Source organism: Arthrobacter sp. AIWTK1 (assembly GCF_056680535.1).
The window spans coordinates 3641678-3696274 of record NZ_CM155287.1; the positions used below are offsets into that span (position 1 = coordinate 3641678).

The window sequence follows — 54597 nt, forward strand, 5'->3', positions numbered from 1 at the left end:
CCCTGCACATTGGTGTACCAGCCCATGTAGGCCAACACCGCGGACAGCATCAGAACGGCCAGGCCGAGCAGGATCGCATGGTCCTTCTTGAGGAGCAGAGCCACCAGGTTGACCACCAGGACGCCTGCAACCAACAAGGCCTGGAAGACGCTGTTCGCTGCAATGGCCCGAGGCGACTCGAACATGCCGCCGGCACCGATGAGGAACGTGATGAGATACCAGGACGGCAGGACCCAGACCGGGAACGCCAGCATGGCCAGGTCCAGAATCCCCGCCGCCTTGCCGATCCTGGTGCGCGGCAGCCACCCGAACCTGCGGCGGATCCGGACCGGCGGCGCGTGCCCCGGCTGCGGGTCGGTCATGGTGTGGCTCCTCGCATCGGCTCAATCGGGGCGGCTGAAAAGCAGAGTTAACGGAGAACAGCGCCCCGACGGACCGGCGCGCTGTTCCTCAGGCAGGGTGCCAAAGGTTGCGGGTCAAAGCTGGTAATCCGCTACTGAGCCGATGTTCTCGTGCAAGCAGAGGATGTTGTGCTCGGAGTCCATGAACCAGGCGCACTTCTCGGAGTCAGTTGTACAGATGTGGTTCTCGGTCTTGATATCCGGGAGATCGTAGTCCTGGAATGCGACGCCTTTGGCTTCCATTTCCCGGACCGTGCGTTCGATCTCGCTGACTTCGAAACTCAGGGTGGTGTGCTCTGAATGCATACCGTCCTTGACCGGCATCAGCTGCAGCATGGGGCCGCCTTCTGAGCCAAACAATTCGCTTCCGTCATCTGCCACGCCCCGGTGCGGGAGCCCCAAAGTGTCCGCATAGAAATGCCGGGCACGCTCTACATCATCGACTGGCAGGACTGTTGTGGCTTTGTTGAGTACTAGGGACATTTCGCCACCTCCTACGCTGAAAATCTTACGCCGGGGCGGCCCGGAAAGATCTTACGAAACCCTCTCTCACTTCCTGCCCCCACCCTCTGCGTCAGGCTGGTTGTGAGTCAGTCAGTGATTGAAGGGAGCAGGAGCAGCTATGACTGTTAGTCCGCGAGGTATTAGCCGTGATGAGATTCGGGAATTGGTGCATGAGTATTACGTGCAGCCGTACGGGACGAGGAAGGAATGGCTTGCCTCTCAGCCAGTAACTGAGTGGACATTCCGGCGGTGGCGGAAGATGGTGCAGGAAGGTGACCTCGACCGGAATCTGATTCCACGAGAGCATGGGAATATGGCCCGCACGAATGGCGAGTGGTCCGCGTTTGAAAGAGCGCGCGCCAAGGAGATCGCTGACCACCAATCCGAAGTCGAACAGCTCAAGAGCCGGATCCTTGAACTTGAAGGCACGAATACAGCGTTGGGAAAAGCTATCGGGCTCTTGCACGAGCTGAACGTGCCAGAGCCCGATACGGCCCGGACGAAAGATCAAGAAGGTTCATCGAAGCCGAGAACCTCCTCGTCCGGGAGTTGACGAAGCTCACCGGCTCGCAGCGGCAGGCCCTCGGGTTCGCCGGCGTATCACGCTCGACGTGGCATTACCGGCAGAATCCCCGCGGACGCGTTCAGGACCCGCTCGGGCAGTCTGAGCGCGCTTACCAGTCACGTATTAGCAGCAATGACCGTGACCGGATCTGCGAATACATCATGGAAGGCTGGGCCAACCAGGTCTCCGTTGACCATTCCTACGCGGCGGCGTGGGACGAGGGGGTGATGCTCGCTTCCCGCCGCACGTGGTGGCGGGTCGCGGCCCGGATCGAGGACCAGATGCTGCGCCCCACTATCCCGACCAGGAGGGGCAACAACCGGGCCCCGCGGGAGAAACCCGTCGTGATGGCCACCGGCCCGGGCCAGGTCTGGTCCTGGGACATCACCGATCTGTATTCACCCTGGCGGGGAAAGTCGTTCAAGGCCTACTCCGTCCTTGATATCTACTCGCGCCAGATGGTTGCCTGGCGGGTCGAGGAACGGGAAGCGGACCATCTCGCCGTGGAGATGTTCGAGACCGCTATCGCCCTCCACGGCGCCCCGCGGATAGTTCACGCCGACTCGGGCCCTGCGATGCGATCGAACCTGCTCCGCGATGCTCTCACCAGCCACGGCGTGGAGCTCTCACACAACCGGCCCTACGTCTCGAACGACAACCCCTTCTCCGAGTCCGGGTTCCGGACCCTGAAATACCGGCCCGGCTACCCACGCGTCTTCAAAGAAGTCGAGACCGCCAGAGCCTACCTCGCCGACTACGTGCCCTGGTACAACACCCAACACAAACACTCAGGCATTGCACTCTTCTCGCCCGCCGAAGTCCACGACGGCTCCTGGAAAGACGTCTGGAAAACCCGCGACCACGCACTACAGCGCTACTACGACAAAAACCCCGAACGGTTCCGCTATCGCCCCACCACACCAGCACCAGCCGGCCATGCAGGAATCAACCTCCCGGCAACAAAAACAGCCAAACAGCCAACCCAATGACTCCACACAGCTTGACAACCTGCGCCAAAACGCCCAACGCTCTCTCACTTCCTGCCGTCCCGCAGAGGGTCCAAACGCCGACGCTCTCTCACTTCCTGCATCAATTTGTAAATGAGAATGATTCTCATATAGCCTCATCGCATGAATGTGACAGTCGTAAGTTCCCTGGACGCTTTCTGCCGGCAGCAGGCGTGCGCCGCGCTGGCCGCGGATTCGCCCGGCGCCTTGGTCGTCTTCCATGACCTGCTCGAAGACGGACTCGTGATCCGGCGTGTCTTCCAGGAGGGCCGGCGTCTCGAGCGTGAAGAGTCGCTGCTGGAGCACGGCTGCCTCAGCTGTACCGTGCGTTTGGATGTGGTGCTCACCGTGGGCAGGCTGCTGGAGCAGGCCTCGCACATCATTCTGGGCCTGCCGCCCGCTGTGGCCTCAGTGACGGCCGTGCGCGCATTATTGAAGGGTCTTGGGGCTTCAGTCACGATTGATTCGGCAGTGCTTGCCTGCGCTCCCGGAGCGGTGGAGGACCAGATCTGGGACCACCACACCCTGTTCGAATCCGGGTACACTCCCGTTCCGGACGATGACCGGACACCGGGAGAATTCCTCATCGGGGAACTCGCGTTCAGCGACACAGTCCTGCTGGCCGATCCCGCCCTGATGCCTGTCGATCCAGCGATCCGGGAACGTGGGGTCCAGCTCCTTAAAGAGCTGGCCCCGCATGCGGAGGTCACCGCTGACGACGGCGACATCCGGCAGGGACGTCACAACCTGGCGGAGGCAACGGCCCGGACCGTCCCCGGCTCGGTTCGGATCCCGGCAGAGTCCTGCTCACCTTTCACTACCGTGGTGCAGCGGATACAGCGGCCTCTTCATCCGGAGCGCTTCCGGCAAGCCCTGGCGGCCCTGGCGGAAGGGTGCTGCTGGCTGCGCGGCCGGCTCTGGGTAGCGTCTGCCCCTGGGTGCAGGATCGCCATCCAGGGCATCGGGCCGCGTGTTTGGCTGGAAAACACCGGACCATGGCAGGCCGATGGCGCATCCCGCCCGTTGATGTCAGCCGTGGCTGGCCCTGATGCCGTGCTGGACTGGCATCCCGAATTCGGTGATCGCGGGACCGTCCTGGCCGTCACGGGCGATGACGTCGACCCAGTCGAAATCGCTGCGCTGCTTACAGCCTGCGAGCTGTCCGAGGTGGAAATGGCCTCGGACACAGCCTCATTTCCTGATCCATTTTCCTTGAACCAACCATCCGAAACACCACAAAGGAGCACATCATGAAAGTACGGAACTCATTGCGCGCGCTGAAGAAGGTTCCAGGCGCCCAGATTGTCCGCCGTCGGGGCCGCACCTTCGTCATCAATAAGAAGAACCCCCGGATGAAGGCCCGCCAGGGCTGACCACGGACGGCCGCAGTGGCGCCGGAACTATCCGCACCAGCTGGGGAGGAACCCCGGGAGGCTGCGGGTGTGCCTGCCGGTGTCCAGCTCGAGGATCTCGGTCCGCATGGGTGAATGGGCAGGCAGGGCCGGGTAGTGGTCGGGGGCCCCTTCGGGCGCTGTTGCTTCGACTGCTATGAACTTTCCGTCCGGGGAGAGGCAGTAGCCATCGATACGTGCCCAGGCAGGGTCCGGCTGGAAGAGCGTTTCCGAGCCGGTCACGTCGGTCACCGCGAGGAAGGACGTTACCTTGCCTGCGGTGTTTTCGCTGATGCTCTGGGCGTACCGACCGCTTCCATTGAGGAGAACCGTGTCACCTGGCCATGACCTTTCGTTTCGGATGACTGCGTTGAGGTCGAGCGGGCGCGTTGCCCCGTTAGTGAGATCGATGATCACGTTCTTCGCGAGCTTGTTCTTGGGGTCGGACGATGCGTCGACAACGTGGATTTCCTTGGTTCCGGGAATGAAGCCGTTGAACTCGGCGTGCAGGCCCAGCGGCGCGGGTCTTGCGGCTGCGAAGGCATCGGCGAGGAACATTGTTCCGGATTCGTTCTGCACTACGAGTGAGGAGGTGTTCGGGACGAAGGCCCAGTTGAGGACGGACACGGGCTTTCCATCTAGTCCGCGGATTTCCCGTGGGGGCGTCGAGGGGTCCTCGGTATCGTAGACGAACAGGGTCTTCCAGTGCTGCCGTGACGGCGGTGCGCTGGAGAAGGCGAACCCGATAAGGTTCTTGGAAGCCGCGTGCAGGAGCTCCACCGTTCCGGGTTCCGGAAGGGGCACCAAGCCTTCCGAACCGCCGGAGAGAGGGACGATTTCCAGGGAGCTGGTGTTGTTCTCATTGATCGTGACGGCGGCGAGAGCGGTGGGAAGAGCCGCGTATTCCTGGACCCGGGTGGCAGTGAGGATGACGGTGCCGTCGCCTGAATCGGCGATGTTGGTTCCCCGTATGGTGTCAAGCTTCTTTTTTCCGGCGTTGTCATAGCGGATGTCGCGTTCCAGCGTATAGAGCTCGAAACCGGCCGTGCCGGACGTCCCCTCCAGTGCCGACACCGCATTCGGACGGGGTTCCGAGACGAAATTCGCAGCCGTAAGGGCCACGCAGAGCGCCACCAGAAGGGCGATCGTGCCGCGGAGTCGGACGGCGAAGGAGCGCCGGCGCCGTGGGACCGGGACCGGGACGCCCTTGGCCGGACTCGGACGTCTGCGTTGGGCCGCGGAACGCTTAGTAGACATAGGGGGAATCCGGTTGCGGAACCGCGGTGATGGAGTCAGGAACCATCACCATGGCCTGGTCGCTCATCTGGCTGGGATTGGTTTTGAAGCCACCCGAGACCATTACCCAGCTGTCGGTTTCGAACCGGTCCTGCCAGCCCGGAGAGTAAACGGGCAGGCCAATCGGCTGCGCATCAACTGCGCAGCAGGTCAGCACAAAACGGGCCGCGAAGAACACGTTTTCAGGATCGCTCTTGTCCGGTGTTACGAATCCGGTGACGGTGGTCGTCTTGCCGGCCAGGAACTCCTCGCCGACCCCCTGACGCAGCAGCGAGACCCAGTCCTTCATGGTGAACATCGTGGAGTCAGCGCCCACAAGTTCGATTGCTTCGTCCCTCGAAAGCGTCGACCCAGAACTATTAAGGTCGCGCTGGTTGACCGTGGCGGTGCTGAGCGTGGCCGGCGGCAGGACCAGGAGTCCCCCGACGGCGGCAGCCACCATCAGCGTGCTTCCTGCAGCGCCCAGCCATCTCCAGCGGCGTTGGCGGGCGTGGGCGCGCCCGTCCGTGTGGTCGTGCCCGTCCGCGTGCTCGTGGCTGTGCGGGTGCGGGCCGCGCGGAACTAAGGCGAATGCGGCCAGTGCCAGTACCGCCGCGATCACCGCCATGATCATGGTGAACACGAAGTACCGCGGGTGAATGTACAGCGCGAGCTGCCCCGTGAAACCGAGCCACAGGGTGGCAACGACGCCGATGAGACTCAGCATCACGCCGAGCCAGCGGTCCAGGAGCCTCCTATAGAACATAATTGACCGCCAATCCCAGGGCGGCGGAGCACAGTGCCACCACCGTGGTGAGCTGCAGGAGGGTCCTTGCGGTGAAGGTAGTGCGAAGGAGAGCCAGCATCTTCACGTCAATCAACGGCCCGAACACCAGGAAAGCCACGATGGACCCCGGCATGAACGTTGCCCCGAAGGACAGGATGAAGAACGCGTCCACGTTGGAGCACACCGCCACGACGAATGCCAGGACCATCAGCGCCGCAACGGACCAGACCGGGTTGTTCCCCACCGAGACCAGGACGTCCCTCGGAACCCCCACCTGGATCAGCCCCGCGATACCTGCGCCGATGAACAGGGCCGGCATCATGGCGCCCGCCTCCCGGACGAACAGCTGAACGCTCCGTCCAACCTTTCCAGCGGCCTGCCCGGCATGCTCCTCCAAGGAACACTCCTCCTGAAACCGGGGCGTCAGCAGCGCCTCCGGGCGGGGATGGCGGCTGTAGATCCATCCGATCAGATTTGCGATGAGGAAACCGCCGGCGATGCGGGAAACGAGGATGCCGTTGTCCCAGCCGAATGCCTGCTGGGTGGTGATGATCGTGATCGGGTTCAGGATTGGCGCAGCAAACAGAAACGTCATGGATTCGGACACTGTCAGCCCCCGGACGATCAGCCCCCGGGCCAGCGGAACATTCCCGCATTCGCACACAGGAAGCAGCATCCCCAGCAGGGAAAGGACGGGCCGCCTGAGCGCCGGACTTCGCGGGAGCCGGCGGAGCAGGAATCCGTCAGGCAGCCAGATCTGCACTCCGATCGAGAGCACGATGCCGAGGAAAACGAACGGTAGGGATTCGATCACCACGCTGATCGACAGGGAAACAAAATCGCGGACAGTATCCGCCAGCCAGGCCGCCTCTCCTGCCGCCGGAGCCAGGATCCGGAGGGCGAGAAGTGCCCCGATCACCGCCAAGCCGACAACCAGCCCCGCGGCGGGCCGGCGCGCCCTGCCGGGTAGCGGATGGGCGTGGGCGTCGTGGGGTGCCTGGACGCGTTTTTCTGTCGCTGGCACCGGCACGTGCGCTCCCCTACTGACTCGGCATCCGCCTGACCCCGACACCGGTGCGGCTGCGAGGAAAGGCCGCCGGCCCAGTGCGATGGCCCAAGTCTATGCAGGGCACCCCCGCAGGCTCAGGAGTGGCGCCTACCCGAGTTTTCACGAGTTACCACTCGTATCAAGGGGTTCCTTACGTATCAGGAATTGCCAACGAAACGTCGACGGCGCCGCGGGGAACGGCGTCGACGTGTTCTGGACCAGTGGCTCGCCCCGGACGCAAACGCCAACGCTCGTTACCTTTTTCGTAGCCCAGTTCTGTTGCAGGATGTGGGTGTGCTTGCCTGACCGGCCCCGGCATGATTATCACGCTCTGTCGTTGGATGATCCTGAGAGTGTTGTCACCGGGGTCCGGGCGGGTGGCAGGGTGACCGCTAATAGGGGCAGGACAGTTTGGGAACGTCGTGCGTAACGTGGGTGCGGGGCTCTGACACCGAGGGTCAGGCTGGCACGAAAGTCAGTGTCCAGGACCGGGAGGTGCGCCAGGTGATCAGGAACCACGAAAACGTTGAAGTGTTCATCGGATTGGATGTCGGCAAGGGCGAGCATCATGCTGTTGCCTTGGACCGGACCGGGAAGAAGTTGCTGGACCGGGCCCTGCCCAACGACGAGACCCGGATCCGGGAGATCCTGGCCGAGCTTGAACACCACGGCCGAATCCTCGTGGTGGTCGACCAGCCCGCGACGATCGGCGCGCTCCCGGTTGCCGTGGCCCAGGCCGCAGGGACGCTGATCGGCTACCTTCCGGGTTTGGCGATGCGCCGGATCGCGGACCTGCACCCCGGGGAAGCAAAAACGGACGCGCGGGATGCGTTTATCATCGCCGACGCCGCCCGCACCATGCCCCATACTCTGCGCTCGGTCCAGCTCGCAGACGAGCAGACCGCCGAGCTGACCATGCTCTGCGGTTTCGATGATGACCTGGCCAAACAGGCCACCGCCACCTCGAACCGGATCCGTGGCCTGCTGACGCAGATCCACCCGGCACTCGAACGCGTCCTGGGACCCCGGCTGGACCACCCCGCGGTCCTGGATCTGCTACGGACCTGGCCCACACCCGAAGCGCTTCGCCACGCCGGACGGCGCCGGATCGGGAACCGGCTGACCAAGCTCGCGCCCCGGATGGGCGAACGCCTCGCCGATGACATCATCGAGGCCCTGGGCCAACAGAGCGTGACCGTTATCGGCACGAACGCCGCAACCATCGTCCTGCCTGAACTGGCCGGCATGCTCGCCAGGATCCACGAAGGCCGCGCCACCGTCTACACCCAGGTCGAAGACCTCGTGGAGGCCCACCCTCTTCACCAGGTCCTGATGTCTTTGCCGGCCGTCGGCATCAGGACCGCAGCACGGATCCTCACCGAAGTCGCCGGCAAAGACTTCCCCACCGCCGGGCACCTGGCCTCCTACGCCGGCCTGACTCCGGTGACATGGCGCTCCGGGTCCTCCATCCGAGGCGACCGCGCCTCCCGAAGAGGCAACAAAGTCCTCAAACGCACCCTCTACCTCTCCGCATTCGCAGCCCTCAAAGACCCGCTCTCCCGCGCCTACTACGACCGCAAACGAGCCGAAGGCAAACGCCACAACCAAGCCCTCATCGCCCTTGCCCGACGCCGCTGCGACACCCTCTACGCCATGCTCCGCGACGGCTCCCTCTACCAGGCAAAATCACCCGCAGCAGCTTGACAAAAAACATAGGGACACTCTCACCTGAACTGGTCCCCGGGGTGAGAGAGCGTCGGAAAAAACGGACCAAAAGTGAGAGAGCGTCGGGGGACGACGAGGCTACTTCTCCAGGGTTATTTTTCGACGAGGGTGAGGACGTCGTAGGTGGCTACGATTTCGTCGTTCTGGTTGGTCAGGACGGCGTCCCAGGCCACTTCGCCGTACTCGTCGGTTTCACGCGGGGTGATCTTCTTGGCGGTCAGCGTCACGCGGATGGAATCGCCCGCGGCCACCGGAGTGATGAAGCGCAGGCTCTCCAGGCCGTAGTTGGCAAGCACCGGGCCCGGAGCGGGCTCCACGAACAGCCCGGCGCCCCATGCAAGCAGCAGGTAGCCGTGCGCCACGATGCCCGGGAAGAACGGATTGGCCTCCGCAGCCTCCTGGTTGGTGTGGGCGTAGAACGTGTCGCCCGTGGAGTTGGCGAACTTGCTGATCTCCTCCAGGCTCACTTCACGCAGCTCGGAGCGGATGGCGTCGCCGATGTGCAGCGTGCTCAGGTGCTTCCGGAACGGGTGCTGGCCTTCGGTCTCGAGCGTGAAGTTCCGGTCGGCGCCGGTGTGCCAGATGCCCGTGACGGCGGTGAGCATGTTGGGCGAACCCTGGATGGCGGTGCGCTGCATGTGATGCATCACCGAACGGATGCCGCCCAGTTCTTCGCCGCCGCCGGCACGTCCCGGTCCGCCGTGGACCAGGTGCGGGACCGGGGAACCGTGCCCGGTGGAGCTGCGGGCGTCCTCACGGTTGAGCATCAGGACGCGGCCGTGGTGCGCGGCAATCCCGGTGACCAGTTCGCGGGCAACCTCGGGATCATTGGTGCACACCGAAGCCACCAGTGAGCCGCCACCGCGGGCGGCGAGGCGCACGGCGTCGGCCAGGTCGGTGTAGCCGATCACCGAGGACACCGGACCGAAGGCTTCCAGTGTGTGGACTTCCTCGGCTTCGGCGTCCGCCCAGCTGAGCAGCACCGGGGACATAAAGGCACCGTCTTCGACGACGGCCACTCCACCGTCAGCTTTGGTCACCTTGGGCGAATCGAGCGTGCCGTACGCAAGCTCGCCGCCGGCGTCGAGCATTGACTGGACAGCGGCGCGGACGTCGGCCAGCTGCTCAAGGGACGCGAGCGCACCCATGGTGACGCCCTCGGCACGGGGATCACCCAGCACCACGCGTTCCTCGATGCGGGCACCCACGGCGGCAACGACGTCGGACACCAGCTCCCGGGGCACGATGGTGCGCCGGATGGAGGTGCACTTCTGCCCGGCCTTGACCGTCATCTCGGTGACCACGGACTTGATGAAGGCATCGAACTCCGGCGTGCCCTTGACGGCGTCCGGGCCCAGGATGGCCGCGTTGAGCGAGTCAGTCTCCGACGTGAAGCGGACGCCGCCCTGCACCACGTTCGGGTGCGACTTCAGCGAGTTGGCCGTGGTGGCGGAGCCGGTGAAGGACACGAGGTCGCGGTAGTCGAGGTTGTCGAGGATGGTGCGGGCCGAGCCGGAGATGAGCTGCAGCGAGCCCTTGGGCAGGATGTTGGACTCCACGATTGCCTTGACCACGGCCGCCGCCACATACCCGGTGGGAGTGGCGGGCTTGACGATGGTGGGAACGCCGGCGATGAACGCGGGCGCGAACTTCTCCAGCATGCCCCACACCGGGAAGTTGAAGGCGTTGATCTGCACGGCGACGCCAGGAATGCGGGTGTAGATGTGCTCGCCGGCGAAGGAACCATCGCGGGACAGGACCTCCATGGGGCCGTCCACCACAACCTGCGAGTTGGGCAGTTCGCGGCGGCCCTTGGAGCCGAACGTGAAGAGCACGCCGATGCCGCCGTCGATGTCCACCATGGAGTCGATCTTGGTGGCGCCGGTCTGGGCGGACAGCTCATAGAAGTGATCGCGGCGGGCGTTGAGGTACTGCGCCAGCTCCTTGAGCTTCAGGGCGCGCTGGTGGAAGGTCAGCGTGCCGAGTTCCTTCTGGCCGGTGGTGCGTCCGTACTCCACGACGTCGGCAAGGTCCAGTCCCTCCGTGCTCACCTTGGCGAGGAGCTCGCCGGTGCTGGCATCCAGGACGGGGACAGCGGAAGCCGCGGCATCGGCGTCGGGCGTCCACCAGGCGTCCCGGACAAAACTGGGAACGGTCTCCACAGTGTCCAGCGAGGATTTCGGAGCGGTTGCAGTGGTGGTCATCGTTGACGGGTCCTTCCAGCGGGGGCAAGATCATCACGGCCAGTGTATTACTGACCGTCCGTTCGGTAATATGTCTACAGTACATGAATGTGCCTTGCTGCACACTAGAGGAACCCCAACGAAAGAGAAGTTGCCATGCAGCCAGAAACCGGCAGCGCCGAACTGTGGAAGATCACCCTCGGGGAACTCGACGAGAAGATGGGCGTGAAGATCGTCGAGGAATCGGTGGAACGCGTTGTTGCCACGATGCCGGTGGAGGGCAACCGGCAGTCGTTCGGGCTGCTGCACGGCGGAGCCTCGCTGGCCGTAGGCGAGGCCGTGGGTTCCTGGGCGGCGGTGATCCACGCCAGCACCATGGGCAAGACCGCCGTGGGCGTGGACGTGTCCGCCACCCACCACAAGTCGGCGCGCGAGGGCCAGATCACCATCACTGCCACCCCCATCCACCTGGGCGGAACACTGACCACCCATGAGGTCCTGCTCACCAACGAGGCGGGCCAGCGTCTCTGCACGCTCCGGATCACCAACCTCCTGATGGACCGGAAAAACTGACGCCAAAAAAAAGATCCATGACTTTGCATCCACAGAGGACGTCCCGCAGGTAGTAAGGGCGTAAGCACAAACACAGCCCGTCACCGGGCATCCCTCTGAGGAGTTTGAAAATGCGCAAAACAACGTATGCCGCCGGAGCACTGTCGCTCGCGGCCGCACTGGCCTTCGCGACCCCGGCCCAGGCCGGCGGCTGGCACCACAACGATGACCCCGCCAAGCTCTCGGTCCTGCACGGCGTGCCCGGCCTGACCGTGGACGTGTGGGTGGACGGCAAGCTCACCCTGGATGACTTCACGCCCGGGACCCTGGCCGGCCCGCTGGAGCTGGATGCCGGCGACTATGACATCGCCATCACCGCCTCGGACGCCACCAGCGCCGACAACCCGGTGATCGGGCCGGTCACTGTTGAACTCGACGAGGGCGGGGACTACACCGCCGTGGCACACCTTGACGCCGACGGCGCCCCCACGGCCACGCTCTTCACCAACAACACCAAGGCTCCGCGCAACGACAACAAGGGCAAACTGACGGTCAGGCACGTAGCCGCCGCTCCCGCCGTCGACGTCCTGGCCGGCGGATCGGCAGTGATCGAGGGACTCAGCAATCCGGACGAGGCAACCCTGAAGCTCAAGGCCGGAACCATTTCGGCGTCCGTGGCCGCGGCCGGGACCACCGATCCGGTGATCGGGCCGGCTGACATCACCGTGGAGGCCGGCAAGAACACGATTGTCTACGCCTGGGGAAGCCTGGCCGATGGCACCCTGGCCGTGGCCGTCCAGGTTGTTGACTCCGAGGACCGGTGGCACGGCCGTCACTGACGCGGCTCGCAGAGACGGGGCGCGCAGCAACGACGTGCGCCATCACTGATCGCCATTGCCGGCGGGGCCGCCTGACGGGCGGCCCCGCCGTCGTGTCCGGCGACCGTCCCCTCGTCCGCTCCGGCGACCGCTCCGGCGACCGGCCCGCCGTCGTGTCCGGCGACCATCCGCGGCTGTCCAAAGACACCGCTCTCTGGCGGTGCGCCAGCGGGCACGGCATAATGTGGTTCCACAGGTCTCACTGCCGCTCGAAGGAGCCATTGATGACGCCTCCCGGACCGCACGATTGGGACGCCGCTCTCGATCATGCGTTCGCGGCCGGCGAGGAAGCTGCGCTCGCCGAGGCCTACCGGCGGCTGAGCCCGCTCGTGTACACATTGGCGCTCAGGTCGCTCGGGGAACGGGCGGCGGCCGACGACGTCACCCAGGAAGTGTTCATCCGCGCCTGGAAGTCACGCCTCAGCTACCGGCCGGAGGCTGCCCGGCTGCCTGCATGGTTGGTGGGGATCACCCGTAACGCCGTCTCCGACGCGCTGTCCGCCCGGATGCGCCGGCAGGAGCTGGAACACGCCGCGGGGCAGTTCGTCGGCGATGAGCGCACCGCCGGACCGCTGGCCGCTGACGTGGAAGCCGTGGCGGACCGCATAACCTTGGAGGAAGAGCTGGAGCGGTTGGGCGATCCACAGAAGGCGATCATGAAGCTGGCGTTCTACGAGGACCTCACGCACGATCAGATTTCGTCGCGCCTGCAATTGCCCCTCGGCACCGTCAAGAGCCACATCCGGCGCAGCCTCACCCGGATGCGGACCCGGCTGGAGGTGGGCGGGCCATGAAGCATCTTGACGACGAACTGCTGAGCCTGATGGCCCTGGGTGAACCCGCCCTGACGCCGGCAGAAGCGGACCACCTGGCGTTCTGCCGGGAATGTTCAGGCACTCTGAAAGCCCTGGAACGCACCGTCCGCGCCGCGACAGTCGATCCTGCCGAAGTGGAGCTCGCCACGCCCGGGCCGCACAACTGGGCAGCCATCCACCAGGCGCTGGGCCTCTCCCCCGAACAGGCGCAGGACCCGTTGAGCCGGCGGGCCCCCTGGGAAGGCACCACGGCGGAAGGCACCACGGCGGAAAGCACGACGGCGGGCGCCGGCCCCGCGGCGCCTGTAACCACCGCGCCCCCCGCTACTTCGCTCGCCGCCTCGCCTCCCGCTGCTGAGGAGCCAAGCGCGCCGCTGCCGGGCGCATCTCCGGCGCGGGCCACCGCGCCGACGCCGCTGCGGCCGCGCGCCGGTGGCGTGAGGCCAGGTTCGGCACGGAGGAACGGGTCCTCCGGGACGGGTTCGGGTGCCCGGCGCTGGGTGGCCATGGCCGCAGCGGCGGGGATAATGGTGGGCGCGGCCGCAGTGTGGGCCGGCTACAACGTCCTGGGGCAGGGCCCGGAAGCGGCGCCCTCACCCACGCAGACCGCTCCCCAGGCCGTGGTGGTTGCCGAGGCTCCGCTGCAGCCCCTGGCGTCCTATACGGCCAGCGGCAAAGCCCTCGTGGAGAAGCTTCCCAACGGCACCCGCCAGCTGGTGGTGCAGCTCTCAAACGGCCCGGTCAGCGGGTTTCGGGAGGTCTGGGTGATCTCGCCCGACCTCTCCAAGCTCGTCAGCCTTGGCGTGCTGGATGGCGAACCGGGCGTCTTCGCGATCCCCGAGGGGCTCGACCTGGCCCAGTATCCCATCGTGGACGTGTCCAACGAGCCCTTTGACGGCAACCCGGCGCATTCCTCGGACAGCATCGCGCGCGGTGAGCTGGCCGCGGAAGGCTGAACCACTATCCGCCGGCCGTACACCCATTTTCCGGTCCGGTGAAGTGCCGATCGGCCCGGAAGTGGACCGGCTCCGGCTGTTAGGTTTGCTGTGCCGAGCGACGAACCACCGCCTGCACTAACCGGCAAGACCGGAAGGGATCAATCATGCTCTCAGACACCTCTTCTCCTGTCATCAAGGCAACGCTGCCTGTAGTTGGCGAACACATCGAGGAGATTGCAAAACGGTTTTACAAGCACATGTTCGAAGCGCGTCCGGACCTCCAGGACGGGCTCTTCAACCGGGGCAACCAGGCGGACGGACGCCAGCAGCAGGCGTTGGCAGGGTCCATCGCCGCGTTCGCCGGGTTCCTGGTGGACAAACCCGATCAGCTTCCGGACCATCTGCTGTCCCGGATAGCCCACAAGCACGTCTCGCTGGGCCTGGCGCCGGACCAGTATCAGGTGGTCCACGACCACCTGATGTGGTCCATCGTGGACGTGCTCGGCGATGCCGTCACCCCCGAAGTGGCCGCTGCCTGGGACGAGGTCTACTGGCTCATGGCCAACATGCTCATCAACAAGGAACGCGGGCTCTACAACGCCGTGCACCTCTCACCCGAGACGATCTGGCGGACCTGGCGTGTGGCCCGTCGCGTCCAGGAGACCGACGACGTGGTCACGTTCATCGTTGAACGCACCGACGAGCGCGACGTCAAGCCTTCCCTGCCCGGACAGTACGTCACCATCAAGATGAAGATGCACGACGGCGTGCACCAGCCCAGGCAGTACAGCCTCACCAAGGCCGACGACGGCCACCACCGGCAGTTCGCGGTGAAGCGGGTCCATGGGCTCCCGACGCCCGACGGCGAGATGTCCAACCTGCTCCACAATGAGATCCAGGAGGGCGACGAAGTGGTGCTCTCGGCACCTTTCGGTGACGTGGTCCTGGAATACACGGACAGGCCGGTGGTGCTGGCCAGTGCGGGCATCGGCATCACCCCGATGGCCGGCATGCTTTCGCACCTGGTGAAGTCCGGTTCCCAGCGCAAGGTCATGCTGCTCCACGCTGATGACGCACCTGCGTCGTTCCCGCTCCGGGCCCAGGTCACCGAGGACCTCGCGTCGCTGGCAGACGGCTCGTTGAATACGTGGTTCCTGGAGCCGAACGGCTCGGACAGTGCGTCCTCGTTCAAGGGGTTCATGGACGTCAACGCGATTGAGCTGCCGGACGACGCCGAATACTACCTCTGCGGCCCGCTGCCCTTCCTGAAGTCCGTCCGGAGCGCGCTGGTCGCACGGGGCGTGCTCGCCAGGGACATCCAGTACGAAGTGTTCGGCCCGGACCTCTGGCTGGCCGACTTCCAGTAGCTTGGAATCTTTGTCCACTTATCGCGAGCTAAGCCCCATCGGGCGCGATAAGTGGACAAAAACCCTCGTCACGGGCGGGAGCGGCGCCTGGCAATGACCAGCGCGGCACCGCCGAGCAGCAGCACACCGGTTCCGACCCCGGCCGCGGTCAGCAGGCCGTCGGCGCCGGTGGCCGGCAACTGGCCTGAGACGCCGGCCGGAGTGATCCCGGCGGGAACAATCACCGGTGCGGGGTCAACCACGAAGGTGAGGTTCACCGGCGCCGAGGCCACGCCGTCGACCGCCTGGCTGGCTGTCACCGTATGGGTTCCGGCGGCGAGCCCTGCCGGAACCGGCACGCTCCAGGTCCCGTCCGAGCCGGCCCGCACCGCGGTGCCGTCCGCCGTGACGGTCACCGCCGCGCCTTTCAGCGCTGATCCGGTGATCCGCTGCGGAACGGCGTCGTGGGCGAAATGCTGGCCGTCCTGGATGTTGGCAACAACCGGCGACGGCGGCACCACTGTGAAGGTCCGGCTCGCCGCCGGGCTGTCAGCGGCGCCCCGGGCGGTCTGCACCGCCGTGAGCGTGAAGGTTCCGAACTTCACATTGCCTGTCACCGGCACTTTCCACGTGCCGTCGAGCCCCACCACGGCCTGCCCGGTGGCGTCGCCGGAGAGTGCCACCGTGGCACCGGGTGTTCCGGTCCCCTCGATGCCCTCAAGCGTCGTGAGGGAGGCGCCATCCGCCGGGCTGCCAATGACAGGTGCCGGGAGCTCGGACGGCAGCACGGTGACGTCGAAGCTGCTGGCCCCCGAGTGGCTGAAGCCGTTGACGGTCTCGGCGGTGAACCGCAGCCGGCCGGCCGGGGACGGTGCAGTGAACTGCCATTGCCCGGCGGCATCCACGGGTACTTCCACGGGTTCCTGCCCGGTGACCGTGATGCGGACTTTCGAACCCGCGGCGACGGCGGAGGCCGGGACCGCCGGGACCTCCCCGGTGATGGTCTGGCCGAGTGCCACGCCGCCGCCGTCGGCCGGTTCCGTGAGCAGGGGTTTGTTGAGGAACAGCTGAAGCTGGACGCCGGGAAGCCGGGTCATGGCGTCCTCCAGCGTGGTGGCCACGGCGAAGTTGTTGACCGGCTGCCCGGGAACCACCTGGTCTCCCGCGGAATGGGTGCCCACGGCGAAGTTCCCGCTGATCCAGGGGCCGCCGGAGTCGCCGCCGCTGGACTGGACGGAGGTGGACAGGAAGCCGCGGAAGGCCCGGAGGTCGGCCGGGTCAGCTGTGAAGCCGCCCACGACGTAGATGCCCACCTCGTCCACCGTGCCGCAGGACCAGCCGGCGGTCCGGCCGGACCGGCAGACGGCCTGTCCAGGCGATGGCGATGCGGTTCCGATAATCTTCACTGCCGTGGATCCCGGGTCCGTGGGAGCATCCCAGCGCGTGGTTGCGGGCTGGACGTCGAGGCCCGGCCGGATATCCCCGATCACCGCGATGTCCGTGCCGACGTTTCCGGGATTGGCTTCGTCGCCGGTGATCCGGGAGTTGCCCGGGCCGCCGAACTGGCTGAAGCCCAGGGTGCCGAGCAGCCTGTTCGCGGGTGATTCGGGGCGCTCCACGTTGGCCGTTGTGGCCGTGCCGTCTTCGGTGCAGTGGCCGGCAGTGAGCACCAGCGGTTTTCCGTCGGGGCTGTACGCGCCGTAACCGGCGGAGCAGGTGATGCCGGTGTTGAAGACGTAGCCCTGCCCGCCGAAGAAGTCCTCCTCCGGCGCAATCGGGGCGCCCTCTTCCAGGCGGACGTTCGAATACCGCGCCACGAATTCGGACGGCGAGGGCGACGCCGCTGACGGTCCGGGGGGTGCAGGGGTGGCCGGGGCACCTTCGGCCTCCGCCTGGTTGGTGCCGCCGGTGCGGATCACGAAGCTGCCGTTGGCATACGCCACGGCCTGCAGGCCTTCGGCGCCCACCTCGCGGACGTAGTCCTTGAACAGCTGGTCCGTGCTGGCTGCCACCCGTTCCGGCGCGGCCGGTTCGGCCTGCGCGGATGCTGCCGGCGTCGTAGCCGGTGTGGACGCTGAAGGCGCCGGCTGTGATGGTGGCGCCGGCGTGGCACTGGAAGCTACCAGCACAAAGTCGCCGGGCCCCGCGGCGTTGAGTTCAGCTACCCGGGCTTCGAGCTCCGGTCCGCTGCCCTCCACCACAATCCGGCCGTCTTTCAAGCTGATTCCCACATAGCCGGGCAACCCGCGTAAGGAGGCAACGGCGTCGGCCGCGCGTTTGCCCTGCTCACCGGCGGCGTTGAACTGCTCCAGCGTCATTCCGAGGTCGCGGAGGACGGCCTCCGACAGGCCGGCGTCGCTGATGCCAGGTGCGGAATCGCCCGCCGGGGATGACGTCGTCGCGGGCGCCTGGGTGGATCCGGCGGGCGCCGACACGGAAGAATCGGGAACCGGCGCACCGGATTCCGCGACGGCGGGGACCGCCAGGAAGGTGCCGCCGAACGTGAGGGCGGCACAGGCGGCGAGCCCCAGGGCGCGGTGGAACGGGTTCCGGCCGGAGTGATGCGTCAAGGTGTCCCCCATAGTGTGTTTACGTCGTCACCCTGGTTGCCAGCCGGGAACGGATGGCAGCCAGTTCGGCCACGGTGACCCCGTGCCGCAAAAGGTAGTTTCGGGTATCAAGGCCGCGGACGAATTCCAAAGTTCCGCCGCCGCGTTTCTCCAGGAGGGGCACCAGCGCGCCCTCCTCCAGATAGCGCTCATGTTTATGCGGCGGCCCGACGAGCCGGTGGCGCTCATTGATGCCCCGCATGGCCGCCTGGTAACCGGAAACAATCTCATGGTCGCCGGCGCCGGAGAGGTCCTGAAGCATGGCAGCCACCATTCCGCTGCGGTCCCGGCCGGCCGAGCAATGGACCACCACACCGGCGGGTGCGGCAGCCACCGCCTTGAAGACAGCCACGAGCTTTTCCGGAAACAGCCGGGCATTGGCCGCGTAGCAGGCAGGATCGTTCAGGTACGGGGAACACAGCTCCCTGAACTCCGGGTGGTCCGGATCCTCGGTGGGGGCATGCACAATGTCGAACGCCGCCAGCACCTCCGCGTCCACGGCGGGGTCGGTGTCCCTCAGCCCGCGTTCCGAGGGGTTCCGGAGGTCGATCACGGTGCGGACGCCGTCGTCGTACGCCTGTTTCCAGCCCGTCCCGGTGACCCATTCCCGGCGTCCCATCCGGAACACGCTGCCGGAAATGCGCCACGCATTCACGGCTCCGTCCCAGTTCACGGGCTGTCCAGGCTGTTCCATCCAGACAGCTAATCACAGACCCCTGACATCCGGCACGGGTACCGGCCGATAAATAGGGTGGCGCCCGGCAAATAAACGGGTATTCCGGCCCGTGTCCGGCGGGCGGGCGGCGGCGTACCGTTGGGCGTACTTGCGGCTTGGCCGCCGGCCCGCGGCCGAACAGCCCGGTCCACAGTTCAGAACAAAGGGGAAACTGATGAGTGACCGGACATTACGACGGCGGCAGGCGGCGTTCGCTGCCGGCCTGGCAACGCTGGCCCTCGCTGTGGGAACCTCGGCCGGGCCGGCGGGAGCGGCACCTGCGGGGGAACTTGATTACGTCGCGGTGGGTGACTCCTACACCGCGGGAACCGGCGCGGGAGCAGCCGACAAGCCGGCTGAAGCGACATGCTGGCAAAGCAGCCCGGGGTATGTCGGCGACGTCGACAAAACAGGCCGGGTGTCCCTGGTGGTCAATGCCGCCTGCCATGGGGCACTCCTTTTTTCGGGCGACGACCCGCTCCAACAACAAATCAGCGTCGAAACCCAGCTCACGGGTCTCGTCGCCGCGCAGAAACTGAATCCGTCCACCGGAATCGTCACCATCACCGCCGGAGCCAACGATGCGGGAGTAAGCCAGGTGCTGGGCGCCTGCGCCGCCTACGGCGTTGAAGTGTGCGCCGGTGCCGTGGCGTCCTCCGAAGGCGGGATGAGTCAGGTGGGTGAGGCGCTCGCCTACTTCTACGGGCAGATTCACACGTACGCTCCGTCCGCGAAGATCGCTGTCCTGGGCTATCCGCGGCTGTTCGAGCCGGCGGACGGGAATCCGTACTTCTCCGTGGACGAGCAAAGGCTGATCAACCAGGCCACGGACAAACTCAATGCCGCCATCGCCACGGCAGTCTCCAGTGCCAATGCTTACGGGGCGAACGCGCAGTTTGTCGACGTCACAGCGAGGTTTGCCGGGCATGCCGTGAACTCCGCCGCTCCGTGGATCGCCTACGACGGCGGGAATCCTCTGGCGGATTCCAACTTCCACCCGACGCCCACCGGGCACCGGGCCTATGCCACGGCCGTGATGAGCGAGGTCAAGCCGGGCACGTTGGCGAGGTAGCTTAGCGCTGCTTCGCCAGCCTGAACTCCAGGCCGGCACGCACCATGGGCCACTCATGCTCAAGGATCGAGAACACCACGGTGTCCCGGAGCTGCCCGTCCGCCGTCCGGGTGTGGCTGCGCAGCACGCCGTCCTGCTTGGCGCCCAGCCGCAAAATGGCTTCCCGGGACTGGTGGTTGAGCCAGTGCGTCCGGAACTCCACGGCCGGGCAGCCCAGCGTTTCAAAGGCGTGCCGCAGCAGCAGCAGCTTCGAATCCGGGTTGGTCCCGCTGCCGTGCGAAGAAGCCGCGGTCCACGTGGAGCCGATCTCCACGCGGGGAGTGGCGGCGTCGATGTTCATGTAGGTGGTCATCCCGATCACCCGGCCGGGACCGCCGGTGGCCGGGTCAACCAGGCGCGTGGTGAACGGGAGCATGGAGCCGGCTTCCTGAAGCCGGAGCCTGCGGTCGATCTCGGCCGCCATGCCTTCTGGCGTAGGCACGCTGGTGTACCAGAGCTTCCAGAGTTCACCGTCGCGGACAGCCTCCACCAGGCCGTCGTGGTGCGCGTGGCTCAGGGGCTCCAGCACAACGTATTGACCGGTCAGCGTGATGGGTTCGATGGAAGTCACCGGACCATCCTAGGGGCAGCGGCTAGGCTGTGGGGATGATCACAGTAGCGGGAACCGTCAGCTCTCCCCTCGGGGCAGAGGAAGCCTTCACCTACCTGTCAGCCTTCGAGCACACCGCGGAATGGGACCCCGGCACCCCCGTGGTGAAGAAGCTCTCCGATGGCCCCGTTGCCGTGGGCCACCGGTACCACGCCGAAGCGGAGTTCCGGGGCAAACGGCAGACGCTCATTTACGAGGTGGTGGAGCTGACCAAGAACCACATCAAGCTCCGGGGCGAAAACAAAACCGTCATATCCGAGGACTCCATCGACGTCTCCCCGGACGGCACCGGCTGCTCAGTGAAGTACACGGCGGAGTTCCAGCTCAAGGGCGCGCTCAAACTCATTGAACCGTTTATGAAGCCGGCGTTCACGTCGCTCCGGGACCCCGCAATGAACGGACTGAAGTCCGCCCTCGACGCGCGGGCTGGGCGTTAAGCCCGGGCGCTAAGCTCTCCGGGCGCTAAGCCCGGGCGCTAAGCAGCGGGCCCTACGCCGGCCAGTCGAAGAATCCCTTGCCGGTCTTGCGCCCCAGTTCGCCGCGGGCCACCTTTTCGCGCAGGATCTGCGGCGGCGCGAAGCGCTCCCCCAGGGTCGACTGCAGGTACTCCGCGATGCCCAGACGGACGTCCAGGCCCACAATGTCAGTGGTCCGCAGCGGACCGGTGGGGTGCTTGTAGCCCAGCACCATGGCGTTGTCGATGTCCTCGGCGGACGCGACGCCTTCCTCCACCATGCGCATCGCCTCCAGGGCAATGGCCACCCCCAGGCGCGAGGAGGCAAAGCCGGGAGCGTCATTGACGACGACGGCGGTCTTGCCGAGCGCCTCCACCCACCTTTTCGCTGCGGCGGCCAGGTCCGGTGACGTCTGCTCGCCGAGCACCACTTCGATGAGCGTGGACGCGGGAACCGGGTTGAAGAAGTGCAGGCCCAGGAAGTTTCCCGGGCGCTTGAGCTCGCGGGCAAGGCCGTTGACGGACAGCGAGGACGTGTTGGAGGCAAGGTAAGCGTCGTCGGAGAGTCGCTCCTCAATTCCGCGGAGGGAGGAGACCTTCAGGTCCCAGTCCTCGGGAACGGCCTCCACCACCAGCTGGCGGTCCTTGAAGTCGTCGTAGTCCACCGTCACGGAAAGCCGGGAGACCATTTCATCCAGGTTGCCGTCCGTGGCGCCGCGTTCGATGCTCTTGGCGGCTGCGGACTCCACGCGCTCCCGGGCCGCTTCGGCCGAAGCCTCGTCCCGCTCCACCACCAGGACGTTGGCACCGTTGATCAGGAAGGCGTGGGCGATGCCCGCCCCCATCCGGCCGCCGCCGAGAACTCCCACGGAGTGGGGAAGGCCGGCGCCGGGAAGGCCCGCCGGAAGTACGGAATTGCCCATGGTTACTTCGTCCCGTCTTGCTGGTTTGAATTCTTATCTGTGGGGTTGGCCGACTTCTTGACTGCTTTTTTATCCAAAAAGGTCTGCATCCTGTCGAACTTCGCCTGGGACTCGAAAAGGATCCCCTGCGCCAACTGATCGATCAGCGGGTGCGCCTCGGCCGGGGCATGGAACACGGACTTGGTGATCCGCACGGCCAGCGGATCCTGCCGTGCGATCCGGTCCGCGAGACTGTGCGCGCCGTCCATCAACACGGGGGCCTCGTGGATTTCGGTGATGAGGTTGACGGCGAGGGCCTGCTCGGCGCGCAGCACCAGGCCGGCCAGCAGGATCTGCTTGGCAACGGGTTCGCCCACCAGCTCCTTCAGCCGCCAGCTGGCGCCGGCCGCGGCCAGGATGCCCAGGCCGGTCTCGGGGTTGCCGATGCGGACGCTGGGCGTTCCGATCCGGAAGTCAGCTGCGTACGCCAGTTCCGCGCCGCCGCCCAGGCAGTAGCCGTCCAGGGCCGCAATCACGGGCATCGGCAGCTTCGCGATCCGGACGAAGATGGTGGAGTTGATGCCCTGCAGCGCGTCGTCCCGGCGCCGTTCGCGCAGCTGGGCAATGTCCGCGCCTGAGGCGAAGACGCCGTCAACGCCCGCGATGATGAGCACCTTGGGGTTCTGTTCCAGTGCGGCGCATACGATATGGAGCTCGTCCACCATCTGCTGGTCGATGGCGTTCCGGACCTCGGGGCGGTTCAGTTGCACCACCACCCGGTCCTCACGTTCCTCGACCAGGAGGGTGCGGAAGTCCGTGTTGGTCAGGTCAGGGGTGCCCAAGTGTCCGTTCGCGCTTTCCGGGGCCGCCATTACACGCGCTCCAGCAGCATCGCGGTGCCTTGGCCGACGCCGATGCACATGGTGGCGAGGCCCATTTTGGCGTCTTCGCGTTCCATCCGGCCCAGCAGGGTGATGGCGATCCGGGAGCCGCTGGAACCGAGCGGATGCCCCAAACTGATCGCGCCGCCGTCGCGGTTCACAATCTCCGGGTCCAGCCCGAGCCGGCGCATGCTGGCCAGCGACTGCGTGGCAAAGGCTTCGTTAAGTTCGACGGAGCCAAGGTCACCCACGCTGTAGCCGCTCCGGCCCAGCACTTTCTGGGTGGCGGGGACGGGGCCAATGCCCATGATTTCGGGTTCGCAGCCGGCCGAGGCGCCGTCAACGATGCGGGCCCGCGGCGTGAGGCCCAGCTTCTGGATGGCCGCTTCGGACGCCACGATGATGGCGGAGGCGCCGTCGTTCAGGGTGGAGGAGTTGCCGGCCGTGACGATCGAGCCGCCCTTGACCACGGGGCGGAGCCCGGAGAGCACGTCCATGGTGGTTCCGGCGCGGGGGCCTTCGTCGGTGTCCACCACTGTTTCGCCCTTGCGGGTCTTCACGGTCACCGGGACGATTTCGTCCTTGAACCGGCCGGCGGCGATGGCCGCGAGTGAGCGTTCGTGCGAACGGACCGCAAAGGCGTCCGCGTCTTCTCGGGAGATGCCGTCCACTCGGCCCACTTCCTCGGCGGTTTCCGGCATGGAGTAGGTCATTTTGCCGTCCCGGGAGAGCTCGCCCTTCTGGAACAGCGGGTTGGCGAACCGCCAGCCGATGGAGGTGTCGAAGATGGCGCCGGGCTTCGCGAAGGCCGTCTGTGGCTTTTCCTGCACCCAGGGCGCCCGGCTCATGGACTCAACGCCGCCGGCAATCACGATGTCCGCGGCTCCCGACTTGATCATGTGGCTGGCCATGATGATGGCGCTCAGGCCGGAGGCGCACAGGCGGTTGACCGTGATGCCGGAAATATGGAGCGGAAGCCCGGCCAGCAGGGTGGCCATGCGGGCCACATTTCGGTTTTCCTCGCCGGCGCCGTTGGCATTGCCGAGGATCACTTCGTCGATGGAATCGGGGTCAAGGCCTGCGCGGGAGACGGCCTCGCGGACCACGAGGGCGGCAAGGTCATCGGGACGGACAGCGGAGAGCGCGCCTCCGTAGCGGCCCACCGGTGTGCGGGCACCGCCCACTAAAAATGCCTGCGGTCCTGCTACTGCTGAGGCCATGGAAACACCCTTCACGCGATTAACGGCAATGTCATCTGCGGCGGCAAAAGCCTGGCGACTAATTTACCGACCGTTCGTTCTATAAAGATTACACTGCGGCCGCAAGGGGTCAACCAAGTTCCCGGTACTTACAGAACCGTGACGCCAAGGTGGGCTGCCAGCAGCGGGGCCAGCAGGGTCAGCTGATAGTCGTCGATCACCACGCCGGACAGGCTTCCGAGTCCGCTGATGGTGCGGAAGTCCGTGCCGCGGAGGTCGAAATCCTTGAGTTTGGCGCCGGCGAGGTCGAGCGTGCCGATGGTGCAGTTCTTCAGCGCCACCCGGGTTCCCGTCACCGACCCCAGGTCCAGCTCATTGATGATGCAGTCGCTGATCTGCACATCCGTCAGCCTGGAGCCGCGCAGGTTAACATAGTCCAGCTTCCCGCCGTCAATCCGCACCGACGTCCAGCCGCTCTCGTACAGCTCCGCCGAACCCCACCGGGGATTGGCGATCTCCACATCCCGCAACGTAGCCCGCGCCGCGGTCAGCACCGGGGCGTACATTTCGGCCAGGATGCAATCCCGGAACGTCGCGCCGCGCAGCTGCGTCTCGTTGAAGGAGACCCCTTCGAAGGCACACTCGGCGAAGTCCGTGCCGCTGAGCTCGAGGCCGTCTGCATCGGCGCGGCTGAACCTGAGGCCGTCATACCGTTCGCCCCGCTGGAAATCCGGTGCGGGCTCCTCGCTTATCTCTTCCAGCCTGACCGGGGAAAGACGGGGGGCCGTCACCTTGGGCGCTTTGGGTGCCCTGCCTGCCGCGCGACCGTCCACCATCAGAGGGACCCGGCCTTCGCAGCGATGTCCGCGCCCTCGCTGAGCATTTGGACGGACTCGATTCCGGCGAGGGTGGCGGCGGAGCCCGGGATGTCCGAGATCTCGGCCCATACCTTGCCCGGACTGGCACTGGCGTGATGCGTGAGCGTTGTCTTGTGGTCCATGCCACGAGCCTATCCGCGAGCGCCGACAAGCGTCACAGGCGACGCCACACAGGGATGCCCAAAGTGGCGAAAGCGCGCCCGCATCGGCGTCCTTGATTTAGTAAGCATGCTTTGTGTTAGGGTAAAAGTGCTTAGTTTTTAACCGGCAACGAAAGGTGGAATACACCATGGGTATCGGCGACAAAATTCAGAACGAAGCAGAGCACCTTGGCGGCAAGGCCAAGGAAGCGGCCGGCAACGCCACGGACAATGACCGTCTGCGCGCAGAGGGTCAGAAGGACCAGGTTGTTGCTGACGCCAAGAAAGTTGGCGAAAACGTGAAGGACGAGTTCAAAAGAGACTAAAGCATCCCGGGCGGGGGCCACGGCCACTGCCTAGGAAAAAAACGGCGGGCATTCCTTTGGGGGATGCCCGCCGTTTTTGTGAGATTCTCGGGTGGACAGCAACCGCCAACGGAAGGTCCGCACCATGACGATCATCGACCTGGGCGGTGCCGGAAGTAACGCGGCCACGCCCGCAGACACTGCCGGAACCGGCTCCCCCAACCTGCGCGGCTACCTGGCTGAACCCGCGGGACCGGGCCCGTTCCCCGCCGTCCTGATGATCCACGAAGCGTTCGGCCTCAACGACATTTCACGCCGCTAGGCCGACCGGTTGGCAGCCGCCGGCTACCTGACCCTGGCGGTGGACCTGTTCAGCAACGGCGGCATGCGGCGCTGCATAGTCTCCACCATGCGGTCGATGGCGTCCGGTTCCGGCCAGGCTTTCACGGACCTGGCCATCGCGCAGGCCTGGCTGGAGAACTCCGGCCGGACCAACGGCAAGATCGGCGTGATCGGCTTTTGCATGGGCGGCGGCTTCGCGCTGCTGCTCGCCAACAAAGGCTTCGACGCAGCGTCGGTCAACTACGGCCGGCTGCCCAAGGACCCGGAAGGAGCGCTGCGGGGCGCGTGCCCCATCGTGGGCAACTTCGGCAAGGCGGACCGCACGCTGGCCGGCGCTGCAGCGGAACTCGAAGCTGTGCTGGACACGCTGGGCGTCGAGCACGACATCAAGGAGTTCGACGGCGCCGGCCACGCCTTCATGAATGACGCCGAAGAGGGACCGCGGATTCTGCGCCCGCTCTTCCGGGTGATGGGCGTCAAGCCGGACCCGGAGGCGGCGGCGGAAGCATGGCAGCGGATCACTTCGCCCGTCACCTGAAGGATTAGCCAAGTAGCGCGAACGGACACTTGAGGCCCCAGGCCAGGGGCCTCAAGTGTCCGTTCGCGCTCCTCCTAAGGGCCCTAAGTGTCCGTTCGCGCTCCTCCCGGGGAAATTACGACGGCGGCGGCCACCTCGTGAGGTGACCGCCGCCGTCGTCGTACTGCTTGTGCGAAAAGCGTCAGCTGAAGAGCTCGCTCTTCGGTTCGTTGTTCCTGACCTTCTTCCAGCCGAGCCACAGCACCAGGACGAAGAACGGAATGGTGGCGAGGGTCCAGAGGCCGAGGTGGAAGACCTCACCGGTCTTGCTGGTCATGGTGTCGAAGCCGATCAGCACGGTGATGACCAGCAGGGCAACCAGGCCGGCCCAACTGCTCCAGGTTCCGCCGGGCGCGGGCAGGGAGGAAACCTTGCCCTTCGTCTTGCGCAGCGCGATCTGGCTGGCGAAGATGGCGCCCCACGTGAAGATCACGCCGATAGACGCGGAGTTGAGCGCGAGGTCGAAGGCGTGCGAGCCGCCCAGCCAGATGTTCAGCAGGATGCCGACGAGGTAGACGGCGCCGATGGCCAGGATGGCCGCGTAGGGCACGTGGCTCTTGGACATCCGGGTCAGCCACTCCGGGGCGTGCCCGTTGTTGGCCATGGTGCGGAAGATCCGGCCGATCGAATACAGGCCCGAGTTGCAGGAGGACAGCGCGGCGGTGATGACGATCATGTTCATGACGTCGCCCATCCAGCCCAAGCCCATCTGGCCAAAGACGGTGACGAACGGCGAGGTGCCTGCCACGTACTGGTCCGAGGGCAGCAACATGGCCAGCAGTGTCACCGAACCGACGTAGAACACCACGATGCGGAAGACCACGGCCCGGATCGCCTTGGGTACTTCCTTGGCAGGGTCCTGCATTTCGCCGGCCGTGATGCCGACGAGCTCAATCCCGTTGTAGGCGAAGATCACGGCGTTCAGGACCAGGATCATGACCAGGGCACCCTTGGGGAACATTCCGCCTTCGGCTGCGAAGAGGTTGTTGACCGAGGCATGGCCGTCGCCCACCTGGGCGTTGGTGACCACCATGAAGGTGCCCACGGCCAGGAAGATGAGGATGGCGCCGACCTTGAGGCAGGACGCCCAGAATTCGAATTCGCCGAACGCCTTGACGCTCATGAGGTTGACGCCCACGAGCAGCAGCAGGGCAGCGATGGCGGTCAGTTCAACCGGCACGTTGGGGAAGAAGAACTGGAAGTACAGTCCGATCGCGATGAGCTCGGCGATGCCCGTCATGGCCCAGTTGATGAAGTACATCCAGCCGGACACGTACGCGCCCTTTTTGCCGAACATTTCGCCGGCGTAGCTGACGAACGAGCCGGACGTCTGGCGGTACATGATGAGCTCGCCCAAGGCGCGCATCAGCAGGTAGGCGATGACGCCGGCAAGGGCATAGGAGAAAATCAGCGCAGGGCCGGTGGAGGCCAGGCGTCCGCCGGCACCCATGAAGAGGCCGACGCCGATGGCGCCGCCCATGGCGATCATGGTGACCTGGCGGCCGCTCAGGGACTTCTTGTAGCCCTCGGCACTGAGGGTGGAGTCGACGACGGCGGATTGCACCGTCGGGCTCTTAAGTTCTGTTGGGGTACTTTGTGGCACAACTGTTCCTTGTGGGTCGGGGTATGGCCGGCTCAGGAACGCAGAGCAATTCTCCGGATAATTCGGGTTTATCCCTCGTCTGGGCAATTATCCGGAGGAAAACTCGCAAGGCGTCGAAGTTCGCGCGGCCTCCCCAGTTTACAAGGCCCGCGGAACCGTCAGTGACGCAGACAACAGCAGCAAGGAGTTATGCCGAATAAATCCAGCTACCTCGCGGAGGTTCGCAGAATAATATTCTGATGGTTGTCCATTTGGACGTCGTAGCTGGTCAAAGGTTCGGCGCCGCTGGTGGAGCATCCGGTATCCAGCCTGAAGGCGTTCTGGTGCAGCGGGCACAGGACCACGTCCTGGTCGATGGTGCCGTCCGCGATCGGACCGCCCTTGTGCGGGCAGACGGCGGACAGCGCCCGCAGGGTGCCGTCGCGGAGCCGGAACACCGCCACCTGCTCGCCGTCGACGCCGAACGCCCGCCCCTCCCCGAAGGGAATCTGGCCGACGGGCCCGAGGTTGCGGCCGGCATTCATCGGACCGGCACCTGGGGAAGCACCGTGAGCGGCAGCGAGGTGCGGAACTGCCCGGGCGTGAGCGGATCATCGCGCTCGGTCCAGGGATCCACATAGCTGTCCACGGACGCCTGCATGGCGGCGTCCAGCCCGGCCGCGAGGCCCTCCGCATCCTCCACCACCACGGCACGGATGCGGTCAATGCCCACCCGTGGCACGAAGGAGTAGGTGCGTTCCAGCCAGTTGGCGTTTTCGCGGTAGTACTGCATGAACCGGCCTGAGAGCACCTTGACCTCTTCGGGGTCCTCGACGGTGGCCAGCAGGTCACCCTTGCGGATGTGGGCGCCGGCCGCTCCCCCGACGTAGATTTCCCAGCGGCCGCCTTCCACCGCCACCACGCCCACGTCCTTGACCAGCGACTCGGCGCAGTTCCGCGGGCAGCCCGAGACCGCCAGCTTCAGCTTGGCTGGCGCCTCGATGCCCTGGAACCGGGTTTCGATCTCGATGCCCAGCTTGGTGGAGTCGCCGGTGCCGTAGCGGCAGAAGTCCTTGCCCACGCAGGTTTTGACGGTGCGGAAGCTCTTTCCGTACGCATAGCCGGAGGGCATGTCCAGGTCCGCCCAGACCTGCGGCAGGTCCTCTTTGGGCACGCCCAGCAGGTCGATGCGCTGCCCGCCGGTCAGCTTGATCAGCGGAATGTTGTGCTTCTCGGCGACGTCGGCAATCCGGCGCAGCTGCTGCACCGACGTCACGCCGCCCTTCATCTGCGGCACCACGGAGAACGTGCCGTCGCGCTGGATGTTGGCATGCACACGGTCGTTGATGAACCGGGCGTCCCGCTCGTCGATGTACTGGTCCGCGAGCATCATCTTCATCAGCGAGGCGAGGCCCATTTTGGATTTCGCGTCCTCGGCACTGCCCGGCGCCAGTGCGGCGAACACCGAAGAGACCGAGCGGAGTCCCTGTTTGCGGATGGCCGCCATCAGCGAGGCCTTGTCCAGCGGAATTCCCGGCACGTAGTAGCTGGCGGCCGGGTCCTCCGCCACGGCGCCGTCGGCCGCCCATTCCACCACCTGCTTCACCAGCAGCTTGCAGGAACCGCAGCCCTTGCCTGCCCGGGTGGCGTCCATGGCTCCGGTCAGGGTGTTGCACCCGCCCTTGACCACATCCACGAGTGACTTCTTGCTGACGCCGTTGCAGTTGCAGACCTGGGCGTCGTCGTCGAGTTCGGCCACGCCCTGTTCCTCCGCAGGGCCGCCCAGGTCGAACATCAGCGAGATCCGCTCCTCCGGCAGGGGCAGCCCCTTGTCGAAGGCCTGGGTCAGGTAGGCCACCTTGCGGCTGTCGCCGAGCAGGGTGGCGCCCACCATCTTGTTGTCCCGGATGACGATGGATTTGAACACGCCGCGGCTGGGCTCGGAGAAGACGATATGTTCGTCCGTGTCCCGTTCCGGGCCCTGCAGGCCCATGGACGCGACCTCGACGCCGGCAACCTTGAGTTTCGTGGCGATCCGGGAACCCAGGTAGGCCGAGGACGTGTCAGTGCCGGTCACGTGGTCGGCGAGCACCACGGCCTGCTCCCACAGCGGGGCCACCAGTCCGTAGACCTCCCCGCGGTGCTGGACGCATTCGCCCACCGCGTAGATGTCGTCCTCGTCCCCCACCCGCAGCTGGTCATCCACCACGATGGCGCGTTCCACGTGCAGTCCGCTGAGCACGGCGAGGTCCACGTTGGGCCGGATTCCCGCGGCCACCACCACCATGTCGCAGCCGATGTCCGGCTGGTCCCGCAGCCGGACGCCGGTGACCTTGTCCGTCCCCAGGACCGCGGTGGTGCGGCTTCCGGTGTGCACCCGGATTCCCAGCGCCTCCACGCTCCGGCGGAGGATGGCCCCGCCGTCGGGCCCCATCTGGGCGTTCATGAGGTGCCCGCCGGAGTGGACCACGTCGACGTCGATACCGTGGCTTTGGAGCCCGCGCGCCGCTTCCAGCCCCAGCAGGCCGCCGCCGATCACCACCGCCCTGCGTTGCCTGTCCGAGGGGTGATCGTCGTGCTGTGCGTGCTGGACCATGTTGCGGGTGTCGTCGATGGTGCGGAACGTGAAGACCCCGGGCTTGATCGAACCGCTGGGCGTGTACAGGCCGTCCATCGGCGGCATGAACGACTGGCTGCCGGTGGCGATGATCAGCACGTCGTACGGCACCACGTGGCCGTTGTTCGCGAAGACGTACTTGGTGAAGCGGTCGATCCGTTCCACCCGGACCCCGGCGTGCAGCGTGATGTTGTTGTCCTGGTACCAGTGCAGGGCGTTCAGGAAGATGTCCGCGTCGCTTTCCTCGCCGGAGAGGACGTGGCTGAGCATGATCCGGTTGTAGTTTCCGTACGGTTCGTCGCCGAACATGGTGATGGTGAACTGCTCGGCGCCGCCGCGGGCCAGGATCTCCTCCACTGCCCGGGCGCCGGCCATGCCGTTGCCGATCACCACCAGACGGCGGCGGGCGTCCTGCCTGCCCTGCCGCGCCTGGTGTTTGGGCTGGAGCCTGCCCTTTCCGAGGGGCCCCGGCAGGGTGGGCCGGGTCTTATCCTGGGTCTTGTGCTGGGTCTTGTCTGCGACAGTGGTCATCAGTGTTCCACCATGCCCAGGTCGACCACCAGGTAGCCTGTGACGCCGTCGGCCGCCAGGAGGAATACCTCGATCACGGAGCCGCCCTCGATGTCCTCCACCACCCGCAGCGGCACGTGGACGTCGCTCTTGGCGCCGATGGGGAAATACCGCATGGGCACGCCGTCGCGCATCAGGACGGCGGTGATCAGCTCGGAACTGGAGTTGCCGCCCCGGAAGTAGAGGGTCTGGTTGATGATTCCGTCCGGAACGAAGTGCGCGAGCTCCCGGTGGATGGGAACGGGCTTCTCAAGTCCGGCTCCCTGAAAGGGGAAGACGCCCTGCAGGAAAAGGTTTTTGGTGATCACGGGACGGATCCTTTCGGCCGGCTGGGTAGGCCCGGCGGCGGAGCGCGCGGGTGCTACTTGAGCGTGGGAATCACTGACTCCCTTCCATCCTGCTCCGCTGATGTTTCGGCCCGGCGCGCGGGGAGTAACGATCCTTTAACGCAAACCTCACCGTTTTTCCGGCCGTCCTGCGGACCCTGCAGGTGCCCCGGAGCTACACCAGCGCACCGTCCCGCATGGTGTACCGCAGCCAGTTCCCTGCCCCTGCGCCGGCACCCGATCCCGTGCCCTCACGTGCGGCGCATTTGCTGAACCACTCCCCCAGTGCGCGGTCGTGGCTCACCATGACCAGGGTTCCGCCGAAGTCCGCCAGTGCCGCCTCCAGCTGTTCCACCAGTACGGGCGCCAGGTGGTTGGTGGGTTCATCAACAAGCATCGTGCCGAAGCCGCCCAGCAGGAGCCGGGCCAGGGCAAGCCGGCGCTGTTGACCGGCGGACAGGCTGCCTACGGGCACATGGAATTCGGTGGTCCGGAAGAGGCCCAGCCGCAGCAGGGCCTCGGCATGTTCGTCGATGTTGCCGCCCAGGCCGGACACGAAGGCCGGAAGAAGCCGCTGCCCGGGGCGGAGCGGCGGCTCCAGTTCCTGTCGCAGATAACCGATCCTGCCGTGCCGCACCACCGTGCCCGCGTCCGGTTCCAGTGTCCCCGCAAGGACGGACAGCAGCGTGGATTTCCCGGCGCCGTTGGGCCCTGTGATCAGGATCTTGCGGCCGGCTTCCACCCGGAAATCCGTCCGTTCCAGGCGCCCGCGGACCACCACGCCGCAGGCTTCCAAGGCAATGCCGGTGCCGGCACCGTCGGCGCCGCCCGCACCGGGGTCAGCTCCTTCACCGATGCCGGACGCCCCGGCTGGCTGGAGGTCCGCCGCCAGTTTCAAAGGAACGGGCGGACGGTCCACCGGGTTGGCTTCGAGCCGGCGCAGCCGCTCCTGGGCGTTGCGGACCTTGCTGCTGGCCGCCTGCTGCCAGGTGCCGGCCTTGAAGTCGAAGCCCATTTTGTCGTCGTCGCGCCGGCGGGCGTAGCCCATCTTGCCGGCCACGGTGTCCGCTTGAAGGCGTTCGGCGGCCATCGCATCCAGCCAGCCGCGGTATTGCTGCACCCAGCGTTCACGCTCGGCCGCCTTCTCCCGCAGGTACCCCTCGTAGCCGTTCCCGTAGCGGTGGACGGCGCACCGTTCGGCGTCCACTTCGACGATGGAGGAGGCCACCGTTCGCAGCAGCGCCCGGTCGTGGGAAACCACGACGACGGTCCACCGGTGGGCGGCCAGCCGCGCCTCAAGCCACACCGTGCCGCTGGCGTCCAGATGGTTGGTGGGCTCGTCCAGGAGGAGGATGTCCGCAGGATCGGCCAGCACGCAGGCCAGCGCCACCCGGTGCTGCTCGCCGCCGGAGAGCGAACCCAGCGTCCGCTGCCGGTCCAGCCCGCCCAGGCCCAGGCGGTCCAGCGCCGCCTCCACCCGCGACTCCGCGGCGTAGCCTTCCCGGAGCTGGTATTCGGTCTGCAGGTTGCCGTAGCGGTCCAGCTGCTCCTCATCGGCATCCGCCAGTCCGGCTTCCAGCCGGTCCAGCTCGGCTTCGAGGGCGCGGAGTGATGCCAGTGCGTCGTCGACGGCGTTGCCTACGGTGAACGTCACCGGCAGCCCGGTGGTCTGGGCAAGGTAGCCGACGCGGCCGTGGCTGACCGCGGTGCCCTCGTCCGGCGCCTCGAGCCCGGCCAGGATCCGCAGCAGGGTTGATTTTCCGGCGCCGTTCTCGCCGACCACGGCCACGTGCTCGCCGGCGCCGATGGCGAGGTGGACGGCGTTAAAGAGTTGGCGGTCACCGTAGCCATGGGTGACGCCGGCCAGGGAAAGATGTTCAGTCAAGGGAAGTCCTCGCGGGTCCGAAGTGTGGCGCCGGAGACTCTGCCGAACGGGGGTCGGTGGTCTCTGCGGGGCCTTGGTACCGGTGCACAGCCCGGCCGTGCTGCTGCACAGCGTGCCGGCGCTGCTTCTTAGGACGTCATCCGTCCAGCCTGCCCGGCCGGGCCCCCAACGTCAAGCGCCGCCGTGGGACGGCCGGTGTCCGGCGGGAGTCCACCCCAAATGCGTGCGGAAGGTAGCAGCGCCGAAACTCTACTTTTCGGTATGCCTAAATTAAGCTATTCTCGTCCTATCAGCACCCCCGATGACGAGGAACAACGATGGCTATCTCCACCCTCCCGGTAAAACCGGCCAGCGGCAGGAAATGGTCGCGCCTACTGCTTATGGGGCCGGCGTTCGTCGCCGCCATCGCCTATGTGGATCCGGGAAATGTCGCCGCCAACCTGACCGCCGGTGCAAACTACGGATATCTGCTCGTCTGGGTCCTTGTTGCTGCGAACGCGATGGCCGTCCTGGTCCAGTACCAGTCCGCCAAGCTTGGGCTGGCGACGGGCATGAGCCTTCCGGAAATTCTGGGTAAGCGCCTGGGCACCCGGCGTCGGAGGCTGTACTGGGTTCAGGCGGAAGTCGTGGCCGGGGCCACGGACATGGCGGAAGTCATCGGCGGCGCGGTGGCGCTGAACCTGCTTTTTGGGCTTCCCCTGCTGGCCGGCGGCGTCATCATCGGCCTGGCATCCATGCTGCTGCTGGCGTTGCAGTCCTCCAAGGGCCAGAAGTCTTTCGAATACGCCATCCTGGTCCTTCTGGGGATCATCGCGGTGGGATTCGTCTCCGGGCTCTTTGTTAATCCGCCGGATGCCGGAAGCGCCATGGGCGGCCTCGTCCCGCGCTTTGAGGGAACGGACACGGTCCTGCTGGCCGCCAGCATGCTCGGGGCAACGGTCATGCCGCACGCCATCTACCTGCACTCCGCCCTCGCCCGGGACAGGCATGGCTTCTCCGAGGATCCGGCAGAGCGGACGCGGCTGATCCGGGCCACCCGGTTCGATGTTGCGTGCGCCCTGATGCTGGCCGGCGTCGTGAACATCGCCATGCTCCTGCTGGCCGCTTCCAGCCTGCGCGGCATCGAGGGAACCGACACCATCGCCGGCGCGCATGCCGCAGTCACCTCGGCGCTGGGCCCGGTCATCGGCGTTGTGTTCGCCATCGGGCTGCTCGCATCGGGCCTTGCCTCCACCTCCGTGGGCTGCTACGCCGGCGCCACCATCATGGGCGGACTGCTGAAGGTCAAGGTGCCGCTGCTCACCCGCCGCATGATCACCTTGATCCCTGCCCTGGTCATTCTGGGTGCCGGCATCGAACCGACCCTCGCCCTGGTCCTCAGCCAGGTACTCCTCAGCTTCGGCATACCGTTCGCCCTGATCCCGCTCATTCGGCTCACGGGCAAACGCGATGTCATGGGCATCCACACGGACTCGACGGCACTCAAGGTCGCCGGATGGACCAGCGCGACGCTGATCGTCGGCCTGAACTGCGTCCTCATCGCCCTGACCATCACAGGGCAGTCCTGACGTAGATCCCGTCTCACCGCCGCGTGTTTTCGGGCGGCCTCCCTGCGCCTGATGCACCGCTAGGCTGGACGCATGGGAACAGCCGTCCGCAATTCCCCGGCGCCACAGCCGGAGCTCTACCGTTTCTCCGCGCTCGACTACACCACGGTGGGGCTCTACGTGGCCGTCGCCGCGCTCTTCGCCGTTGCGGGTCCGCTGCTGCAGCCGCTGCTGCTCCAGCTGTCCCCGGACCCCACCATTGCCGTGTACTCGGTCAACCTGCTGTTCTACGGCGGCGTGGGCGTACTGGCCCTCGCCGCCGCCCGCCGGGTTGCCTCCCGCGACCTGCGAGTGCTGGCCACGAGGCCCTGGTTCACGCTGATCATGATCCCGGTGGCAGTGGTGGCCATGCTGATCCTGACAGCCATCCTGGTGGCCCTCACCGGCCCCGTGCAGGGCTCGGCCAACCAGGCCAATGTGCAGGCCCTCGTGCAACAGGTTCCGCCGTGGCTGATCGTGCCCCTGCTGGTGATCGTGGGCCCGTTCGTGGAGGAGTACATCTTCCGCCACCTGCTGATCGGCAAGCTGAGCCGGCGCGTCAACATCTGGGTGTGCTGTGTCCTGTCCACCTTCCTCTTCGCGGCACTGCACATCGTGGGCCAGGAAACACTGACCCTGCCGGTGCTGATGCCGTACCTCGCCATGGGCGCCACCCTGGTGTTTGTCTACGTGTGGACCGGGAAGAACCTGATGTTCTCCTACTTTGTCCACGCCGCCAAGAACCTGTTGGCCGTGGTGTTCATCTACGCCATCCCGCCCGAACTGATGGAACAGCTGCAGCAGGTCCAGCCCTGACCCGGGCGGCGTCCTGATGGGGCGTCGAGGTGGCAGATCACCGCAGTTCCGGGCGGAAACACTGCCGTTAAATGCCCACTCGCGCGCATGCGCAGGTCCGCGGGCCCCTTCCGGCGGGGACGCCGGCGTCGTAGTTTTGAGTAATGGGACTCAACATTCAGATAGCAATCGACTGCAGGAATCCGCATGAGCTGGCCGACTGGTGGGCCGAAACCCTGGACTGGGCGGTGGAGCCGCAGGACGAAGCGTTCATCCGGTCCATGATCGAGCAGGGGTTCGCCACCGAAGCCGAGACCACCACCCATCACGGCAAGCTGGTCTGGCAGGCCGGCGCGGCGATCCGCCCGGCGGAAGAAATCGACGCCAAGGCACCCGCGCGCCGCATGCTCTTCCAGACCGCACCGGAGGAAAAGACCGTCAAGAACCGCGTGCACTGGGACGTCCGCCTTGAGGGCAAGGACAAGGACGTGGCCCGCCAGGAGCTCGAAGCGCGGGGTGCAACGTTCCTCTGGAGCGCCAACCAGGGCCCGCACTCCTGGCACACCATGGCGGACCCGGAAGGCAACGAGTTCTGCATCAGCTGAGGCGATTACTAGACTCGGTCTGTGAGCAACGTATTCCCAGCCAAGGTATCCGACGTCTTTGACCCCTCGCGGTGGCGCACCGTGGCCGGCTTCGACGACTTCCAGGACATGACGTACCACCGGCAGGTGGAGCGGGATTCGGACGGCGCCGTGCTGCGGGACCTCCCCACCGTCCGCATTGCCTTCAACCGCCCGGAGGTCCGGAACGCCTTCCGCCCCGGCACCGTGGACGAGCTCTACCGTGCCATGGACCACGCCCGCATGACCCCCAACGTGGCCACCGTGCTCCTCACCGGAAACGGGCCCTCGGCCAAGGACGGCGGGCACTCGTTCTGCTCCGGCGGGGACCAGCGGATCCGCGGACGTGACGGCTACAGGTACGCAGAGGGTGAAACCAAGGAGACCATCGACCCCGCCCGCGCGGGCCGGCTCCACATCCTGGAAGTCCAGCGGCTGATGCGCACCATGCCCAAGGTGGTCATCGCCGTCGTGAACGGCTGGGCTGCCGGCGGCGGTCACTCGCTGCACGTGGTCTCCGACCTCACCATCGCCTCGCGCCAGCACGGCAAGTTCAAACAGACGGACGCCACGGTGGGAAGTTTCGACGCCGGCTACGGCTCCGCGCTGCTGGCCCGCCAGATCGGCCAGAAGGCCGCGCGTGAGATCTTCTTCCTGGCCCGCGAATACTCGGCCGAGGACATGGTGCGGATGGGCGCCGTGAACGAGGCCGTGGACCACGACCGGCTCGAGGACGTGGCGCTGGAGTATGCGGCGGACATCGCCCGGCAGTCGCCGCAGGCCATCCGGATGCTCAAGTTCGCCTTCAACCTGGCCGACGACGGCCTGGCCGGCCAGCAGGTGTTCGCGGGGGAAGCCACCCGGCTGGCGTACATGACGGACGAAGCCGTGGAGGGCAAGGAAGCCTTCCTGGAGAAACGCGATCCCGACTGGTCGCAGTTTCCTTACTACTTCTAAGCCCGACCTACCCCGAAGGCAGCCTGTGACTTCCCAGCCCCCGAACATCGAACCCGCGCTGAAAGCGCTGGCGGACGCCCTCCACGGTGAGGGACCCGCCGTCGAACTTTCCGCCGACGCCGACGGGAACATCGTGGTCTCCGCTGTGGAAACGCCGGGCTACGAGGATGCCGCCGTGGTGGTGCGAACCTCCGGTTCAACGGGCACGCCCAAGGCGACGGTCCTCACGGTGGAGGCCCTGGCGGCGTCCTCCGTGGCCACCGCCTTCGCGCTCAAGGGGGAGGGCCAGTGGCTGCTCGCCCTCCCCCTCCAGTACGTGGCCGGCGTCCAGGTCCTGGTGCGTTCTCTGTTCGCCGGAACCCGCCCGTGGGCCATGGACCTCTCCGACGGGTTCACTCCGGAGGCGTTCACCGCGGCAGCCCAGGAGCTCACGGACAAGATCCGCTTCACCTCACTGGTTCCCACCCAGCTGCAGCGGCTGCTGGACTCGCCCTCGGCCGAAACGCTCGCCGTTCTGCGCCGGTTCAATGGCATCCTGCTCGGCGGCGGCCCCGCGTCACCCGAATTACTTGCGGCAGCCCGCGACGCCGGCGCCCGCGTGATCACCACCTACGGCTCCGCGGAAACCTGCGGCGGCTGCGTGTACGACGGCTTCCCGCTCGGAGACGTGCTGGCCCGGGTGGACGGGGACGGCAGAATCCTGCTGGGCGGAGCAACGCTTGCCGCGGGCTACCTCGACGAACCCGCCCTCACTGCCGATGCGTTCTTCGAGGAGGACGGCGTCCGCTGGTACCGCACCAGCGACCTCGGCTCCATTGACGCCACCGGGAAGCTCACTGTGCTGGGCAGGGCCGACGACGTCATCATCACCGGAGGCGTGAAGGTTTCCGCCACGCACGTGCAGGCAGAGTTGGAAAAGCTCGACGGCGTGCGCGCGGCTTTTGTTGCCGGCGTACCGTCAGCGGAGTGGGGCCAGGCCGTGGCGGCTTACCTTGCCGTGGAGGACGACTCCCCCGCCGGCGTCGAAGACTTCACCGAAAAGCGGCACGACGCCCTGGGCGTTTTGGGTCCGCTGGCGCCGAAAACCGTCCTCGCAGCCGGCGAACTGATGAGGCTGCCCAACGGCAAACCGGACCGGCTGGGCATGACTGTTCTGCTGGACGCCCGGCATCAGGGAAAATAGAGAAGCTCTTCCCAAGCTGAACCGAACAACGAACCAATCGGAGTACTTACCGTGGCTACAGCCGCACAATGGATCCAAGGCGCCCGCCCGCGCACTCTTCCGGCTGCCATCGCGCCGGTCCTGATCGGCACCGCCGCTGCCTTCGACCTGGACGCCTTCAAGCCGCTCAACGCCGTCCTGGCCGCGCTGGTGGCGCTGCTGCTCCAGGTCGGGGTGAACTACGCGAACGACTACTCGGACGGCATCCGCGGCACCGACGAGGACCGCGTGGGCCCGCTCCGCCTGGTGGGCTCCGGCGCCGCCAAGCCGGAAATGGTGAAGCGCGCGGCGTTCACGGCATTTGGCGTGGCCATGCTGTTCGGCCTGGTCCTGGTGCTCATCACGCAGGCGTGGTGGCTGATCCTGGTGGGTCTGGGCTGCGTCCTGGCCGCCTGGGGATACACCGGCGGCAAGAACCCCTATGGCTACATGGGCCTGGGGGACGTGTTTGTGTTTGTGTTCTTCGGCTTGGTAGCCACCCTGGGCACCACCTACACGCAGGCGGGACAGATCAGCCTGCCAGCCGTCGTCGGCGCGATCGGCACCGGCTTGATTGCATGCGCACTCCTGATGGCCAACAACGTCCGGGATATCCCCACGGACATGCAGGCGGGCAAGAAGACACTGGCCGTGCGGCTGGGCGACAAGCACGCCCGCGAGAGCTACGTTTTGATGCTTGCCGTCGCCATCCTGCTGGTGATCGTCCTGGCACCGGGACGCCCGTGGATGCTCATTGTGCTGCTGCTGATCCCCGCCAGCCTGATGCCGTCATGGCTGATGATCAACGGCCGCAAGCGCAAGAGCCTGATCCCCGTCCTGAAGCAGACGGGCCTGATCAATTTGGGCTACAGCGTGCTGTTCTCCCTGGGCCTTGTGCTCAGCCACGGCCTGTAAGCGGAACGGCTCAGGCTTCCTTGCGGGGAGCTTCCGTGCGGGGAATTTCGGAGCGGACGGTGATGTCCGGGTTGGCGTCCACCAGGGTGTCCTCGGCGTCCGCGTCTTCAACCTCACCGGCGCTGCGGATGGGCTTGGCCCGGCCGGAGAACCGTTCATGCAGGGTGGCGGTAGCGGCGTCGCGCTGCTTCTGGAAGAACAGGTAGCTGATGGCGAAAGCGATCAGGCCGGCGCACACTGCGGAGAGCAGCATGCCGAGCTGGAGGAAGCTGAACAGTACGAACAGCGGCACAAAGAGTGCCAGACGGATCAGGGAGTATCTCATAAAGGCCACAGTCCAAGTTTAGCCGTCCGGCACCGGCGTACCTGACGGTAGACTGGTGGTATGCCCCGTGTACTGGTCGCCGTTGCCGTTCTTGCCATATATGTCTATGGCATCGTGGACGTGATCCGGACTGACAAGCACCTCACCAGGGGCATCTCCAAGACGGCCTGGATCGTCGTTGTGGTTGTCCTTCCCGTTGTGGGTGCGGCACTGTGGTTCATCATCGGACGGCCGCGGGGCAACCGTCCCGCCCCGCAGACCTACAGCCACACCACGGCACCGGATGATGACCCCGATTTCCTGCGCAACCTCGAACTCCGCCGGCGCAACCAGGCTGAAGCGGACCGCCTCAAGAAGCTCAAGGACGAGCTGCAGGCCAAGGAACGCAAGGTCAACGGCGGCACGTCCGGCGCGGGCGGCGCAGAGGGCAACGGTAAGCCGAACGGCGGCCGCCGTGGCGAGACCCACCCCGAGGAATCACACCACCCCGAGACCGACTCGCACGGCACGGACGAGGTCAAGTAAGGCCTGGGAGCACCCCTCCACCCGTCGGCCCGCTCTGCCATCGCCCCGGCACGCGGCACGTCACCCGTTTGCCGGTTTTGGCCGCTCTGGCCCGTACTAAGCGGCCAATTGTGGCAAGAGGCGGCGTCCGAGAGGTGCCCGTTCCCGCCCGCTCCGCCCGCATCCGGCGTGCCCCGCCCCACGCCCGTCGCCCGGCACTTCTCCTCCACATCAGCACCAGACTGTGGATAAGCCGAATGCCCTCATTCCGCCGGGACACAATGCTCCTATGCGCCCTCCACCCCAGCTCCCCGAGGCTCTCCGACACCGGCCCTTCACGCTGGAGCAGGCCCGGTCAGCGGGACTCACCAGGCGTCGTCTTCGAGCCCGCGACCTAGCGAGGCCGTGCACCGGGGCACGGATTTCAGCGCCGGCTGAGGACACACTGCTGCTCCGCGCCTCCGCCCTGGGCGCGGTCACGGGGGCCGTGGTGAGCCATCTTTCCGCGGCGGCCCTGTGGGGATTTCCGCTTCCGCTGGAGTGGCCAGGCATTGAACTCATCCATTTGACCTTTCCCCTCGGTCAGCGGGCGGTCCGGCGGAAGGGTGTGGTGGGCCACCAACTGGACCTGGCACCCGGCGAGATCACAGCCGGCCGGCACCTCCGGTGCACCTCTCCCCTGCGGACCTGGTTCGACCTTGCCGGCATTCTTAGCCCCGATGACCTGGTGAGCGCCGGAGATTTCCTCATCCGGCGGAGGGATCCGCTGTCCTCGCTTGCTGAGCTGGACATCTTCCTGGCGGGCAAGGCCGGCAGGCCAGGCTACCGCAGCGCCATGCGGGCCCGTGCCCTGTTGCGGGCCAACACAGACTCAGCCAAGGAGACGGAAGTAAGGCTGCTGCTGTGCCGCCACGGCCTTCCCGAGCCCGCCATCAACGTACCCATGTTTGATGAAATGGGCCGCTGGATCCAGGACCCGGACATGTCCTAAGAGCGCGAGAAAGTGGCCATCCAGTACGACGGCGGGCACCATGCCTCGGCAGTTCAACGGCGAAGCGACATCTTCCGCGACGAGAATGCCAGGGAAGCCGGGTGGCGGGTGGTGGTGTTGACCCAGGCGGACCTCGACGTGCTCGCGCCCGGGATGGAGCCACGGGCCGTCACCCGGGTCCGCAAAGCGCTCGTGGATCGGGGCTGGACACCGGAACCGGCCCGCCGTCGTCGTTGAACCAGTGCAGTTCACTGCCCGTTTGACGCTTAAGGCCGCTAAACCAGTGGCTTAGCGGCCAAAAGTGGCAAATGGTCCGTCAAGCAGGGCGGGCGCCCCAGCCGAGATCCCGGGCAGGATTCCCGCCGTCGTTAACCTGCAACCCGTCGTCGTTGAACCAGCGCAATACATTGCCCGTTTGACGCTTAAGGCCGCTAAACCAGTGGCTTAGCGGCCTTAATCGGCAAATCATGGAGCCCATCGCGCCGCGGGGACGCGTGTGCCGGCTACAGCCCCGAGTAGGAGTGCAGGCCGTTGAAGAACTGATTGACGATGGTGAAGTTGAAGATCACGCAGAGGTAACCCACGATCGACAGCCACGCGGCACGGGTACCGGTCCAGCCGCGGGTGGCACGGGCATGTAGGTAGCCTGCGTAGACCACCCAGATCACGAACGTCCAGACTTCCTTGGTGTCCCAGCCCCAGAAGCGGCCCCAGGCCTTCTCGGCCCAGATGGCACCGAACATCAGGGTGAAGGTCCAGCCCACAAAGGCGATCGCGTTGATGCGGTAGGACAGGTTTTCCAGGCTCAGCGCGGACGGCACCAGGCGCATGAAGCCCAGCTTGTCCTGGCCGCCGGCCGCGATCGCCTTCTGCCGGTGCGCCTGCACCAGCTGCAGGGCGGACATCGCGAAGGTCAGGGTGAACAGCGCGGAGGACATCACGGCGATGGACACGTGGATGATCAGCCAGTAGCTCTGCAGCGCCGGCACCAGGTGGCCCACGGGCGTCCAGTAGGCCACGGAGGCCGCCACGAGCATGATGATGGCCAGGCCGATCACGAACGTTCCCAGGAACCGCAGGTCGCGGCGGATCAGCACCAGGAGGAAGACAGCCACGGCCACAAAGGCGCCGGTGGTGAGGAACTCGTACATGTTGCCCCACGGCACGCGGCCTGCACCGAGGGCGCGCGTGACCACACCCGCGGCGTGGATCACGGCACCCAGCACCGTCAGGGCAACCGCAACACGGGCGGGAACGCGGCGTTCGGCGGCATAGCGCATGTCGCCGTCGGCGGTCTGCCCGGCGCCTGAACCGGCACCTTTGGACGCTCGGCCGGTAGCCGACGACGGCCGCTCGGCACGGCCGGCAGGCCCGCTGACGTCCGAAGCGGCGCGGTCAACATCAGCATCGGCATCGGCGCGCTCAACGGAGCCGCCGGCACCCACGCCGGCACCCACCGGAACCTTGGCCGTCGCGGACGCAGCGGCGGCGGCTTTAAGGTCAATCGCCCGAAGCGCTTTGCTGCTCTTCGCCAGGTCCCAGGCGAAGGCGATAAAGGCAACCGTGTACGTGCCCGCAGCCAGCAGCATAAAGAGCTCGCTGTACTGGCCCATGGTTTCGTTGATTCCAAATGGCATTACTGGTCCTTCTTCGACTCGGCTGAGCCTGCTGTTGACTGGATGAAGTCTTCTGTGCGCGATTCCGTGGAGGCTTCGCCGGGGATACCGCCTGCGGGGACGCTGCCACCGGGGACACTGTCCGCCGGGCCATTATCCACCGTCCCGCTGGGAGCTTTCTGGGAGTCCAGGCCCCATTCGTCCGTCAGCAGGCCGCGGATGGTTTCTGCTTCAGCCGCGAGGCGGTGGTCTTCGCCGCGGGCCAGGAGTCCGTATTCCACCATGGTGCGGCCGTCCGGATGCGTGCCCGTGCGGACCCACACCCTGCGTCGGTTCACATACAGGGACGTCACCAGCCCGGCCACGGCAAGCAGGGCGAAAATCAGGGCGTACAGCTGGCCCGGGTTGTGGTGGATGTCCACGCCGATGTAGCGCTTCACGCCGTCGAAGCTGATGGAGCCCTTGCCGTTCGGGAGCGTGTAGGTGCTGCCGGGAGCCAGGGTGATGCCGCCGGCGTCAAGGTTCCGGGCGTTGAGCGGCGTCAGCTTCTTAACATCGAGTTCGAAGACGTTCTGCGGGGAGCCGGCGTCCAGGCCGAGGTCACCGAAGTACGAGTTCAGCGTGAGCTGCGGGTTGATCAGCTCCGGGTCCCCGCTGAAGGAAACGCCTTCCTCGGTGACGAATGCGGTGGGCAGGAAGAAGCCGGCGAACCCGAGCTGGTCCGGCCGGGCATCGGGTACCTTGATCACCACGGAGGAGTAGTAGTTGTCCCCCTGCAGCTTGGCCACCACGGGTCCCTGCATGGCAACATTGCCGGCGCCGTCGCGGATGGTGACCACGGGGGCGTAACCGTTGCCGGTGAGGTAGATGCTGGTACCGCCCAGGCTGACGGGATCGTTGACCTTCAGCACCTGCTTCTCCGGCGCCGCGTCCGGGGTTTCCCGGGTGGTCACGTCCGCCTTGAAGTCGATGGGCTGGCCGAACTTGCCCTTCGATTCGCGGTCGAACGTGATCTGGAACTTGTCCAGCTGGATGGAGTAGGGCTGGAGCTGGCTGCTCTGGAAGTTGGTGCCCGGGGTGAACTGGTCGTAACCCACCAGGGTGTTCACGAAGGTGTCGCCCTCCACCAGGATCCGCTGCCCGCTGTAGCCGAACAGGCCGCCGGCCGCCACGGACACCAGGACGCCGATCAGCGAGGTGTGGAACACCAGGTTGCCCACTTCCTTCAGGAAGCCGCGCTCGGCCCCCAAAGAGGGCCGCGCGCCGTCGTCGTCCCTGACATCCACGCGGTAGCCGCGGTTCTTCAGCTTCGCGGCAGCGTCCGTAATAGCGCGCGACGCCGGGATCCCGGCGTCCGCGGGGATCACCAGTGTGCCGTATTCGGGCAGGCGGGAGAGCCTGGCCGGAGTCCGCGGGGGCTGGGAGCGCATTGCCTTGTAGTGGGCAATCGCGCGGGGAACCACGCAGCCGATCAGCGAGATGAACAGCAGGATGTAGATGGCGGAGAACCACGCGGAGGAGTAGACGTCGTAGAGCTGGAGGGAATCCAGGATCTTGCCGTACTCGGGGTGGTCCTTGATGTACTGCGTGACGATCGAAGGGTTCGCGGGCCGCTGCGGGAACAGGGATCCGGGCACCGCGGCAACAGCCAGCAGCAGGAGCAGGAACAACGCGGTGCGCATGCTGGTCAGCTGGGTCCAGGCCCAGCGGAGCATGCCCTTGATTCCCAGCGCCGGAAGGGCGGCTTCCGCCTTGGCGTTGGCCACCGGGGTGGCTGTAGCGTTGTCCGGTGTTTTTTGCGGTGCAGGCTTCTTCTTTTCGTTCACTCGCTCGCTCATCAGATCGGCAATTTCACATCGGTTTGGAACCAGTACTGCAACCCGGAAACCCAGGCACCCCACACGCCGCTGGCCATCAAGAGGCCGAGGACCACCAGGATTCCGCCGCCGATCCGCTGGATGGCGAGCCGGTGCTTGCGGAAGAAGGACATCACACCGACGCCCCGGCGCACGGCCAGGGCAATCAGCAGGAAGGGGATGCCCAGTCCGAGGCTGTAGACGAAGGCCAGGAACGCGCCCTTGGCGGCCGAGGACCCGCCGGACATGCTCAGCAGTTGGACGGCGGAGTACGTGGGGCCGATGCACGGCGCCCAGCCGAGGCCGAAGGTGATGCCCAGCAACGGCGCACCCCACAGTCCGGCAGGCGGCTTGGCATGGATCTTGGCGTCCCGCTGCAGCCAGCCGAAGCCACCCATGAACACCACGCCCATAATGATCACGAGGACGCCCAGCACCTGCGTGATCCAGGCGTTCTGGCCGCCGCTGATCATGGATCCCAACTGGCCGAACGCGCCGCCCAGCAGGACAAAAATCACCGAGAAGCCGAGCACGAACAGGCCGATTCCGGCCAGCATCCGGCCGCGCTTCTGCTTCTCCAGGTCCACGCCCGTCAGTCCGGTGACGTAGCCGAGGTAGCCCGGCACCAGCGGAAGGACGCACGGTGAGAGGAAGGAGACGAGTCCGGCGAGCAGTGCCACGGGAATGGCAAGCAGCAGGGAACCGTTCAGGATGGCTTCGGCGAAGGGGCTGTTCACGGTAAGGGCGCCGCCGTTACTCTGCCGCGGCGGCGGTAATGAGGGCCTTGAGTGTGCCCTTTTGGATTTCGCCCAGGACCCGGGAGGCTACCCGGCCCTGCTTGTCCAGCACCAGCGTGGTGGGCACGGCACCGGGAGGAACCAGCCCGGACACGGCCAGGAGCACGCCGCCGTCCTTGTCATTGAAGCTGGGGTAGGTCAGGTTGAAAGTCTTGTCGAACGCCTCAGCGGCGGCCTTCTCGTCCCGGAGGTTCACGCCGTAGAACTGCACGCCCTGCCCCTTGAATTCCTGGTGGAGGGCTTCAAGCGACGGCGCCTCGACGCGGCACGGCGCACAGGCAGCGAACCAGAAGTTGAGCACGGTGACCTTGCCGACGAAGTCCGCGGGCTCCACTGCGGTGCCGTCGAAGAGGGTTCCCTTGATGGTGACGGCGGACTTACGGTCGGCAGCGGCGAATTCGGTCACGGACCCGTCGCCGGCCACGTAGTTCTTGTTGTCCCCGGCCTTGGCCTGTTTGGCCAGTGCGTCCTCCTGGGCGCACGCGGAAAGCCCCAGGGTGAGGGCGGCCAGCCCCAGGCCGCCCGCGGCCAGGACACTGCGGCGGGAGGCGGAGCGCATCACTTTGCTGTCCGCGCTGCCTGAATTGTTGACGTTGGATCCGGACACGCTCAGGCCCCCGGAGTGCTCGAGGCGCCGGGCAAAAGCGCGGCAGCGGGCTCGCTGTAGTCCACGCGGAGGAGGGTGCCGTCGTCGTCGAATACCAGCGAGGTGATGGACGTGAGCGTGCATTCGCGCTTGCGCGGATCGTGCCAGAGGGGTTTACCCTCGGCGCTCAGGCGGGTGGACCAGATGGGGAGCTGGTGGCTGACCAGGATGGCTTCGGCATCCTCGCCGCCCAGCTCGATGGCGCGGCGACGGGCATCCTGGACGGCGGCAATGACGCGTGCCGCCTGGTCCTTGTAGGGCTCGCCCCATGACGGAACAAACGGATTGCGCAGGTGCAGCCAGTGCTTGGGCTTGAAGAGCTCCGCCTTGTTGACCCGGAGTCCTTCGAAGTGGTTTCCGGCTTCAATGATGCGGGCCTCGGTGTGGATTTCGAGGTTCAGCGCTTCCGAAATGGGGAGGGCGGTTTCCTGCGCGCGGGTGAGTGGCGAGGCCACCAGATGCACAATGTTCGCCCCGCCGGCAACGCGGTCGCTGAAGTGCACAGCGAGCGTCTTGGCCATCTGCTGCCCGAGTTCGGAGAGGTGGAATTCCGGCAGCCGTCCGTAGAGGACGCCGTCCGGATTATGGACCTCGCCGTGGCGGAGGAGATGAACAGTGGCTTGGGGCATGTGTACCAGTTTCTCAAAGATGTCGGGTGATCTGAAATCTTCTACAAGGAGTAGAACTGAGGAGTTTTCAAAAATGTTCCCGGGAGTTGGAATAAAAGATGCAAATGCATGTTTATACTGGGTGAAGCAGTTAGTTGAGACTTCAAGCAAGAAGGATCAGCTGGCGATCAGATGTCCTTCCGCAAGAGTCTTTCCACCACAGATCACAAGGAGCAACACCATGGCACTGCCCACCAACGTCACCACCGGCACCTGGACCCTCGACAACTCCCACAGCGAAATCGGCTTCACCGTGCGCCACGCAGGAATCAGCAAGGTCCGCGGCCAGTTCAAAGACGCCGCGGCGACCCTGGAACTTTCCGAGAACGTTGCCGAATCCAAGGTCAACGCCACCATCCAGACCGCCAGCTTTGACTCGGGCGACGTCAACCGCGACGGCCACGTCCGCGGCGAAGACTTCTTCGACGTCGAGAAGTTCCCGGAAATCTCCTTCGTTTCCAACGCCATCGTTCCCAAGGGCGACGCCTACGAGCTTCAGGGCGACCTGACCATCAAGGGCGTCACCCGCCCCGTGGCCCTCGAGACCGAGCTCCACGGTGTGGCTGTCGATCCCTTCGGCAACACCCGCGCCGGCCTGACCGCCGAAACCACCATCAGCCGCAAGGACTTCGGCCTGACCTGGAACGCCGTCCTCGAAGCCGGAGGCGTGCTTGTCAGCGACAAGGTGGGCATCAACCTCGAGCTCGCGTTCATCGCACCTGCCGCGTAATTACTTCGCATAGTCGATACACAGCACCCGCACCGTCACCGCGACGGAGCGGGTGCTGTGTTTAACGCGGTTTGCTGTGCCTCACGCGCCCGCGTGCGCCGGGGCGCCGGCCGGCCACATCATCCGGCCGGCCGGAATACCTCTCCGGAATGATCCACCGTCGAGCCGGAGCGGGGTACGGTTGAACCAAACCATGCTGGGGGCAGGGAACCGTTTCTGATCCCGGTACCCGTTTAGTCAGTTGTCGACCCGCAAAGGACCAACTATGAGCACGCCCCCAGCAAGCCCGGCCAACCCGAACGAACCGGAGAACGGCAAGCCCGGCCCCGACGCTCCGCAGCCCGGCCAGCAGCCCCCGGCAGCGCCCCAGTACGGCCAAAACGCCCCGCAGCAGTACGGCCAGAACGCTCCCCAGCCCGGCCAGCAACCCCCGGCAGCGCCCCAGTACGGCCAAAACGCTCCGCAGTACGGGCAGCAGCAGTATGGGCAGAACGCTCCCCAGTTCGGGCAGCAGCAGTACGGCCAGCAGCCCCCGGCGGCGCCCCAGTACGGCCAGAACGCTCCCCAGTACGGCCAGCAGCCCTACGGCCAGGCGCCGCAGCAGTATGGCCAGTCCCCGTACGCCCAGTACCCGTCCGAACAGCCGCAGGGTGCCGCAGCCGGCGGGGTCCCGAAAATGGTCAACAATGCGTTCTGGATGATCATTGCGGCGGGCGTCCTCTACGTCATTTCCATGCTGATAGCCATTCCCGCGCTCGATGATCCCGCAATTCGGAGCCAGTTCGAAGAGCAGATGCGGGCCAGCGGGGCCGACATCGACTTTGCGTCAATCAAGGGAGTTGTCATCGGCATGATGGTGGTCATTGGCCTCATCGGCGCCGGCCTGTACGCCCTGGTGGCGTTCAACGTGCGCAAGGGCAAGAACTGGGCACGCATCCTGGGCACCGTCCTGGCCGCCCTGTCGATTTTCAGCCTGGTTCCGTTGAGCATCGGCACCATCTCGGCACTGCTTGGCATCGCGGCCATCGTGATGCTCTACCTCCCGGCGTCGGCACCTTACTTCCAGAAGCAGCAGCCTTTCGGCGGCCCCTACTCGCAGCCGGGTAACCCGTACGGCCGCTAACCGCGTCAGCACCACCGTTCCACAGCCAGAGGGCGTGGACTTTGGACGGCCCAGGCGAGATCAATCGCCAGCCCCCGGAGTCCGCGCCCTTTGCGTTGGCCCGGATGGCCCTTGAGCCGAAATTGAGGCGGAAACTATGCACAGATAGCCCGTGCACGCGGTACCGTGTTAGCAAAATCACGCTGGGGGCAGGATGATGTGGCTGATCCCGGTGGGCCCGTTACTCAGTAACCGACTTGCAAAGGATCAACCATGAGCACTCCGCCCGTCCCGCCGTCGTACCCCGGCGATTCCGCATCCGGCGGTCAGTACGGCCAGGCGCCGCAGTACGCACAGCCCCCACACGGGCAGGGCCCGTCACAGTACTCGCAAGCGCCACACGGGCAGGGCCCGTCACAGTACGCGCAGCCCCAGTACGGGCAGCCGCAATACGGTCAGGCACCCCAGTTCGGGCAGCCGCAGCAGTTCGGGCAGCAGCAGTACATGGTCTACCCCTCGGAACTGCCACAACGGGGAAACTCGGCGGCAAGCGCCGCTCCCCCGCTGGTGAATGCCTCCTTCTGGCTGCTGGTCCTCGCCTGCCTCCTGTGGGCTGGCTCGGTGTTCCTCTCGCTGGGTTCAATCGACGACCCCGCCATGCGCCGGCAGTTCGACGCAAGGCTGGCAACCAGCGGGGCTGACATGGATTTTGAGGCCCTCAAGGGCATCATCGTGGGAATGGTGGTGCTGATGGCTGCCATCGGGGTGCTGATGTATGCGCTGGTGGCGTTCAACATCCGGAAGGGGCGGAACTGGGCCCGGGTCCTTGGCACCATCCTGGCGGCATTCTCCCTGCTGGGCGTTCTGCAAATGGGGCTGGGCACGCCGGCCATCCTGGCCGGGGCCGCTGCGATGGTGCTCCTGTACCTCCCCGCCGCGGCGCCGTATTTCAGGAGGTACCACCCGTTCGCAAGCCCTTACGGGCAGCCGGGGTACCCTTACGGCCGCTAACGCCTGAACGGAGGGTGGACCGGCCGTCAACGGCGGTGCTACTCGCCGTCGTCCGGGGACTGGATCCGCTGGGCGTGGTAGGCCAGGATCTGGAGCTCGGTGGCCATGTCAACCTTGCGCAGGTTCACGCCCGGCGGCACCTGAAGCATGACCGGCGCAAAGCTGAGGATGCTCCGCACTCCGGCGGCGATGACGCGGTCGCAGACGCCCTGCGCCACGGCGGCCGGCAGTGCCAGCACCACCATGTTGGCGCCGGTCCGATGGAGGACGGTTTCGAGGTCCGCTACGTCGCTGACCCGCAGCCAGCCCACCTCGTTGCCCACCACCATCTGGTCGGCATCGAAAATGGCCACGACGTCGAATCCCCGCGATTCGAAGCCGCCATACCGCGCCAGGGCCTTGCCGAGGTTACCGGCGCCCACGATCGCCACTTTCCAGTCGCGGGTAAGCCCGAGCGCGGCCGAAATGTTGCGGCTGAGGTACTGCACTTCGTAGCCAACGCCGCGCGTGCCGTAGGACCCCACGTGCGAGAGGTCCTTACGGAGGGTGGACGAGCTGACGCCGGAAGCTTCCGCCAGGGACTCGGAGGAGACGCGTTCCACGCCTTCGGCCAGCATGGTGGTGAGGGCGCGCAAATAGATGGTCAGCCGAGCCACGGCCGCGGGCGGAATCTGCTTGGCCGCAGTTCCACTGTCCCCGTGCACAGCCTCGGGGGATGAATCCAGCGAAGTCACTATCTGCTCCATTGCGTCGCGTTGTGAGTCCACTCTAGAGCCCCGTCCGCGCTGCCAACAAAGCAGGAGTCGCCGCGCCTACTTGGCCACGGCCTGGCGAAGGATCCGTTCCAGGCGGGTTTCATCGATCTTCCAGAAGTCACGCTGGATCCCGTCCACCAGCACCACGGGGATCTCTTCTGCGTAACGCTCGCGCAGCTCCGGCTGGTTATCCACCAGTTGTTCCGTCCACTCAAGTCCCAAAGCGGCAGTGACCCGTCCGACGGCGTCGCGCGCCGCCTCGCAGAGGTGGCAGTCAGCTTTGGTGATCAGGACGACGTCGGGTTTTGCCATGTCTTAACCGTAGCCCGGGCTGCCGCCCCGCCGCGCCGGCGGGGCCACGACAGCCGGGCCGGGCCAGCGTGGACTCGACCATTGACTAGACTCAAGTCATGCCCGAGGAGAAGTACGTCGCCGTAGTCCGGCAGCCGGCCGGTGCGTTGCAGCACGGCGAGGCCGCCTTCTTCGACGTCGACAACACCCTCATGAAGGGCGCCAGCCTCTTCCACGTGGCCCGGAAAATGCATCAGCGCGGCGCGTTCACCCTGCCGCAGGCTGCCGGGATGGCATGGAAGCAGTTCAAATTCATCCTGCGCGGCGAGAACATGGACGATGTCCATGCAGTCCGGGATTCGGCCCTGACTCTGGCCGCCGGAATTACCGTCGAGGACATCAAGGCCCTCGGCGAAGAAGTCTTCGACGAAATGATCGAGTCCAGGATCTGGCCCGGAGCCAAGGCACTGGCCCAGCAGCACCTCCGGGTGGGACGCATGGTGTGGCTGGTCACGGCGACCCCCATCGAGGTGGCCACGGTGATTTCCACCCGGCTCGGCCTGACCGGTGCGCTGGGAACCGTGGGCGAAATCGAAGACGGCGCCTACACCGGCCGGCTGGTGGGCGACATCCTGCACGGCCAGGCCAAGGCGGTGGCTGTCCAGGGCATCGCTGACGCCGAGGACCTCGACCTTAAGCGCTGCTGGGCCTACAGCGATTCCCACAACGACATTCCGCTGCTGAGCATGGTGGGCCACCCCGTGGCCATCAACCCCGATGCCCGGCTCCGCCGCCACGCCCGCGAGAACAACTGGCCTGTGTACGATTTCCGCTCGGGACGCCGCGCCGCCACGCTTGGCCTCAAGGCCGCCACGGTTGGTGGCGCCGTGTACGGCCTCTGGAGGGGCTTCACCCGCTTCCGCGGCCCTACGGTCTAACGCGGGCCGCCGCTCAACCCGGAACCGCCGCTCAGCCCGGAACCGCCGCCCGACCCGGAACCACCGCGCCAAAGAAAAATGCCCGCTGCCAAAGGCAACGGGCATCTCACGCTGTAGGAAGTATCTCTACTTCTTGTTACGGCGCTGGTGGCGGGTCTTACGAAGCAACTTGCGGTGCTTCTTCTTGGCCATACGCTTGCGACGCTTCTTAATAACTGAACCCACGAAAGTTCCTTACAAACTAGATGGACTACCTGTCTGATGGAAGAGGTCCGTGGACTAGGCAACAGACTAAACAACAAACAGATTCTTACAATAACGAAAAACGTTCCCTAACAGGGTACCGCTTATCCGGCGCACCCACTGACCGCACTCCCGAAGGGACACCTCCGCGGCGGCCGCGAGGAGCTCAGGCGGTGTCCGACTGGCCTTCCACAACAGCACCCTTGACGTACTGTTCGACGGCGGACTCCGGAACCCGGAAGGACCGGCCGAAGCGGACGGCCGGCATCTCTCCGGAATGGACAAGGCGGTACACGGTCATTTTGGAAACGCGCATGAGCTCGGCCACTTCGGCCACAGTCAAGAACTGAGCGTTCGAGAAGTTCGACTCTGCGGACATTTCCCTTATTCCTTTGTTAACAGCTGATAAAGGCAACCCCATTGAAACCCCATTGCGGTGTGCCGATGCTGAGCCATCAACCTACCCTGTGCTAGTTACTCTAGTGGCTGATGGTGCCATTGTGAAAGTCATTGGGCGGTACCAGTTTTCGGTGTATCCCCGGGAAAATTCAGGCCGCCAGGGCGTCCCGCCGCTTGCGGGCGGATGCTGCCAGCTGGCCCAGCACCGACGCCGTAACATCCCATTCCATGCAGGCGTCCGTCACGCTCTGGCCGTACACCAGCTCGTCGGTGCCGGCCGCGTGCTCGGCCACATCGAGGTTCTGCGCCCCGCCCACCAGGAAGCTCTCCAGCATGACGCCGGCAATTGCCGAGGCCGCTGCCCCGCCGTCTTCGAGCTGCGCGCCGATTTCCAGGGCCACCTCGGCCTGGCGGTGGTGGCTCTTGCCGCTGTTGGCGTGGCTGGCGTCCACAATAAGCCTGGGGTTGAGCTGCTTGCCTGCCAGTTTGGCCGAGGCTGCTTCGACGTCCGCCGCGGAGTAGTTGGGGCCCTTGCGTCCGCCGCGGAGGATTACGTGGGTGTCCGGGTTGCCGGCCGTGGCCACGAGTGCGGCCCGGCCGTCACCGTCGATTCCCAGGAATGCCTGGGGGGCCGCGGCGGCACTGCAGGCGTCGACGGCAACCTGGAGGTCGCCGTCGGTCCCGTTCTTGAATCCGACGGGCATGGACAGCCCGGAAACCAGCTGGCGGTGGATCTGGCTTTCGGTGGTGCGGGCACCAATAGCGCCCCAGGAGACGAGGTCGGCCATGTACTGCGGGCTGATGGGTTCCAGGAATTCCGTGGCTGTGGGGAGGCCCAGCGAGGTGACCTGCTTGAGGAACTGGCGGGCCGCGCGCAGCCCCGTGGCGATGTCGTGGCTACCGTCCAGGTGGGGATCGTTGATGAGGCCCTTCCAGCCCACCGTGGTGCGGGGCTTCTCGAAGTACGTCCGCATGACGATCAGCAGGTCTTCCTTGTGCTTCTCGGCCTGGCTCACCAGCCGGCGGGCGTATTCCAGGCCGGCCTTGGGGTCATGGATGGAGCAGGGTCCCACAATCACCAGCAGTCGGTCGTCCACGCCGTCCATGATGGCCCGGACTTCGTCCCTGCCACGTTCGACGACGTCTGCCACCCGGGCGTCCAGCGGCAGTTCCGCGATCATGTCCTGAGGAGTCGGCAGCGCCTGGAATTCACTGACACGCAGGTTGGACGTGGATTTCTGCGCGGACGCAGGGCCTTCCGGCGAAGAGGAAGGCTGCGTTTCGGTAGCGGCTGCGGTGCTCATGTGTGCGGGTCCTGTTCCGGGTGGTGCGGAGCGGGCCCAGATCAGAACCCGCCGGAGAAATGGCGAAGGGCAGAGAATGATCCCTGCCCTGTTGGCTCTGAAGGAAAGTTGGATGCGTGTCAGTTAGACGCGGGCCCCTCCAGAGCCAACGAAAAATACGCATACCAACGGTTAGTCATAGCGAAGACCATAACCGCGGAAACCATCCGCCGCAAACCGGAGGCGTCACAAAAAGTCCCCGTTACGCCCCATCGACCGCCCGCCCGCCCTTCCGGACCCAACTAGGTAGCAGCAGGTGTCGTTTTGAGACGACAAAACGACACCTGCTGCTACCTAGTTGGGAGGGGGTTAGCCGAGGAGCTTGCGCAGGTACTCCAGCTGGCGGTTCCACTGGTGTTCCTGGCCGCCCTCATGGTTGTTGAAGCGGTACACCTCGATGTCCTTCGCCGGAACCTCGTTTCCAGGGGCCGTTCCGTAGGCGTTGAAGCTGGCAAAGACGGTCGACGGCGGGCAGATGTCGTCCGCCTGCGCGGCCGAGAACAGCGCCGGGGCCGTTGCCGCCCGTCCCAGGTTGACGCCGTCGAAGTAGTTCAGCACGGCCAGGACGGACTCGTAGCGGTCGCGGTGGCGGGCGAGGAATGAGGCGATTTCGGGATAGGGCCCGCGCGGCGTGATGTCGATGGCGCGCGGGAAGTCCTGCAGGAACGGCACGTCCGGCAGCGCGGCGATCACGCCGTCGAGCCTTCCGGCCGCGAGGCCGGCCACCGCAACGGTGATGCCACCGCCCTGGCTGACGCCCGCCACCACGACCCGTGAGGCGTCGACGGCGGGATGTGCCTGGGCCGCTTCGACCGCACGGAAGGCGTCCACGTAGACCCGGCGGTAGTAGTAGTCCTCGCGGCTTGAGGCACCCCGGGTCATCAGTCCCGCGTGCGCCACATCGCCCGCGGAAGGGTGCGGGTCCGCCGTGTGGCCCAGGAGTCCGCCGTAACCCTGCCCGCGGGTGTCCATGATGAAGTGCGCATAGCCGGCCTGCGCCCACTTGGTGTCCTGGTTGGACAGCCCGCGCCCGCCCGAATAGCCCACATACTGCACGACGACGGGAAGCGGCTCGTCTGCCAGCCTGTTCGCCGGCAGGTGCAGCCAGCCCTTCACCGGGGAACCGCCAAAGCCGGAGAACGTGACGTCGAAGGTGTCGATCACGGTCAGGTAGTTGTCCACGGGCT

59 protein-coding genes (2 of these 59 only partly in view) are annotated in these 54597 nt (G+C 65.9%); 28 read left to right on the forward strand and 31 right to left on the reverse strand.

The features are described 5' to 3' along the window. Both AC1MDG_RS16705 and AC1MDG_RS16710 read right to left on the reverse strand, forming a co-directional pair. Nucleotides 1-362, reverse strand: the 5' portion of a protein-coding gene (locus AC1MDG_RS16705; protein ID WP_479805305.1) for a hypothetical protein. The gene continues 19 nt to the left of window position 1, outside the view; only the first 362 of its 381 coding nucleotides appear in the window; the start codon lies at nt 360-362; the stop codon falls past the left edge of the window. Between the two features lie 114 nt (nt 363-476). Beyond that, nucleotides 477-884, reverse strand: coding sequence for a VOC family protein (locus AC1MDG_RS16710; protein WP_043483562.1), 408 nt, complete (start codon nt 882-884; stop codon nt 477-479). Nucleotides 885-1023: 139 nt separating this feature from the next. Here AC1MDG_RS16710 and AC1MDG_RS16715 point away from each other — a divergent pair, with 139 nt between their 5' ends. The 4 genes from AC1MDG_RS16715 (at nt 1024) to ykgO (ending at nt 3850) form a co-directional block, all read left to right on the forward strand. Beyond that, nucleotides 1024-1458: a hypothetical protein gene (locus AC1MDG_RS16715; protein ID WP_479804896.1), complete on the forward strand. Its 435-nt coding sequence runs from the start codon at nt 1024-1026 to the stop codon at nt 1456-1458. Further along, a complete protein-coding gene (locus AC1MDG_RS16720; protein ID WP_479805307.1) occupies nt 1455-2459 on the forward strand; it encodes a transposase in 1005 nt (334 codons plus the stop codon). The genes AC1MDG_RS16715 and AC1MDG_RS16720 overlap by 4 nt, the downstream gene beginning before the upstream one ends. 141 nt (nt 2460-2600) lie before the next feature. Beyond that, nucleotides 2601-3731 (forward strand): GTP-binding protein, encoded by a 1131-nt coding sequence (locus AC1MDG_RS16725; RefSeq protein WP_479805308.1) that lies wholly within the window; start codon nt 2601-2603, stop codon nt 3729-3731. Next, nucleotides 3728-3850 (forward strand): type B 50S ribosomal protein L36, encoded by a 123-nt coding sequence (ykgO, locus tag AC1MDG_RS16730; RefSeq protein ID WP_058931424.1) that lies wholly within the window; start codon nt 3728-3730, stop codon nt 3848-3850. Before AC1MDG_RS16725 ends, ykgO begins: the two co-directional genes overlap by 4 nt. Before the next feature lie 27 nt (nt 3851-3877). On the opposite strand, the gene AC1MDG_RS16735 is transcribed toward ykgO, so the two are convergent. Genes AC1MDG_RS16735 through AC1MDG_RS16745 form a run of 3 tightly spaced genes read right to left on the reverse strand, consistent with a single transcriptional unit; the run spans nt 3878 to nt 6954 of the window. Then, complete coding sequence (locus AC1MDG_RS16735) at nt 3878-5125, reverse strand: hypothetical protein (protein ID WP_479805310.1); 1248 nt, start codon at nt 5123-5125, stop codon at nt 3878-3880. Further along, nucleotides 5115-5909 carry a TIGR03943 family putative permease subunit gene (locus AC1MDG_RS16740; RefSeq protein WP_479805312.1) on the reverse strand — a complete coding sequence of 265 codons (795 nt, stop codon included), beginning with the start codon at nt 5907-5909 and terminating at the stop codon, nt 5115-5117. Before AC1MDG_RS16740 ends, AC1MDG_RS16735 begins: the two co-directional genes overlap by 11 nt. After that, nucleotides 5899-6954 (reverse strand): permease, encoded by a 1056-nt coding sequence (locus AC1MDG_RS16745; protein ID WP_479805314.1) that lies wholly within the window; start codon nt 6952-6954, stop codon nt 5899-5901. The genes AC1MDG_RS16740 and AC1MDG_RS16745 overlap by 11 nt, the downstream gene beginning before the upstream one ends. Before the next feature lie 519 nt (nt 6955-7473). Between AC1MDG_RS16745 and AC1MDG_RS16750 the strand changes: the two genes are divergently transcribed. Beyond that, complete coding sequence (locus tag AC1MDG_RS16750) at nt 7474-8682, forward strand: IS110 family RNA-guided transposase (protein WP_479805105.1); 1209 nt, start codon at nt 7474-7476, stop codon at nt 8680-8682. A 113-nt stretch (nt 8683-8795) separates the two neighbouring features. On the opposite strand, the gene paaZ is transcribed toward AC1MDG_RS16750, so the two are convergent. Next, nucleotides 8796-10907, reverse strand: a complete 2112-nt coding sequence (gene paaZ / locus AC1MDG_RS16755) for a phenylacetic acid degradation bifunctional protein PaaZ (RefSeq protein WP_479805316.1) — start codon at nt 10905-10907, stop codon at nt 8796-8798. 135 nt (nt 10908-11042) lie between these two features. Here paaZ and AC1MDG_RS16760 point away from each other — a divergent pair, with 135 nt between their 5' ends. The 5 genes from AC1MDG_RS16760 to AC1MDG_RS16780 all read left to right on the forward strand — a co-directional run bounded on the left by AC1MDG_RS16760 (nt 11043) and on the right by AC1MDG_RS16780 (nt 15436). After that, a complete protein-coding gene (locus AC1MDG_RS16760) occupies nt 11043-11459 on the forward strand; it encodes a PaaI family thioesterase (RefSeq protein WP_043430976.1) in 417 nt (138 codons plus the stop codon). Nucleotides 11460-11569: 110 nt separating this feature from the next. Then, complete coding sequence (locus AC1MDG_RS16765) at nt 11570-12277, forward strand: DUF4397 domain-containing protein (RefSeq protein ID WP_479805318.1); 708 nt, start codon at nt 11570-11572, stop codon at nt 12275-12277. Nucleotides 12278-12540: 263 nt separating this feature from the next. Beyond that, nucleotides 12541-13110: an RNA polymerase sigma factor gene (locus AC1MDG_RS16770; protein WP_479805320.1), complete on the forward strand. Its 570-nt coding sequence runs from the start codon at nt 12541-12543 to the stop codon at nt 13108-13110. Beyond that, nucleotides 13107-14087 (forward strand): anti-sigma factor, encoded by a 981-nt coding sequence (locus tag AC1MDG_RS16775; RefSeq protein WP_479805322.1) that lies wholly within the window; start codon nt 13107-13109, stop codon nt 14085-14087. The genes AC1MDG_RS16770 and AC1MDG_RS16775 overlap by 4 nt, the downstream gene beginning before the upstream one ends. A 146-nt stretch (nt 14088-14233) precedes the next feature. Further along, nucleotides 14234-15436 carry a globin domain-containing protein gene (locus AC1MDG_RS16780; RefSeq protein WP_479805324.1) on the forward strand — a complete coding sequence of 401 codons (1203 nt, stop codon included), beginning with the start codon at nt 14234-14236 and terminating at the stop codon, nt 15434-15436. 68 nt (nt 15437-15504) lie between these two features. On the opposite strand, the gene AC1MDG_RS16785 is transcribed toward AC1MDG_RS16780, so the two are convergent. Further along, nucleotides 15505-17985, reverse strand: coding sequence for a trypsin-like serine protease (locus AC1MDG_RS16785; protein WP_479805326.1), 2481 nt, complete (start codon nt 17983-17985; stop codon nt 15505-15507). A gap of 19 nt (nt 17986-18004) precedes the next feature. Beyond that, a complete protein-coding gene (locus AC1MDG_RS16790; RefSeq protein WP_479805328.1) occupies nt 18005-18718 on the reverse strand; it encodes a tyrosine-protein phosphatase in 714 nt (237 codons plus the stop codon). A 196-nt stretch (nt 18719-18914) separates the two neighbouring features. On the opposite strand from AC1MDG_RS16790, the gene AC1MDG_RS16795 reads away from it, so the two are divergent. Continuing rightward, nucleotides 18915-19811: an SGNH/GDSL hydrolase family protein gene (locus AC1MDG_RS16795; RefSeq protein ID WP_479805330.1), complete on the forward strand. Its 897-nt coding sequence runs from the start codon at nt 18915-18917 to the stop codon at nt 19809-19811. 1 nt (nt 19812) lies between these two features. Here the strand turns inward: AC1MDG_RS16795 and AC1MDG_RS16800 are convergent, their stop codons facing one another. Continuing rightward, nucleotides 19813-20421, reverse strand: coding sequence for a GNAT family N-acetyltransferase (locus tag AC1MDG_RS16800; RefSeq protein ID WP_479805332.1), 609 nt, complete (start codon nt 20419-20421; stop codon nt 19813-19815). A gap of 35 nt (nt 20422-20456) precedes the next feature. Here AC1MDG_RS16800 and AC1MDG_RS16805 point away from each other — a divergent pair, with 35 nt between their 5' ends. Next, the gene (locus AC1MDG_RS16805) at nt 20457-20897 is read left to right on the forward strand and encodes an SRPBCC family protein (protein WP_479805334.1); all 441 of its coding nucleotides are present in this window, start codon (nt 20457-20459) and stop codon (nt 20895-20897) included. Nucleotides 20898-20949: 52 nt separating this feature from the next. Here the strand turns inward: AC1MDG_RS16805 and AC1MDG_RS16810 are convergent, their stop codons facing one another. The 5 genes from AC1MDG_RS16810 to AC1MDG_RS16830 form a co-directional block, all read right to left on the reverse strand. Continuing rightward, nucleotides 20950-21837: a 3-hydroxyacyl-CoA dehydrogenase family protein gene (locus AC1MDG_RS16810; protein ID WP_479805336.1), complete on the reverse strand. Its 888-nt coding sequence runs from the start codon at nt 21835-21837 to the stop codon at nt 20950-20952. A 2-nt stretch (nt 21838-21839) separates the two neighbouring features. Beyond that, nucleotides 21840-22688: an enoyl-CoA hydratase/isomerase family protein gene (locus AC1MDG_RS16815; RefSeq protein WP_479805338.1), complete on the reverse strand. Its 849-nt coding sequence runs from the start codon at nt 22686-22688 to the stop codon at nt 21840-21842. Further along, the gene (locus AC1MDG_RS16820) at nt 22688-23917 is read right to left on the reverse strand and encodes a thiolase family protein (protein WP_479805340.1); all 1230 of its coding nucleotides are present in this window, start codon (nt 23915-23917) and stop codon (nt 22688-22690) included. The genes AC1MDG_RS16815 and AC1MDG_RS16820 overlap by 1 nt, the downstream gene beginning before the upstream one ends. 128 nt (nt 23918-24045) lie before the next feature. After that, nucleotides 24046-24732 (reverse strand): pentapeptide repeat-containing protein, encoded by a 687-nt coding sequence (locus AC1MDG_RS16825; protein ID WP_479805342.1) that lies wholly within the window; start codon nt 24730-24732, stop codon nt 24046-24048. After that, nucleotides 24732-24896 (reverse strand): hypothetical protein, encoded by a 165-nt coding sequence (locus tag AC1MDG_RS16830; RefSeq protein ID WP_479805344.1) that lies wholly within the window; start codon nt 24894-24896, stop codon nt 24732-24734. The genes AC1MDG_RS16825 and AC1MDG_RS16830 overlap by 1 nt, the downstream gene beginning before the upstream one ends. A gap of 167 nt (nt 24897-25063) precedes the next feature. Here AC1MDG_RS16830 and AC1MDG_RS16835 point away from each other — a divergent pair, with 167 nt between their 5' ends. The 3 genes from AC1MDG_RS16835 to AC1MDG_RS16845 all read left to right on the forward strand — a co-directional run bounded on the left by AC1MDG_RS16835 (nt 25064) and on the right by AC1MDG_RS16845 (nt 26099). Then, complete coding sequence (locus tag AC1MDG_RS16835; protein ID WP_011693098.1) at nt 25064-25240, forward strand: CsbD family protein; 177 nt, start codon at nt 25064-25066, stop codon at nt 25238-25240. A 124-nt stretch (nt 25241-25364) separates the two neighbouring features. Beyond that, a complete protein-coding gene (locus tag AC1MDG_RS16840; RefSeq protein WP_479805346.1) occupies nt 25365-25541 on the forward strand; it encodes a hypothetical protein in 177 nt (58 codons plus the stop codon). A gap of 9 nt (nt 25542-25550) precedes the next feature. Beyond that, nucleotides 25551-26099, forward strand: a complete 549-nt coding sequence (locus AC1MDG_RS16845) for a dienelactone hydrolase family protein (RefSeq protein ID WP_479805348.1) — start codon at nt 25551-25553, stop codon at nt 26097-26099. Between the two features lie 181 nt (nt 26100-26280). Here the strand turns inward: AC1MDG_RS16845 and AC1MDG_RS16850 are convergent, their stop codons facing one another. The 5 genes from AC1MDG_RS16850 to AC1MDG_RS16870 all read right to left on the reverse strand — a co-directional run bounded on the left by AC1MDG_RS16850 (nt 26281) and on the right by AC1MDG_RS16870 (nt 33118). Further along, entirely contained in the window at nt 26281-27741 is a 1461-nt protein-coding gene (locus AC1MDG_RS16850) for an amino acid permease (RefSeq protein WP_479805350.1), read from the reverse strand. A gap of 206 nt (nt 27742-27947) precedes the next feature. After that, the gene (locus AC1MDG_RS16855; RefSeq protein ID WP_479805352.1) at nt 27948-28265 is read right to left on the reverse strand and encodes a Rieske (2Fe-2S) protein; all 318 of its coding nucleotides are present in this window, start codon (nt 28263-28265) and stop codon (nt 27948-27950) included. Then, nucleotides 28262-30712 (reverse strand): nitrite reductase large subunit NirB, encoded by a 2451-nt coding sequence (gene nirB / locus AC1MDG_RS16860; protein WP_479809125.1) that lies wholly within the window; start codon nt 30710-30712, stop codon nt 28262-28264. The genes AC1MDG_RS16855 and nirB overlap by 4 nt, the downstream gene beginning before the upstream one ends. A gap of 155 nt (nt 30713-30867) precedes the next feature. After that, a complete protein-coding gene (locus AC1MDG_RS16865) occupies nt 30868-31215 on the reverse strand; it encodes a hypothetical protein (protein ID WP_043483598.1) in 348 nt (115 codons plus the stop codon). A 193-nt stretch (nt 31216-31408) separates the two neighbouring features. Continuing rightward, complete coding sequence (locus AC1MDG_RS16870; RefSeq protein ID WP_479805354.1) at nt 31409-33118, reverse strand: ABC-F family ATP-binding cassette domain-containing protein; 1710 nt, start codon at nt 33116-33118, stop codon at nt 31409-31411. Between the two features lie 317 nt (nt 33119-33435). Between AC1MDG_RS16870 and AC1MDG_RS16875 the strand changes: the two genes are divergently transcribed. From AC1MDG_RS16875 to AC1MDG_RS16900, 6 genes are all read left to right on the forward strand, one after another. Continuing rightward, complete coding sequence (locus AC1MDG_RS16875) at nt 33436-34686, forward strand: Nramp family divalent metal transporter (protein WP_479805356.1); 1251 nt, start codon at nt 33436-33438, stop codon at nt 34684-34686. Nucleotides 34687-34758: 72 nt separating this feature from the next. Further along, nucleotides 34759-35520, forward strand: coding sequence for a CPBP family intramembrane glutamic endopeptidase (locus AC1MDG_RS16880; protein WP_479805358.1), 762 nt, complete (start codon nt 34759-34761; stop codon nt 35518-35520). 143 nt (nt 35521-35663) lie between these two features. Next, the gene (locus AC1MDG_RS16885) at nt 35664-36104 is read left to right on the forward strand and encodes a VOC family protein (RefSeq protein WP_479805360.1); all 441 of its coding nucleotides are present in this window, start codon (nt 35664-35666) and stop codon (nt 36102-36104) included. Between the two features lie 21 nt (nt 36105-36125). Continuing rightward, complete coding sequence (locus tag AC1MDG_RS16890) at nt 36126-37079, forward strand: 1,4-dihydroxy-2-naphthoyl-CoA synthase (protein ID WP_479805362.1); 954 nt, start codon at nt 36126-36128, stop codon at nt 37077-37079. 25 nt (nt 37080-37104) lie between these two features. Further along, nucleotides 37105-38262 (forward strand): AMP-binding protein, encoded by a 1158-nt coding sequence (locus tag AC1MDG_RS16895; RefSeq protein ID WP_479805364.1) that lies wholly within the window; start codon nt 37105-37107, stop codon nt 38260-38262. 51 nt (nt 38263-38313) lie between these two features. Further along, a complete protein-coding gene (locus AC1MDG_RS16900; protein WP_479805366.1) occupies nt 38314-39195 on the forward strand; it encodes a 1,4-dihydroxy-2-naphthoate polyprenyltransferase in 882 nt (293 codons plus the stop codon). Between the two features lie 10 nt (nt 39196-39205). Here the strand turns inward: AC1MDG_RS16900 and AC1MDG_RS16905 are convergent, their stop codons facing one another. Further along, entirely contained in the window at nt 39206-39520 is a 315-nt protein-coding gene (locus AC1MDG_RS16905) for a DUF4229 domain-containing protein (protein WP_479809126.1), read from the reverse strand. A 60-nt stretch (nt 39521-39580) separates the two neighbouring features. Here AC1MDG_RS16905 and AC1MDG_RS16910 point away from each other — a divergent pair, with 60 nt between their 5' ends. From AC1MDG_RS16910 to AC1MDG_RS16920, 3 genes are all read left to right on the forward strand, one after another. Beyond that, nucleotides 39581-40045 carry a PLDc N-terminal domain-containing protein gene (locus AC1MDG_RS16910; RefSeq protein WP_479805368.1) on the forward strand — a complete coding sequence of 155 codons (465 nt, stop codon included), beginning with the start codon at nt 39581-39583 and terminating at the stop codon, nt 40043-40045. Nucleotides 40046-40313: 268 nt separating this feature from the next. Further along, nucleotides 40314-41015, forward strand: a complete 702-nt coding sequence (locus AC1MDG_RS16915) for a hypothetical protein (protein ID WP_479805370.1) — start codon at nt 40314-40316, stop codon at nt 41013-41015. A 12-nt stretch (nt 41016-41027) separates the two neighbouring features. Next, complete coding sequence (locus AC1MDG_RS16920) at nt 41028-41252, forward strand: hypothetical protein (protein WP_479805372.1); 225 nt, start codon at nt 41028-41030, stop codon at nt 41250-41252. Between the two features lie 266 nt (nt 41253-41518). On the opposite strand, the gene ccsB is transcribed toward AC1MDG_RS16920, so the two are convergent. The 5 genes from ccsB to AC1MDG_RS16945 are packed head-to-tail and all read right to left on the reverse strand — an operon-like array spanning nt 41519 to nt 46559. Next, on the reverse strand, nt 41519-42652 hold the full coding sequence (gene ccsB, locus AC1MDG_RS16925; RefSeq protein WP_479805374.1) for a c-type cytochrome biogenesis protein CcsB: 1134 nt from the start codon (nt 42650-42652) through the stop codon (nt 41519-41521). Continuing rightward, nucleotides 42652-44469, reverse strand: coding sequence for a cytochrome c biogenesis protein ResB (resB, locus tag AC1MDG_RS16930; RefSeq protein WP_479805376.1), 1818 nt, complete (start codon nt 44467-44469; stop codon nt 42652-42654). Before resB ends, ccsB begins: the two co-directional genes overlap by 1 nt. Continuing rightward, the gene (locus AC1MDG_RS16935) at nt 44469-45224 is read right to left on the reverse strand and encodes a cytochrome c biogenesis CcdA family protein (RefSeq protein WP_043483621.1); all 756 of its coding nucleotides are present in this window, start codon (nt 45222-45224) and stop codon (nt 44469-44471) included. The genes resB and AC1MDG_RS16935 overlap by 1 nt, the downstream gene beginning before the upstream one ends. Nucleotides 45225-45240: 16 nt before the next feature. Next, nucleotides 45241-45843: a TlpA family protein disulfide reductase gene (locus AC1MDG_RS16940; RefSeq protein WP_479809127.1), complete on the reverse strand. Its 603-nt coding sequence runs from the start codon at nt 45841-45843 to the stop codon at nt 45241-45243. Between the two features lie 50 nt (nt 45844-45893). Further along, nucleotides 45894-46559, reverse strand: coding sequence for a histidine phosphatase family protein (locus AC1MDG_RS16945; protein WP_479805378.1), 666 nt, complete (start codon nt 46557-46559; stop codon nt 45894-45896). A 220-nt stretch (nt 46560-46779) separates the two neighbouring features. Here AC1MDG_RS16945 and AC1MDG_RS16950 point away from each other — a divergent pair, with 220 nt between their 5' ends. The 3 genes from AC1MDG_RS16950 (at nt 46780) to AC1MDG_RS16960 (ending at nt 49441) form a co-directional block, all read left to right on the forward strand. Then, nucleotides 46780-47328 carry a YceI family protein gene (locus tag AC1MDG_RS16950; RefSeq protein WP_479805380.1) on the forward strand — a complete coding sequence of 183 codons (549 nt, stop codon included), beginning with the start codon at nt 46780-46782 and terminating at the stop codon, nt 47326-47328. A 265-nt stretch (nt 47329-47593) separates the two neighbouring features. After that, nucleotides 47594-48451 (forward strand): hypothetical protein, encoded by an 858-nt coding sequence (locus tag AC1MDG_RS16955; RefSeq protein WP_479805382.1) that lies wholly within the window; start codon nt 47594-47596, stop codon nt 48449-48451. 252 nt (nt 48452-48703) lie between these two features. Continuing rightward, nucleotides 48704-49441, forward strand: a complete 738-nt coding sequence (locus tag AC1MDG_RS16960; RefSeq protein WP_479805383.1) for a hypothetical protein — start codon at nt 48704-48706, stop codon at nt 49439-49441. Nucleotides 49442-49479: 38 nt separating this feature from the next. Here the strand turns inward: AC1MDG_RS16960 and AC1MDG_RS16965 are convergent, their stop codons facing one another. Then, the gene (locus AC1MDG_RS16965) at nt 49480-50175 is read right to left on the reverse strand and encodes a redox-sensing transcriptional repressor Rex (RefSeq protein ID WP_479805385.1); all 696 of its coding nucleotides are present in this window, start codon (nt 50173-50175) and stop codon (nt 49480-49482) included. A 78-nt stretch (nt 50176-50253) separates the two neighbouring features. Beyond that, nucleotides 50254-50508, reverse strand: a complete 255-nt coding sequence (locus tag AC1MDG_RS16970) for a glutaredoxin family protein (protein ID WP_043483637.1) — start codon at nt 50506-50508, stop codon at nt 50254-50256. 98 nt (nt 50509-50606) lie between these two features. Between AC1MDG_RS16970 and AC1MDG_RS16975 the strand changes: the two genes are divergently transcribed. Next, nucleotides 50607-51425, forward strand: a complete 819-nt coding sequence (locus AC1MDG_RS16975) for an HAD family hydrolase (protein ID WP_043483638.1) — start codon at nt 50607-50609, stop codon at nt 51423-51425. 126 nt (nt 51426-51551) lie between these two features. On the opposite strand, the gene AC1MDG_RS16980 is transcribed toward AC1MDG_RS16975, so the two are convergent. From AC1MDG_RS16980 to AC1MDG_RS16995, 4 genes are all read right to left on the reverse strand, one after another. Then, nucleotides 51552-51650, reverse strand: a complete 99-nt coding sequence (locus AC1MDG_RS16980) for a 30S ribosomal protein bS22 (RefSeq protein WP_003792170.1) — start codon at nt 51648-51650, stop codon at nt 51552-51554. Between the two features lie 184 nt (nt 51651-51834). Beyond that, nucleotides 51835-52047 carry a helix-turn-helix domain-containing protein gene (locus tag AC1MDG_RS16985; protein WP_043429999.1) on the reverse strand — a complete coding sequence of 71 codons (213 nt, stop codon included), beginning with the start codon at nt 52045-52047 and terminating at the stop codon, nt 51835-51837. Between the two features lie 169 nt (nt 52048-52216). Next, nucleotides 52217-53371 carry a 3-deoxy-7-phosphoheptulonate synthase gene (locus AC1MDG_RS16990; RefSeq protein ID WP_479805388.1) on the reverse strand — a complete coding sequence of 385 codons (1155 nt, stop codon included), beginning with the start codon at nt 53369-53371 and terminating at the stop codon, nt 52217-52219. A 348-nt stretch (nt 53372-53719) separates the two neighbouring features. Then, nucleotides 53720-54597 carry the 3' portion of an acetylxylan esterase gene (locus AC1MDG_RS16995; protein WP_479805390.1) on the reverse strand. Its footprint extends 133 nt past the window's final position, so the window shows 878 of its 1011 coding nt (coding positions 134-1011); its start codon lies off the right edge, out of view — the gene reads right to left on this strand; it ends in the stop codon at nt 53720-53722.

Excerpts from the sequence above, each read along its gene's own strand:
- AC1MDG_RS16710 (WP_043483562.1), bottom strand. The coding sequence starts at position 884 with ATGTCCCTAGTACTCAACAAAGCCACAACAGTCCTGCCAGTCGATGAT.
- AC1MDG_RS16715 (WP_479804896.1), top strand. The coding sequence starts at position 1,024 with ATGACTGTTAGTCCGCGAGGTATTAGCCGTGATGAGATTCGGGAATTG.
- AC1MDG_RS16725 (WP_479805308.1), top strand. The coding sequence starts at position 2,601 with ATGAATGTGACAGTCGTAAGTTCCCTGGACGCTTTCTGCCGGCAGCAG.
- ykgO (WP_058931424.1), top strand. The coding sequence starts at position 3,728 with ATGAAAGTACGGAACTCATTGCGCGCGCTGAAGAAGGTTCCAGGCGCC.
- AC1MDG_RS16735 (WP_479805310.1), bottom strand. The coding sequence starts at position 5,125 with ATGTCTACTAAGCGTTCCGCGGCCCAACGCAGACGTCCGAGTCCGGCC.
- AC1MDG_RS16740 (WP_479805312.1), bottom strand. The coding sequence starts at position 5,909 with ATGTTCTATAGGAGGCTCCTGGACCGCTGGCTCGGCGTGATGCTGAGT.
- paaZ (WP_479805316.1), bottom strand. The coding sequence starts at position 10,907 with ATGACCACCACTGCAACCGCTCCGAAATCCTCGCTGGACACTGTGGAG.
- AC1MDG_RS16760 (WP_043430976.1), top strand. The coding sequence starts at position 11,043 with ATGCAGCCAGAAACCGGCAGCGCCGAACTGTGGAAGATCACCCTCGGG.
- AC1MDG_RS16765 (WP_479805318.1), top strand. The coding sequence starts at position 11,570 with ATGCGCAAAACAACGTATGCCGCCGGAGCACTGTCGCTCGCGGCCGCA.
- AC1MDG_RS16770 (WP_479805320.1), top strand. The coding sequence starts at position 12,541 with ATGACGCCTCCCGGACCGCACGATTGGGACGCCGCTCTCGATCATGCG.
- AC1MDG_RS16775 (WP_479805322.1), top strand. The coding sequence starts at position 13,107 with ATGAAGCATCTTGACGACGAACTGCTGAGCCTGATGGCCCTGGGTGAA.
- AC1MDG_RS16780 (WP_479805324.1), top strand. The coding sequence starts at position 14,234 with ATGCTCTCAGACACCTCTTCTCCTGTCATCAAGGCAACGCTGCCTGTA.
- AC1MDG_RS16790 (WP_479805328.1), bottom strand. The coding sequence starts at position 18,718 with ATGGAACAGCCTGGACAGCCCGTGAACTGGGACGGAGCCGTGAATGCG.
- AC1MDG_RS16795 (WP_479805330.1), top strand. The coding sequence starts at position 18,915 with ATGAGTGACCGGACATTACGACGGCGGCAGGCGGCGTTCGCTGCCGGC.
- AC1MDG_RS16805 (WP_479805334.1), top strand. The coding sequence starts at position 20,457 with ATGATCACAGTAGCGGGAACCGTCAGCTCTCCCCTCGGGGCAGAGGAA.
- AC1MDG_RS16810 (WP_479805336.1), bottom strand. The coding sequence starts at position 21,837 with ATGGGCAATTCCGTACTTCCGGCGGGCCTTCCCGGCGCCGGCCTTCCC.
- AC1MDG_RS16815 (WP_479805338.1), bottom strand. The coding sequence starts at position 22,688 with ATGGCGGCCCCGGAAAGCGCGAACGGACACTTGGGCACCCCTGACCTG.
- AC1MDG_RS16820 (WP_479805340.1), bottom strand. The coding sequence starts at position 23,917 with ATGGCCTCAGCAGTAGCAGGACCGCAGGCATTTTTAGTGGGCGGTGCC.
- AC1MDG_RS16825 (WP_479805342.1), bottom strand. The coding sequence starts at position 24,732 with ATGGTGGACGGTCGCGCGGCAGGCAGGGCACCCAAAGCGCCCAAGGTG.
- AC1MDG_RS16830 (WP_479805344.1), bottom strand. The coding sequence starts at position 24,896 with ATGGACCACAAGACAACGCTCACGCATCACGCCAGTGCCAGTCCGGGC.
- AC1MDG_RS16835 (WP_011693098.1), top strand. The coding sequence starts at position 25,064 with ATGGGTATCGGCGACAAAATTCAGAACGAAGCAGAGCACCTTGGCGGC.
- AC1MDG_RS16840 (WP_479805346.1), top strand. The coding sequence starts at position 25,365 with ATGACGATCATCGACCTGGGCGGTGCCGGAAGTAACGCGGCCACGCCC.
- AC1MDG_RS16855 (WP_479805352.1), bottom strand. The coding sequence starts at position 28,265 with ATGAATGCCGGCCGCAACCTCGGGCCCGTCGGCCAGATTCCCTTCGGG.
- nirB (WP_479809125.1), bottom strand. The coding sequence starts at position 30,712 with ATGGCCGGCGCCCGGGCAGTGGAGGAGATCCTGGCCCGCGGCGGCGCC.
- AC1MDG_RS16875 (WP_479805356.1), top strand. The coding sequence starts at position 33,436 with ATGGCTATCTCCACCCTCCCGGTAAAACCGGCCAGCGGCAGGAAATGG.
- AC1MDG_RS16880 (WP_479805358.1), top strand. The coding sequence starts at position 34,759 with ATGGGAACAGCCGTCCGCAATTCCCCGGCGCCACAGCCGGAGCTCTAC.
- AC1MDG_RS16885 (WP_479805360.1), top strand. The coding sequence starts at position 35,664 with ATGGGACTCAACATTCAGATAGCAATCGACTGCAGGAATCCGCATGAG.
- AC1MDG_RS16905 (WP_479809126.1), bottom strand. The coding sequence starts at position 39,520 with ATGAGATACTCCCTGATCCGTCTGGCACTCTTTGTGCCGCTGTTCGTA.
- AC1MDG_RS16910 (WP_479805368.1), top strand. The coding sequence starts at position 39,581 with ATGCCCCGTGTACTGGTCGCCGTTGCCGTTCTTGCCATATATGTCTAT.
- AC1MDG_RS16915 (WP_479805370.1), top strand. The coding sequence starts at position 40,314 with ATGCGCCCTCCACCCCAGCTCCCCGAGGCTCTCCGACACCGGCCCTTC.
- ccsB (WP_479805374.1), bottom strand. The coding sequence starts at position 42,652 with ATGCCATTTGGAATCAACGAAACCATGGGCCAGTACAGCGAGCTCTTT.
- resB (WP_479805376.1), bottom strand. The coding sequence starts at position 44,469 with ATGAGCGAGCGAGTGAACGAAAAGAAGAAGCCTGCACCGCAAAAAACA.
- AC1MDG_RS16940 (WP_479809127.1), bottom strand. The coding sequence starts at position 45,843 with ATGCGCTCCGCCTCCCGCCGCAGTGTCCTGGCCGCGGGCGGCCTGGGG.
- AC1MDG_RS16945 (WP_479805378.1), bottom strand. The coding sequence starts at position 46,559 with ATGCCCCAAGCCACTGTTCATCTCCTCCGCCACGGCGAGGTCCATAAT.
- AC1MDG_RS16950 (WP_479805380.1), top strand. The coding sequence starts at position 46,780 with ATGGCACTGCCCACCAACGTCACCACCGGCACCTGGACCCTCGACAAC.
- AC1MDG_RS16955 (WP_479805382.1), top strand. The coding sequence starts at position 47,594 with ATGAGCACGCCCCCAGCAAGCCCGGCCAACCCGAACGAACCGGAGAAC.
- AC1MDG_RS16960 (WP_479805383.1), top strand. The coding sequence starts at position 48,704 with ATGAGCACTCCGCCCGTCCCGCCGTCGTACCCCGGCGATTCCGCATCC.
- AC1MDG_RS16970 (WP_043483637.1), bottom strand. The coding sequence starts at position 50,508 with ATGGCAAAACCCGACGTCGTCCTGATCACCAAAGCTGACTGCCACCTC.
- AC1MDG_RS16975 (WP_043483638.1), top strand. The coding sequence starts at position 50,607 with ATGCCCGAGGAGAAGTACGTCGCCGTAGTCCGGCAGCCGGCCGGTGCG.
- AC1MDG_RS16985 (WP_043429999.1), bottom strand. The coding sequence starts at position 52,047 with ATGTCCGCAGAGTCGAACTTCTCGAACGCTCAGTTCTTGACTGTGGCC.
- AC1MDG_RS16990 (WP_479805388.1), bottom strand. The coding sequence starts at position 53,371 with ATGAGCACCGCAGCCGCTACCGAAACGCAGCCTTCCTCTTCGCCGGAA.